The organism is Streptomyces sp. NRRL F-5122, from assembly GCF_001507435.1.
GTDB classification, from domain to species: domain Bacteria; phylum Actinomycetota; class Actinomycetes; order Streptomycetales; family Streptomycetaceae; genus Streptomyces; species Streptomyces lannensis.
Genome location: NZ_LMWH01000070.1, coordinates 55,646 through 113,316, shown reverse-complemented (window position 1 = coordinate 113,316; position 57,671 = coordinate 55,646). Strand labels below are relative to the sequence as shown.

Annotated in this window: 46 protein-coding genes, 2 tRNA genes and 1 riboswitch (1 of these 49 cut by a window edge); of the genes, 23 read left to right on the top strand and 25 right to left on the bottom strand. The window is 69.8% G+C overall.

Annotation, left to right across the window (positions count from 1 at the left end; all coding sequences use genetic code 11):
• The 4 genes from ADL25_RS10405 to ADL25_RS10390 all read left to right on the top strand — a co-directional run.
• On the top strand, positions 1 to 243 hold the 3' portion of the coding sequence (locus tag ADL25_RS10405; protein ID WP_059127375.1) for a cupin domain-containing protein. Its footprint begins 75 nt before the window's first position; the window shows 243 of its 318 coding nt (coding positions 76–318); its start codon lies beyond the left edge, outside the window; its stop codon occupies positions 241 to 243.
• 164 nt (positions 244 to 407) lie between these two features.
• Entirely contained in the window at positions 408 to 620 is a 213-nt protein-coding gene (locus ADL25_RS10400; RefSeq protein ID WP_059127374.1) for a DUF5326 family protein, read from the top strand.
• 243 nt (positions 621 to 863) lie between these two features.
• On the top strand, positions 864 to 1,706 hold the full coding sequence (locus tag ADL25_RS10395) for an IclR family transcriptional regulator (RefSeq protein WP_079050285.1): 843 nt from the start codon (positions 864 to 866) through the stop codon (positions 1,704 to 1,706).
• A 99-nt stretch (positions 1,707 to 1,805) separates the two neighbouring features.
• Positions 1,806 to 2,243: an SsgA family sporulation/cell division regulator gene (locus ADL25_RS10390; RefSeq protein WP_059127372.1), complete on the top strand. Its 438-nt coding sequence runs from the start codon at positions 1,806 to 1,808 to the stop codon at positions 2,241 to 2,243.
• A gap of 249 nt (positions 2,244 to 2,492) precedes the next feature.
• Here the strand turns inward: ADL25_RS10390 and ADL25_RS10385 are convergent, their stop codons facing one another.
• Positions 2,493 to 3,938 (bottom strand): YibE/F family protein, encoded by a 1,446-nt coding sequence (locus tag ADL25_RS10385; RefSeq protein ID WP_107116568.1) that lies wholly within the window; start codon positions 3,936 to 3,938, stop codon positions 2,493 to 2,495.
• Between the two features lie 80 nt (positions 3,939 to 4,018).
• Positions 4,019 to 4,175, top strand: a riboswitch (TPP riboswitch).
• Between ADL25_RS10385 and thiC the strand changes: the two genes are divergently transcribed.
• Positions 4,168 to 5,970 (top strand): phosphomethylpyrimidine synthase ThiC, encoded by a 1,803-nt coding sequence (gene thiC, locus ADL25_RS10380; RefSeq protein ID WP_059127370.1) that lies wholly within the window; start codon positions 4,168 to 4,170, stop codon positions 5,968 to 5,970. It overlaps the preceding riboswitch by 8 nt.
• A gap of 233 nt (positions 5,971 to 6,203) precedes the next feature.
• Positions 6,204 to 6,833 (top strand): MSMEG_1061 family FMN-dependent PPOX-type flavoprotein, encoded by a 630-nt coding sequence (locus tag ADL25_RS10375; protein ID WP_059127369.1) that lies wholly within the window; start codon positions 6,204 to 6,206, stop codon positions 6,831 to 6,833.
• Positions 6,834 to 7,110: 277 nt separating this feature from the next.
• Here ADL25_RS10375 and ADL25_RS10370 read toward each other — a convergent pair whose 3' ends face one another.
• The 3 genes from ADL25_RS10370 to ADL25_RS10360 all read right to left on the bottom strand — a co-directional run bounded on the left by ADL25_RS10370 (position 7,111) and on the right by ADL25_RS10360 (position 10,621).
• Positions 7,111 to 7,977, bottom strand: coding sequence for a hypothetical protein (locus tag ADL25_RS10370; RefSeq protein ID WP_059127368.1), 867 nt, complete (start codon positions 7,975 to 7,977; stop codon positions 7,111 to 7,113).
• Positions 7,978 to 8,169: 192 nt separating this feature from the next.
• Complete coding sequence (locus ADL25_RS10365) at positions 8,170 to 9,264, bottom strand: metallophosphoesterase (RefSeq protein WP_059127367.1); 1,095 nt, start codon at positions 9,262 to 9,264, stop codon at positions 8,170 to 8,172.
• Between the two features lie 244 nt (positions 9,265 to 9,508).
• A complete protein-coding gene (locus tag ADL25_RS10360) occupies positions 9,509 to 10,621 on the bottom strand; it encodes a LacI family DNA-binding transcriptional regulator (protein WP_079050284.1) in 1,113 nt (370 codons plus the stop codon).
• A gap of 455 nt (positions 10,622 to 11,076) precedes the next feature.
• Here ADL25_RS10360 and hisC point away from each other — a divergent pair, with 455 nt between their 5' ends.
• From hisC to ADL25_RS10335, 5 genes are all read left to right on the top strand, one after another.
• Positions 11,077 to 12,156, top strand: coding sequence for a histidinol-phosphate transaminase (hisC, locus tag ADL25_RS10355; RefSeq protein ID WP_059127365.1), 1,080 nt, complete (start codon positions 11,077 to 11,079; stop codon positions 12,154 to 12,156).
• 318 nt (positions 12,157 to 12,474) lie between these two features.
• The gene (locus tag ADL25_RS10350) at positions 12,475 to 13,983 is read left to right on the top strand and encodes a cytochrome ubiquinol oxidase subunit I (RefSeq protein ID WP_059127364.1); all 1,509 of its coding nucleotides are present in this window, start codon (positions 12,475 to 12,477) and stop codon (positions 13,981 to 13,983) included.
• 20 nt (positions 13,984 to 14,003) lie between these two features.
• The gene (cydB, locus tag ADL25_RS10345; RefSeq protein WP_059127363.1) at positions 14,004 to 15,017 is read left to right on the top strand and encodes a cytochrome d ubiquinol oxidase subunit II; all 1,014 of its coding nucleotides are present in this window, start codon (positions 14,004 to 14,006) and stop codon (positions 15,015 to 15,017) included.
• Positions 15,018 to 15,072: 55 nt separating this feature from the next.
• Positions 15,073 to 18,621 carry a thiol reductant ABC exporter subunit CydD gene (cydD, locus tag ADL25_RS10340; protein WP_234380854.1) on the top strand — a complete coding sequence of 1,183 codons (3,549 nt, stop codon included), beginning with the start codon at positions 15,073 to 15,075 and terminating at the stop codon, positions 18,619 to 18,621.
• 132 nt (positions 18,622 to 18,753) lie between these two features.
• Positions 18,754 to 19,803 (top strand): M23 family metallopeptidase, encoded by a 1,050-nt coding sequence (locus tag ADL25_RS10335; protein WP_059127362.1) that lies wholly within the window; start codon positions 18,754 to 18,756, stop codon positions 19,801 to 19,803.
• Between the two features lie 16 nt (positions 19,804 to 19,819).
• Here the strand turns inward: ADL25_RS10335 and ADL25_RS10330 are convergent, their stop codons facing one another.
• The 4 genes from ADL25_RS10330 to ADL25_RS10315 all read right to left on the bottom strand — a co-directional run bounded on the left by ADL25_RS10330 (position 19,820) and on the right by ADL25_RS10315 (position 24,601).
• Positions 19,820 to 20,689 carry a Cof-type HAD-IIB family hydrolase gene (locus ADL25_RS10330; protein WP_059127361.1) on the bottom strand — a complete coding sequence of 290 codons (870 nt, stop codon included), beginning with the start codon at positions 20,687 to 20,689 and terminating at the stop codon, positions 19,820 to 19,822.
• 90 nt (positions 20,690 to 20,779) lie between these two features.
• Positions 20,780 to 21,682, bottom strand: a complete 903-nt coding sequence (locus ADL25_RS10325; protein ID WP_059127360.1) for an LLM class flavin-dependent oxidoreductase — start codon at positions 21,680 to 21,682, stop codon at positions 20,780 to 20,782.
• Between the two features lie 78 nt (positions 21,683 to 21,760).
• Positions 21,761 to 22,321, bottom strand: a complete 561-nt coding sequence (locus ADL25_RS10320; RefSeq protein WP_059127359.1) for an RNA 2'-phosphotransferase — start codon at positions 22,319 to 22,321, stop codon at positions 21,761 to 21,763.
• Positions 22,322 to 22,846: 525 nt separating this feature from the next.
• Positions 22,847 to 24,601, bottom strand: coding sequence for an SDR family oxidoreductase (locus ADL25_RS10315; protein WP_059127358.1), 1,755 nt, complete (start codon positions 24,599 to 24,601; stop codon positions 22,847 to 22,849).
• Positions 24,602 to 24,967: 366 nt separating this feature from the next.
• Between ADL25_RS10315 and ADL25_RS10310 the strand changes: the two genes are divergently transcribed.
• The 6 genes from ADL25_RS10310 to ADL25_RS10285 all read left to right on the top strand — a co-directional run bounded on the left by ADL25_RS10310 (position 24,968) and on the right by ADL25_RS10285 (position 29,302).
• On the top strand, positions 24,968 to 25,930 hold the full coding sequence (locus ADL25_RS10310) for an ABC transporter ATP-binding protein (protein WP_059127357.1): 963 nt from the start codon (positions 24,968 to 24,970) through the stop codon (positions 25,928 to 25,930).
• Positions 25,920 to 26,828, top strand: coding sequence for an ABC transporter permease (locus tag ADL25_RS10305; protein ID WP_059127356.1), 909 nt, complete (start codon positions 25,920 to 25,922; stop codon positions 26,826 to 26,828). Before ADL25_RS10310 ends, ADL25_RS10305 begins: the two co-directional genes overlap by 11 nt.
• Before the next feature lie 49 nt (positions 26,829 to 26,877).
• Entirely contained in the window at positions 26,878 to 27,789 is a 912-nt protein-coding gene (locus ADL25_RS10300; protein WP_059127355.1) for an ABC transporter ATP-binding protein, read from the top strand.
• 10 nt (positions 27,790 to 27,799) lie between these two features.
• Positions 27,800 to 28,519, top strand: a complete 720-nt coding sequence (locus tag ADL25_RS10295) for an ABC transporter permease (protein ID WP_059127354.1) — start codon at positions 27,800 to 27,802, stop codon at positions 28,517 to 28,519.
• Between the two features lie 180 nt (positions 28,520 to 28,699).
• Positions 28,700 to 28,939, top strand: a complete 240-nt coding sequence (locus ADL25_RS10290) for a hypothetical protein (RefSeq protein WP_059127353.1) — start codon at positions 28,700 to 28,702, stop codon at positions 28,937 to 28,939.
• 275 nt (positions 28,940 to 29,214) lie between these two features.
• Positions 29,215 to 29,302, top strand: a tRNA-Ser gene (locus tag ADL25_RS10285).
• Between the two features lie 55 nt (positions 29,303 to 29,357).
• On the opposite strand, the gene ADL25_RS10280 is transcribed toward ADL25_RS10285, so the two are convergent.
• The 9 genes from ADL25_RS10280 to ADL25_RS10240 all read right to left on the bottom strand — a co-directional run bounded on the left by ADL25_RS10280 (position 29,358) and on the right by ADL25_RS10240 (position 39,385).
• Positions 29,358 to 30,176 (bottom strand): HAD family hydrolase, encoded by an 819-nt coding sequence (locus ADL25_RS10280; protein ID WP_059127352.1) that lies wholly within the window; start codon positions 30,174 to 30,176, stop codon positions 29,358 to 29,360.
• Positions 30,173 to 31,450, bottom strand: coding sequence for a serine--tRNA ligase (serS, locus tag ADL25_RS10275; RefSeq protein WP_059127351.1), 1,278 nt, complete (start codon positions 31,448 to 31,450; stop codon positions 30,173 to 30,175). The genes ADL25_RS10280 and serS overlap by 4 nt, the downstream gene beginning before the upstream one ends.
• A 534-nt stretch (positions 31,451 to 31,984) precedes the next feature.
• Positions 31,985 to 32,917 carry a prephenate dehydratase gene (gene pheA / locus ADL25_RS10270; RefSeq protein WP_059127350.1) on the bottom strand — a complete coding sequence of 311 codons (933 nt, stop codon included), beginning with the start codon at positions 32,915 to 32,917 and terminating at the stop codon, positions 31,985 to 31,987.
• Between the two features lie 83 nt (positions 32,918 to 33,000).
• A complete protein-coding gene (efeB, locus tag ADL25_RS10265; RefSeq protein WP_059127349.1) occupies positions 33,001 to 34,368 on the bottom strand; it encodes an iron uptake transporter deferrochelatase/peroxidase subunit in 1,368 nt (455 codons plus the stop codon).
• Positions 34,369 to 34,376: 8 nt separating this feature from the next.
• Complete coding sequence (locus tag ADL25_RS10260) at positions 34,377 to 36,323, bottom strand: copper resistance CopC/CopD family protein (RefSeq protein ID WP_059127425.1); 1,947 nt, start codon at positions 36,321 to 36,323, stop codon at positions 34,377 to 34,379.
• A 106-nt stretch (positions 36,324 to 36,429) separates the two neighbouring features.
• Entirely contained in the window at positions 36,430 to 36,888 is a 459-nt protein-coding gene (locus ADL25_RS10255) for a copper chaperone PCu(A)C (RefSeq protein WP_059127348.1), read from the bottom strand.
• Complete coding sequence (locus ADL25_RS10250; RefSeq protein WP_059127347.1) at positions 36,885 to 37,556, bottom strand: SCO family protein; 672 nt, start codon at positions 37,554 to 37,556, stop codon at positions 36,885 to 36,887. Before ADL25_RS10250 ends, ADL25_RS10255 begins: the two co-directional genes overlap by 4 nt.
• A 105-nt stretch (positions 37,557 to 37,661) precedes the next feature.
• A complete protein-coding gene (locus tag ADL25_RS10245; RefSeq protein ID WP_181923101.1) occupies positions 37,662 to 38,411 on the bottom strand; it encodes a YcnI family protein in 750 nt (249 codons plus the stop codon).
• A gap of 152 nt (positions 38,412 to 38,563) precedes the next feature.
• Positions 38,564 to 39,385 (bottom strand): hypothetical protein, encoded by an 822-nt coding sequence (locus tag ADL25_RS10240; RefSeq protein ID WP_059127346.1) that lies wholly within the window; start codon positions 39,383 to 39,385, stop codon positions 38,564 to 38,566.
• Positions 39,386 to 39,639: 254 nt separating this feature from the next.
• Here ADL25_RS10240 and ADL25_RS10235 point away from each other — a divergent pair, with 254 nt between their 5' ends.
• Positions 39,640 to 40,086, top strand: a complete 447-nt coding sequence (locus ADL25_RS10235; protein ID WP_059127345.1) for an ATP-binding protein — start codon at positions 39,640 to 39,642, stop codon at positions 40,084 to 40,086.
• Between the two features lie 130 nt (positions 40,087 to 40,216).
• Here ADL25_RS10235 and ADL25_RS10230 read toward each other — a convergent pair whose 3' ends face one another.
• The 3 genes from ADL25_RS10230 to ADL25_RS10220 form a co-directional block, all read right to left on the bottom strand.
• Positions 40,217 to 41,611 carry a PLP-dependent aminotransferase family protein gene (locus ADL25_RS10230; RefSeq protein WP_059127344.1) on the bottom strand — a complete coding sequence of 465 codons (1,395 nt, stop codon included), beginning with the start codon at positions 41,609 to 41,611 and terminating at the stop codon, positions 40,217 to 40,219.
• A gap of 70 nt (positions 41,612 to 41,681) precedes the next feature.
• A complete protein-coding gene (locus ADL25_RS10225; protein WP_107116566.1) occupies positions 41,682 to 43,139 on the bottom strand; it encodes an aminopeptidase P family protein in 1,458 nt (485 codons plus the stop codon).
• 100 nt (positions 43,140 to 43,239) lie between these two features.
• Positions 43,240 to 44,757, bottom strand: a complete 1,518-nt coding sequence (locus ADL25_RS10220) for a PP2C family protein-serine/threonine phosphatase (RefSeq protein WP_079050283.1) — start codon at positions 44,755 to 44,757, stop codon at positions 43,240 to 43,242.
• A 480-nt stretch (positions 44,758 to 45,237) separates the two neighbouring features.
• On the opposite strand from ADL25_RS10220, the gene ADL25_RS10215 reads away from it, so the two are divergent.
• Positions 45,238 to 45,903: a bifunctional DNA primase/polymerase gene (locus ADL25_RS10215; RefSeq protein ID WP_059127341.1), complete on the top strand. Its 666-nt coding sequence runs from the start codon at positions 45,238 to 45,240 to the stop codon at positions 45,901 to 45,903.
• 55 nt (positions 45,904 to 45,958) lie between these two features.
• Entirely contained in the window at positions 45,959 to 46,555 is a 597-nt protein-coding gene (locus ADL25_RS10210) for a hypothetical protein (protein WP_402521314.1), read from the top strand.
• A gap of 254 nt (positions 46,556 to 46,809) precedes the next feature.
• Here the strand turns inward: ADL25_RS10210 and ADL25_RS10205 are convergent, their stop codons facing one another.
• The 3 genes from ADL25_RS10205 to ADL25_RS10195 form a co-directional block, all read right to left on the bottom strand.
• A complete protein-coding gene (locus ADL25_RS10205) occupies positions 46,810 to 47,775 on the bottom strand; it encodes a DUF5926 family protein (protein ID WP_059127340.1) in 966 nt (321 codons plus the stop codon).
• 354 nt (positions 47,776 to 48,129) lie between these two features.
• Positions 48,130 to 48,762, bottom strand: a complete 633-nt coding sequence (locus ADL25_RS10200) for an ATP-binding protein (RefSeq protein ID WP_059127339.1) — start codon at positions 48,760 to 48,762, stop codon at positions 48,130 to 48,132.
• Positions 48,763 to 48,866: 104 nt separating this feature from the next.
• Positions 48,867 to 49,676 carry a glycerophosphodiester phosphodiesterase gene (locus tag ADL25_RS10195; RefSeq protein ID WP_059127338.1) on the bottom strand — a complete coding sequence of 270 codons (810 nt, stop codon included), beginning with the start codon at positions 49,674 to 49,676 and terminating at the stop codon, positions 48,867 to 48,869.
• 280 nt (positions 49,677 to 49,956) lie between these two features.
• Between ADL25_RS10195 and ADL25_RS10190 the strand changes: the two genes are divergently transcribed.
• The 3 genes from ADL25_RS10190 (at position 49,957) to ADL25_RS10180 (ending at position 53,485) form a co-directional block, all read left to right on the top strand.
• Positions 49,957 to 51,435 carry a S1C family serine protease gene (locus tag ADL25_RS10190; protein ID WP_059127337.1) on the top strand — a complete coding sequence of 493 codons (1,479 nt, stop codon included), beginning with the start codon at positions 49,957 to 49,959 and terminating at the stop codon, positions 51,433 to 51,435.
• Positions 51,436 to 51,965: 530 nt separating this feature from the next.
• The gene (locus ADL25_RS10185) at positions 51,966 to 53,186 is read left to right on the top strand and encodes an alkaline phosphatase (RefSeq protein WP_059127422.1); all 1,221 of its coding nucleotides are present in this window, start codon (positions 51,966 to 51,968) and stop codon (positions 53,184 to 53,186) included.
• 214 nt (positions 53,187 to 53,400) lie between these two features.
• Positions 53,401 to 53,485: transfer RNA gene (locus tag ADL25_RS10180), tRNA-Ser, on the top strand.
• Positions 53,486 to 54,285: 800 nt separating this feature from the next.
• Here ADL25_RS10180 and ADL25_RS47990 read toward each other — a convergent pair.
• Together ADL25_RS47990 and ADL25_RS10170 are read right to left on the bottom strand one after the other, a co-directional pair.
• A complete protein-coding gene (locus ADL25_RS47990; RefSeq protein WP_059127336.1) occupies positions 54,286 to 55,488 on the bottom strand; it encodes a hypothetical protein in 1,203 nt (400 codons plus the stop codon).
• A gap of 928 nt (positions 55,489 to 56,416) precedes the next feature.
• Positions 56,417 to 57,463 (bottom strand): ice-binding family protein, encoded by a 1,047-nt coding sequence (locus ADL25_RS10170; protein WP_234380833.1) that lies wholly within the window; start codon positions 57,461 to 57,463, stop codon positions 56,417 to 56,419.
• Positions 57,464 to 57,671: the final 208 nt, after the last annotated feature.

Genomic DNA, 57,671 nt, shown 5'->3' with positions numbered 1-57,671 from the left:
GAGCGGAACATGTCGGTCGGGCTGTATGCGCTCGACGCGGGCGAGCGTGACCCGCAGACCCCGCACCAGCAGGACGAGGTGTACTTCGTGGTCAGCGGCAGGGCCTCGATCACCGTGGGCCTGGAGACCACTCAGGTCGCCCGCGGCAGTGTCGTCTACGTGCCCGCCGGCGTCGCCCACAAGTTCCACCACATCACCGAGGACCTGAGGGTGCTGGTGATGTTCTCTCCGCCCGAGAGCTGAGGCCGGCTTCGGGGTTCCCTAGGGGGACGGTCAGGGGAGGACGAGGGATGCGAGGCGTACTCTCCGCCCCTCGGCGGCCCTAGCATCGAAGACAGAACAGGGACCCGTGAGCAGAGCCCCCGAACTGGACGTGGGGCGACGGGCACAGAGACAAGGACAAGGCGATGCGAGAGATCTTCGCGGGTTTGCCGTGGTGGGTGAAGTGGATCGCGGTGCCGGTCATCGCCCTGGTCGTCTTCGGGGGTGTGATCGCGAGCGTCATCGGCTTTGTCATCGGGCTGCTGTTCAAGCTGCTGGTGTTCGTCGCTCTGGTCGGCGGGCTGATCTACGTCGTGCGGAAGTTCATGTCGAGCTTTACGTCGCGCGGAGACTGGTGACGGTCGTGACCGAGCGGGGCGTACGGCGCGGCGGAGCGCTGCCGGACGGGGTGGGCCGGAACAAGCGGCCGGAAACAGCGGGCTGAGGTTCCCTCGGCCGGGGGAAGTTTTCTCGGTGAGGCCGTCGGCAGGGGGTGGCGGACCGTTAAAGTCCGGAGCTCGACGCGCGGCAGGCCTCGCGCGTGGCGCATCCCCTTCCGTGTCCCCGCACGGGAGGCCCTCCTCGCGCTCCGGGAGTGATCCTTGGCCACGGTTGGCACCGCACGCGCAGACTCACCCGCCCCACCCGTCCAGCGGCGCGCCTCACCGGTGGAGGAGCGACTTCCGCCCGGGCAACCGCAATCGACCCTCATCGGGTCCGTGCAGCGGGCGATGCGGCTGCTCGAAGCCGTCGCCGACCGTGAGTACGGCGCCCCGGCCAAGCAGCTGGCGCGCGAGGTCGGTCTCGCGCTGCCCACGGCATACCACCTGCTGCGCACCCTGACCCACGAAGGCTATCTGCGCCGGGAGAAGGGGCTGTTCTTCCTCGGTGACGCCGCCGAGCGACTGAGCAGCGGCGCGGTCCAGCAGAAACGTCGCAGCGTCATGGACGACGCACTCGCACAATGGCGTGATTCGATCGGTGCCCCCGTTTACTACGCGGTCTATCGCGAGGGCGAGATCGAGGTCCTCAGCGTGGCCGACAGCCCGGGCACCCCGGCGGTCGCGGAATGGGCCGACTTCCGGGAGACCGGGCACGCACACGCGATCGGTCAATGCCTCCTGTCGCAGCTCGACGAGGAGGCCCGGCGGGACCACATCGATCGCTATCCTGTGCGATCGATCACCCCCTACACGGTGCGCGACGAGCACATTCTTCTGCGGCGGCTCGACCGCATCGGACGGATGGAACCCGTCCTCGAGCGCCAGGAGTACGCACTGGGTACCGTCTGTGCCGCGGTGCCCATCACCGCTGGTGCGACGGCTGCGACGGTGGCCATCTCCCTGCCCGCCCACCAGACCGACCGGCTGCTGTCCGCGGCATATCGGTTGCAGGCGGAGGTCGGAAGGCTAGTAGGGACACTCGCCGTCTCTATCAACATCTGAAAACTCACTCCTTGTGATCTGCCATCTACGTTCAGCAAACTTCTGAGCGTGTCAGGGGGATCATTCCTGGCCAGTCGACGGCTACTGACGGGGTAGGCGATGCGTGAGTCGGTACAGGCAGAGGTCATGATGAGTTTTCTCGTCTCGGAGGAGCTCTCGTTCCGCATTCCGGTGGAGCTGTGTTACGAGACCTGCGATCCCTATGCCGTACGGCTGACCTTCCACTTGCCCGGTGATGCGCCCGTGACCTGGGCCTTCGGACGCGAGCTGCTGGTCGACGGGGTAGGGCGGCCGTGTGGTGACGGCGACGTGCACATCGCGCCGGCCGAGCCGGACACCTTCGGCGATGTGCTGATCCGGCTCCAGGTGGGCGCCGATCGGGCACTGTTCCGATCGGGTGCCGTGCCGCTCGTGGCGTTTCTCGACCGCACGGACAAGCTGGTGCCGCTCGGGCAGGAGGGCTCCCTCGCCGACTTCGACGCGCATCTGGACGAGGCGCTGGACCGGATCCTGGCGGAGGAGCAGAGCGCCGGCTGAGGCTCTCTGCGGCGCTGTAACGGTTCCTCGCGGGTGCTGTGCGTACCCGGAGGCGCCGCGGCGTTTGAGGCGCTGTAACGGTTCCTCAGGCGTGATGAGCGGGCGCGTCGACCGGACGGTGAGGTCGGCAGCGGCAGATGGACTTGGCGTGTCCGCCCGGCTGCCTCCACGGTCCGGGGCGGAACACCGTTGTGGCGGACCGGCGTTCCAGGCCGACCGCGGTTCCAGGCGGATCACCGCTCCAGTGGATCACCGCCTCCTGCGGCGTCCCCTTCCCCCGCGTGCCGGGGCCACTTCCGCGGCCGTCGCCGTCTGCGGACGGTCGGCCGAGACCATGAGGGCGGCCAGGGCGGTGGTGACCGGCACCGAGGCCACCAGCCCGATCGATCCCACGAGCGTCCGCACGATCTCCTCGGCGACCAACTCGCTGTTGGCGACCGTCACCACACCGCTCTGCGCGATCGAGAAGAGCAGCAGCAGGGGCAACGCGGCACCCGCGTACGCCAGAACGAGAGTGTTCACGACCGATGCGATGTGGTCGCGTCCGATGCGAATGCCCGCGCGGTAGAGGCCGCGCCACCCCACCGAGGGGTTCGCCTCGTGGAGCTCCCAGACCGCCGACGTCTGGGTCACCGTCACATCGTCGAGAACGCCCAGCGAACCGATGATGACGCCGGCGAGCAGCAGACCGCTCATGTCGATGTGCGGGTACAGGCCATGGATCAGACCGGTGTTGTCGTCCGTGTTCCCGGTTAGCGCGGCCCAGTCGATGAACTCCGAGCCCAGCAGACCGATCAGCGACAGCGAGATGAGGGTGCCGAGCACCGCCACCGAGGTGCGGGCCGAAAGACCGTGGCACATGTAGAGGGCGATCAGCATGATGGCGCTCGATCCGACCACGGCCACGAGCAGCGGATTCGAGCCTTGCAGAATCGCCGGCAGGATGAAGAGACTCAGCACCAGGAAACTCACGGCCAGCGCGACGAGCGCCATGACGCCGCGCAACCGTCCCACGACCACCACGGCGACCGCGAAGATGCCGGCGAGCAGGGCCATGGGGAGCTTGCGGTTCACATCGGTGACCGAGTACTGCAGGTCCTTGGGCGCGGAGGGCTCATAGGCGACCACGACCTTCTCGCCCTGGTGCAACTGCCGGGACTGGTCGGGCTGGACGATCTCCGTGAACGTACGGCCCTTGTCGTTGCCGGTGTCGACGCGGATCGTCGCCTTCTTGCAGGTACCGCCCGCCTCTTGCTGTGCCGAGGAACCCTCGGCGGTGGAGGTGTCGCCGGTCGGGGTCTCGCCCGAGGCGTTCACGGACTTGCAGTCCACCGCTACGACCGTGGTGACCGTCGCCTGCTGCGTCTGCCGGTCGAAGCCGACACCGGTCCGCTTGTGGTCCGGTACACCCCCGGGCCACAGCACCACGAGACCGACCACGACCGCCGCGGTGAAGGGAATGAGGATCGCCGCGATGACTCTGCGCAGATGGCGCGAGACGGGGGCGGCTGGTCCGTGGCTGTGGGAGTGGCCGTGCCCGCCGCCGGACCCGTTGCCGTCCCCGGACGCGCCTCCACGGTCGCCTCCGTACCCTTCCCCGGGCCCGTGACCGCCTCCATGGCCATGGTCGTGCCGGTCGCCCGGACCGCGTCCGCGGGGCGGCTCGGAGGGCGGATAGGGGGGCGGGTGCTGCATCGAGGTCACCGACCGATCATTGCAAGATGGCTCGAGGCCTACTGTGCAGGCCGCGGAATTAGACGCTAGCGTGAGAGGACCTTTGCACACACGGGAGCTCGGAGCACCGGGCTGAGAGGGCGCTGACCTCCGTGGACGCGATGTTTCACGTGGAACATCGTCGGGCGGAAACCGCTGCGTCGACCGCTGAACCTGTTACCGGGTAATGCCGGCGTAGGGAGTAGGTCTCATGACCAACAAGGATGCGCACACCCCTGCCTCCGATCAGCAGCACATGTCCTCGGAGGCAGGAAAGTCCATCGGATGGCACAAGGCGTTCGTCGAGGGTTCGCGCCCCGATCTGCGGGTGCCGGTCCGTCAGGTGCATCTCACCAACGGGCAGTCGGTCACGCTGTACGACACCTCCGGCCCGTACACCGATCCGCTTGTGGAGACGGACGTCCGCAGGGGTCTGACACCACTGCGAGAGAACTGGATCGTCGCTCGTGGGGACACCGAGGAGTACGAGGGGCGGCCCGTCCGTCCCGAGGACGACGGAATCAAGCACACATCGCCGCGTGGGGGCCTGCGCAACCTCGACGCGGTCTTCCCGGGCCGACCGCGCCAACCGCGCCGGGGTCGTACCGGCGAGGCGGTCACACAGCTCGCCTATGCGCAGCGGGGCGAGATCACCCCCGAGATGGAGTTCGTGGCGATCCGGGAGAACATGGCGCCGGAGGTCGTACGAGAGGAGATCGCGGCGGGTCGCGCGGTTCTCCCCGCTAACGTCAATCACCCGGAGACCGAGCCGATGATCATCGGCAAGCGGTTCCTGGTGAAGGTGAACGCCAACATCGGCAACTCGGCGGTGACGTCCTCCATCGAGGAGGAGGTCGAGAAGATGACCTGGGCGACCCGTTGGGGCGCCGACACGGTCATGGATCTGTCCACCGGCCGCAACATCCACACCACGCGCGAGTGGGTGCTGCGCAACTCCCCCGTGCCGATCGGCACGGTGCCGCTGTACCAGGCCCTTGAGAAGGTCGACGGGAAGGCCGAGGAGCTGACCTGGGAGATCTACAAGGACACGGTCATCGAGCAGGCCGAACAAGGCGTGGACTACATGACGGTGCACGCGGGGGTACGACTGCCGTATGTGCCGCTGACCGCGAACCGGAAGACCGGAATCGTCTCCCGAGGCGGTTCGATCATGGCGGCATGGTGCCTCGCGCACCACAAGGAGTCGTTTCTCTACGAGAACTTCGAGGAACTCTGCGAGGTCCTCGCGGCGTACGACGTCACCTACTCGTTGGGCGACGGACTGCGACCGGGTTCGATCGCCGACGCCAACGACGAGGCGCAGTTCGCGGAGTTGCGCACCCTCGGGGAACTCAACCGGATCGCCCGGCGCTTCCACGTGCAGACCATGATCGAGGGCCCGGGGCATGTCCCGATGCACAAGATCAAAGAGAACATCGATCTGCAGCAGGAGGTCTGCGACGAGGCCCCGTTCTACACGCTGGGGCCCCTGACGACGGACATCGCGCCCGCGTACGACCACATCACCTCCGGTATCGGTGCGGCGATGATCGCCTGGTGGGGCACGGCCATGCTCTGCTACGTCACGCCCAAGGAGCATCTGGGTCTGCCCAACCGTGACGACGTCAAGACCGGTGTCATCACCTACAAGATCGCCGCCCATGCGGCCGATCTCGCCAAGGGGCATCCGGGCGCCCGGACATGGGACGACGCGCTGTCCGACGCGCGTTTCGAGTTCCGCTGGGAGGACCAGTTCAATCTGGCCCTCGATCCGGACACGGCCCGCGCCTTCCACGACGAGACCCTCCCGGCGGAACCGGCCAAGACGGCCCACTTCTGCTCGATGTGCGGACCGAAGTTCTGCTCGATGAAGATCAGCCAGAGCATCACGGAGCGGTTCGGCGGCACCGCGTCCGCGGGAGCCTCCGCCGAGGAGATCGCCGAGGGGATGCTCCAGAAGTCGAAGGAGTTCGCGGAGAGCGGGAACCGGGTGTATCTGCCGATCGCGGACTGATGTTTCCGGCCGGTGCTCGTGGTCGTCGGTTGATCACGGGCACCGCCCGTCGCGCCGGCGCGCCCGCTGCTCCCGAGGCCCCCCTACGGCCGCCGGGCGTCTCGCACCTCGCGAAGCCTCAGCGAGCATTCCGCAGAAGTCCGAGGAGTTCGGGGTGAGCGGGAACTGCCCGTTCGAGGCGAACTCCTCTACTCTCTGCCACGCGATCACGTGCCGGACGGAGGGGGTGGGTCGTGGTCTCCAAGGATCTCGTCGAGGTGACGTCGCTCGAGCAGTTGGGCGCGCTGCTCGGAGAACCGACGCCGGCGGCGGCGGACAAGGTGCGGAGCCGTCTGCACGAGCTCGACAAGCAGTGGTTGGCCGCGTCGCCGTTCTGCCTGGTGTCGACCTCCTCCGCCGACGGCAGTTGCGACACCTCGCCGAAGGGCGATCCCGCCGGTTTCACGCTGGTTGTCGACGACACGACGATCGTCATACCCGACAGGCCCGGCAACCGGCGCGGCGACGGGTTCCGCAACATACTGACCAATCCGCAGGTCGGGTTGCTGTACCTGGTGCCCGGCCGCAGTGACACCCTGCGCATCAACGGACGGGCGCGCATCCTCCAGGACGCCCCGTTCTTCGAGCAGATGGTCGTGAAGGGGAATCGCCCGAAGCTGGCGCTGCTGATCGAGGTCGACGAGGTCTTCTACCACTGCCCGAAGGCCGTGTTGCGGGCCGGGCTCTGGAAGGCTGACAGCTGGAACCCGGACGCGGCCCCGCCGCGCTCCCTGGTCGCCAAGACCCTGGAGCACCGTCCGGAAAGCCTGGAGGAACTCGGACGGCACTACGGCCCGCAGTACGGGCAGCGGCTGTACGGCTGATCTCCGTCACCGGTTCGGTGACACGGCCACCGGAACCCGGTGAGCGCCGCCCGAAGCAGATTCCCGGCGGCGCTCGTCGGCAGTGGACTCTCCGGTGCTCTGCACGGTCTCCAGGGGTTTCCACGGGTCTCGGCGAGACGATGGCTCCTCCCCGGCCGTCGAAGCGGCGCGAGCCCGTGGACGCCGTGCCGGGGTCCTAGACCCGGGACACCGGCACCCGGCGGCACCCTCGGTGCCGTCGGCGCCGGTGGCACCGGCACGGTCGGCCGGCACCGCCTCACTCCGGTCGGTGGTCCGGCCCGCCGAAGTCCGGACTGGTGAAGTCCGGGCTGGTGAAACTGGGCCGCGATCCCGCGGAGGCGCCGCTGTCGGGGCTGCTGAACCCCGGCCGGTCGTACCCGAGGTGCGGGATGCGGCTGGGGGTCGTTTCCGGAGTCTTCCGGTTCATCGCGGCCGTACCCGGGTCGGCGAGCGCCTCGCGGAGGAACGGCAGGATTCCGCGCTCCAGCAGGGCCTCTCGCCAGGATTCCCTGGCCCGGCTCACCTCTAGGGCCAACTCGCCCTGCGGGCCTGGTTCGTCCTCGGTGGAGCTGTTGCGCAGGGCGGTGATCAGCAGCCCTATCGCGGCGATCAGGATCGTCGCAGCCGTCATCGCGCCGAAGACCCACCCGGTGGTCAGGAGGGTACGGGCGAAGGCCTGGTCGGGATCGACCATCTTGAGGATGTAGCCGACGAGCAGGAAGATCACCGCCGCGGCACCGGCGAGGAAGGGAGCGAGCACCGCGACGACGGCACCTGCGCCGGCGCTCGCTGCGGCCTCTCCCATGGTGGCGGCAAGCCCCAGGCCGTCCATCTCCTGTTCCAGGGAGCGGGAGGTGCTGTCGTGGACGGGCGGGGTGGACTGCGCCGGCCGGCGCAGTTCCTCGCGGACCTTCACGTAGTGGTGGTACTCGGCCGCTGCCGCCGCCGTGATGAGAGCGGTGGCGTTCAGCGCCATGGTGCGCAGTTGTTCGGGGTTGAGCCGCTGTCCCACAGCGGCCAGTTCCGGGCGGTGTGGTGCGGAGCGCAGCGCCTCATCGAGGATCCGCTCGTAATCCTGGCGGTCCTCGCTCAGCAGGTGCTGCGGAACGCTGTTCATGTGCATCCCCCGATGCTCCGTAGGGCTTGTGGCTCGGCATGCTGACGAGCCGTCGGGCAGAAACGGAGGGGAGCCTGCTACGGATAAGCCGATGGTAGAGCGGCGACGGCACCCGGTGACAGGGGGTTTCAGGAAATTGCACGCCCGACCGCGCGGTCCGCGGCGGTACTGTGCCGGGGTCACGTGCCTCGTGAACTTCTAGCGCTCCAAGGGGAGTTGCTGGACGAGCAGCTTCCCGGCCATGGTCACACCGCCGTCCATCGCGATCGCCAGCCCGTCCGCGTACACGTGCGGGCCCTCGACCACCGGTCCGGTGCTGTCCTCGCCCTCCTCCGAGCCGACCTGGCCCAGCAGGTAGGGAATGGGGCTGTGGCCATGGACGACGCGCCTGCCGCCGTACATCTCCAGCAGGGATCGCGCGGCGTCGGCACCGCCCTCGTCGCGGAAGGAGAAGCGCTTGGTGAACTTTCGGAACAGGTCCCACACCTCGTCCGCGTCGTTGCGGGTGAGCGTCTCGCGGATGGTGTCGTTGACCGCTTCGATCGAGTCGCCGTAGTCGAGGTACGCGGTCGTGTCCGAGTGGACCAGAAGATGTCCGTCGACCTCCTCCACCGCGTCCAGACGGGCCATCCACTGGAGGTGGTGATCCTGCAGACGGTCCATGTCCGTCTTCTGGCCGCCGTTGAGCAGCCAGGCCGCCTGGAAGGTGGCCGTTCCCGCGCCGGAGCTGACGGGGGTGTCGCCGAACCGCTTTGCGCCGAGGAGGAGCAGCTCGTGGTTGCCCATGAGCGCCTTGCAGTAGCCACCTGCCGCGGCGGCCTCGGCCGACAGCCGCATCACGAGATCGATGACGCCGATGCCGTCGGGACCACGGTCGGTGAAGTCCCCCAGGAACCACAGCCGCGCCGTGCCGGCGGACCAGTTGCCGGCGGCGTCGATGAGGCCCTTGTCCTGGAGGGCCGCCACGAGCTGGTCGAGGAAGCCGTGGACGTCCCCGACCACGAACAGCGGCCCCGGTCCCTCGCCGGGCTGCTGGGCCGGGACGGACGCGGGGTCGACGGTGGTCTGAAGGGTGTCGCCGCGGTTGACGACGGGGAGGTCACGCTCGGTGGGCGTGTAGTCGGCGGAGTACCCGTCGGGATAGGCCGCCGGCGGTGCGGCGGTCGGGGCGACCTGGCCGGGGGGCATGTTCTGGGCGTACGGACCGGTCTCGTGGACGTACCCGGGCACCCGGAAGTCACGCACCGTCCCCGCCTGTTCCGCCTCGGGTCCCTGACCGGCCCCCTGAGTCATCGACCCCTCCACCATTGCGCCGCATCTGCACCGCTTCGGACTGCCTGGTCGCAGCGGCCCGCGGTGTCGTGGGCCCATCATAGGAATGCGGATCGCGCCATGTGATGACCCAGGGGTGGTGAATCGGGGTAGGGCCCCGGATCCCCGAGGCTTTCGCCCTAAATGGGCGGGGCTTTCCCCTGTCGACGTCCGGCCTTTCGGCCGCCCGCGGGCCATCCGTGCGTCGCCCGCGGGTCACCGGCGGCTACCCCTGCTCGGGCGACCGGGGCGGACTGACGGTCGTACGCGGCGGGCGTCGCTCGGACGACGTACGAACGATCAGTTCCGTCGGTATCACCTGCTCGACGGGCCGCTCCGACTGCACCCCCTCGATGGCGTCGATGAGGAGCTGGACCACCGCCGTGCCGATCCGGCGGGGCTTCAGCGAGAGCGTCGTGACCGGAGGCTCGGTGTTGGCGTACACGGCGGACTCGCTGCAGCACACGAGCAGCAGATCGTCGGGTACGCGCAGTCCGTACCGGCGGGCGGCCGCCAGCAGGTCGGTGCCGTTCGGGTCGAAGAGCCCGTAGACCGCGTCGGGACGGTCGGGACGGGCCAGCAGACGGTCGGCGGCGACGGCGCCCGCGCACGGGTCGTGGGCCGGATAGGCCTCGTAGACGGGGTCCTGCCCGACGCGCTCGCACCAGTTCAGGTACGCGGTCGTGGACAGGTGGGTGTAGGTGTCCGTGGTGGTGCCGGTCAGCAGTCCGATCCGGCGGGCACCCGCCTCCGCCAGGTGGTCGAGGATGCCCAGGACCGCTGCCTCGTGGTCGTTGTCGACCCAGGCCGTGACCGGGAGCGAACCGGCCGGGCGGCCGTCGGAGACGACCGGTAAGCCCTGCCGGACCAGCTCGCTGACCACCGGGTCCTGGTCCGACGGGTCGATGACGACCGTGCCGTCCAGGGCGACGTTCGACCACACGTCGTGGCGCGAGGTCGCCGGCAGGATCACCAGCGCGTAGCCCCGGGCGAGCGCGGCCGAGGTGGCGGCTCTGGCCATCTCCGCGAAGTACGCGAACTCGGTGAAGGTGAAAGGTTCATCCCCGTACGTCGTCACGGTCAGGCCGATGAGGCCCGACTTGCCGGTACGGAGGGTGCGGGCCGCGGCCGAGGGGCGATACCCCAGCCGGTCGGCGACCTCGCGAACGTGGCGTCGGGTGGCGTCCGGCAGCCGGCCCTTGCCGTTGAGGGCGTCGGAGACGGTCGTGATGGAGACCCCGGCGGCGGCGGCCACATCTCTGATGCCTGCCCGTCCCTGTCGGCTTCCTTGGCGGGAGGTCTCCGCCCGGCTCACCTGGTGCTTCCCTGCTGCTGTCATGGCGAGCCGATAGTAGGGCTCATGCGGTGGGGTAGTGCGGACGCATATGCACCCGTTGACAGGCACGTTTCTGCATGGTCAATTTCCGTCAAATGCCTTGGAAGCCAAGAGACTTGAACGATCCAGCATCAGTACATGACTTGTCGGCACGTATGGGCCTGCCAAGGTCGCCATATTTCGAAGAGGTCTCAACTCACCTTCACGAGGGATGCGCGCCAGGGCGTGAGCCACGGGCGCGCGCGAAAGTCGGTGACGCGCCCCCCGGACCCACACGCCTTCGGACGGTGATGCGCCCCGGTTCGTACGCTGATGCGCCGCCGTTTTCGCCGGGACGGGAACGCAGGCGCACACGGTTGTCCACAGCCCATGCGCAGCAGCGCCGAATCCTCATAAGGTGAGAAGCATTGGACGCCGGTGGCGGGCCACGGGCGGTGGTGTGCGCGAGGAGGACTGCGGTGAGCGAGACGAGCCCGAGGCTGCGTGCCGTGCTGGAGGACATCCCCACCTACAAGCCCGGGAAGCCTGCCGAGACGGGCGGTCCGACGGGCTACAAGCTGTCCTCGAACGAGAATCCCTACCCCCCGCTTCCGGGCGTGCTGGAGAGCGTGACCGCGGCGGCCTGTTCCTTCAACCGCTACCCGGACATGGCGTGCACGGGCCTGATGGACGAGTTGTCGGAGCGCTTCGGGGTGCCCCGGGCCCACCTCGCGACCGGGACGGGCTCGGTCGGGGTCGCCCAGCAGCTGCTGCAGGCGACGAGCGGCCCGGGTGACGAGGTGATCTACGCCTGGCGCTCCTTCGAGGCGTACCCGATCATCACGCGGATCAGTGGTGCGACCCCGGTGCAGGTGCCGCTCACCCCGGGCGACGTCCACGACCTGGACGCGATGGCGGACGCGATCACCGACCGCACCCGGCTGATCTTCGTCTGCAATCCCAACAACCCGACCGGCACGGTGGTGCGCAGGGAGGAGCTGGAGCGCTTCCTGGACCGGGTGCCCGACGATGTGCTGGTGGTGCTCGACGAGGCCTACCGGGAGTTCATCCGCGATGTCAGGGTGCCGGACGGTGTCGAGCTGTACCGCCGGCGGCCGAACGTCTGCGTGCTGCGCACCTTCTCCAAGGCCTACGGCCTCGCGGGGCTGCGCGTCGGCTTCGCGATCGCCCATGAGCCGGTGGCCGCGGCGCTGCGCAAGACGGCGGTACCGTTCGGTGTGAGCCAGCTGGCACAGGAGGCGGCGATCGCCTCGCTGCGGGCGGAGGACGAACTACTGGGCCGCGTCGGCTCGTTGGTGGGCGAGCGCACCCGGGTCGTGGACGCCCTGCGCGCCCAGGGCTGGACGGTGCCCGAGACGCAGGCGAACTTCGTGTGGCTGCGGCTGGGGGAGCGGACCATGGACTTCGCGGCCGTCTGCGAGCAGGCCGGCGTGGTCGTGCGGCCCTTCCCGGGTGAAGGGGTGCGCGTGACGATCGGCGAGGCCGAGGGGAACGACATCTTCATGAAGGTCGCGGAGGGCTACCCCAAGGAGGGTTAGCGGTCTCCGTGCAGGCGTGCACCGGCGTGCCCCCCCCGTCCCCGTGGCGGTGGGGGCACGCCGAGTGCGTTCGGGCCCGCCGGTCTCAGGGGCCGGCGGAAGCGGCCGGATCGCGCCATGGGCCGGCCGGTCCCGGCCCGGGTCCGATGGTCCGTCGGCTTGAGGGACCCCCCACCCATCCGGACTCGAACCCCTATGCGCCATAATTGCTTGTGAATGTGAACGCGTTCACAAACGCGTCCCGATTGATCCAGTGATGTCTGGGACGAAAGGGGCGAGCCGCCGCTTGTGACCACGGCGACGTAAGGAGAACACGGCGTGGACATGGCTTTGGCACCGGAGACTCTGGCGCGATGGCAGTTCGGTATCACCACCGTCTACCACTTCCTGTTCGTTCCGCTGACGATCTCGCTGGCCGCGCTGACGGCCGGTCTGCAGACAGCCTGGGTGCGGTCGGAGAAGGAGAAGTACCTCCGGGCCACGAAGTTCTGGGGCAAGCTTTTCTTGATCAACATTGCGATGGGTGTCGTCACCGGCATCGTCCAGGAGTTCCAGTTCGGCATGAACTGGTCCGCCTACTCGCGCTTCGTCGGTGACATCTTCGGTGCCCCGCTCGCCTTCGAGGCACTCATCGCCTTCTTCTTCGAGTCCACCTTCATCGGTCTGTGGATCTTCGGCTGGGACAAGCTGCCGAAGAAGATCCACCTCGCCTGCATATGGATGGTGTCCATCGGCACGATCCTGTCGGCGTACTTCATCCTCGCCGCCAACTCCTGGATGCAGCACCCGGTCGGCTACCGGATCAACAAGGAGAAGGGCCGCGCCGAACTCACCGACTTCTGGCAGGTCCTGACGCAGAACACCACGCTCACCCAGGTCTTCCACACCCTGTCCGCGGCCTTCCTCACGGGCGGCGCGTTCATGGTCGGCATCGCCTCCTACCACCTGCTGCGCAAGAAGCACATCCCCGTGATGAAGAGCTCGCTGCGGCTCGGTCTGGTCACCGTCGTCATCGCCGGCCTGCTGACTGCGGTCAGCGGTGACCTCCTCGGCAAGGTCATGTTCAAGCAGCAGCCGATGAAGATGGCCGCCGCCGAGGCCCTGTGGGACGGCGAGAGCCCCGCACCTTTCTCGATCTTCGCCTACGGAGACGTCAGCAAGGGGCACAACAGCGTCGAGCTGTCCGTCCCGGGCGTTCTGTCCTTCCTGGCCAACGACGACTTCAGCTCCTACGTCCCCGGCATCAACGACACCAACAGGGCAGAGCAGCAGAAGTACGGCCCCGGCGACTACCGTCCGATCATCCCCGTCACCTTCTGGGGATTCCGCTGGATGATCGGCTTCGGTATGGCGTCCTTCACCATCGGGCTCGCCGGGCTCTGGCTCACCCGCAAGAAGTTCCTGCTCCCCGCCCATCTGCGCGGGGGGGAGGACGAGGTGCCGCATCTGGTCCTCCTCCGGAAGAAGCCGCTCGGCCCGAGGCTCACCACGTGGTACTGGCGCATAGCCGTCCTGACCCTGGGCTTCCCGCTCATCGCCAACTCCTGGGGCTGGATATTCACCGAGATGGGTCGCCAGCCGTGGGTCGTCTACGGCGTGCTGCGCACCCGTGACGCGGTCTCCCCCGGTGTGTCCCAGGGCGAGGTCCTCACGTCCATGACGGTGTTCACCCTGCTGTACGCGATTCTCGCGGTCATCGAGGTCAAGCTGCTCGTCAAGTACGTCAAGGCGGGACCGCCGGAGCTCAGCGAGTCCGATCTCCATCCGCCCACAAGGATCGGCGGCGACTCCACGGACGCCGACAAGCCGATGGCCTTCTCGTACTAGGCCGAGGGAGCGCTCAGATCATGCAACTTCACGACGTCTGGTTCGTCCTCATAGCGGTTCTCTGGATCGGCTACTTCTTCCTGGAGGGCTTCGACTTCGGGGTCGGCATCCTCACCAAGCTGCTGGCCCGCAACCGGCCGGAGCGGCGGGTGCTGATCAACACGATCGGGCCCGTCTGGGACGGCAACGAGGTGTGGCTGCTCACCGCGGGCGGCGCGACCTTCGCCGCGTTCCCCGAGTGGTACGCCACGCTCTTCTCCGGGTTCTATCTGCCGTTGCTGGTCATCCTGGTCTGCCTGATCGTGCGCGGTGTCGCCTTCGAGTACCGGGCCAAGCGGCCCGAGGAGAGCTGGCAGCGCAACTGGGAGACCGCGATCTTCTGGACCTCGCTGATCCCCGCATTCCTGTGGGGTGTGGCCTTCGCCAACATCGTGCGGGGCGTCAAGATCGACCGGAACTTCGAGTACGTGGGCGGCGTCGGGGATCTGCTGAACCCCTTCGCGCTCCTCGGCGGTCTGGTGACGCTGACTCTGTTCACCTTCCATGGCACGGTGTTCACGGCGCTCAAGACCGTCGGGGACATCCGGGAACGGGCCCGGAGGCTGGCCCGCTGGGTCGGTCTGCTGACGGCCGTCCTGGTCCTGCTCTTCCTCGTCTGGGCACAGATCGACCAGGGCGACGGCAAGAGTCTGATCGCGCTGATCGTGGCGGTGGCCGCGCTGGTCGTGGCCCTTGTGGCGAACCAGGCCGGGCGTGAGGGGTGGGCGTTCGCGCTCTCCGGCGTCACCGTCGTGGCCGCGGTCGCGATGCTCTTCCTGACGCTGTTTCCGAACGTCATGCCGTCCACGCTCGACGCGGACTGGAGCCTGACGGTGAGCAACGCCTCGTCGAGCCCCTACACCCTGAAGATCATGACGTGGTGCGCCGGTATCGCCACGCCGCTCGTCCTGCTCTACCAGGGATGGACGTACTGGGTGTTCCGCAAGCGCATCGGCACGCAGCACATCGCCGACGCCGCAGGAGTCACACACTGAGTTCTGGTCAGGACGGGCGTTTCCCGTGAAACGCCCGTCCCCCGTCCGGAAAGGCATGTTTCACGTGAAACCGATCGATCCGCGGCTTCTCCGCTACGCGCGGGCCACCCGGCTCTTCCTTGTGGCGGTCGTCGGGCTGGGCGCCGTCGGAGCTGCACTGGTGATCGCCCAGGCCATGCTGATCTCCGAGGTGGTGGTCGGCGCCTTCCAGCACCACCACTCGGCCGCCGAACTGCGCACACCCCTGCTGCTCCTGGTTGCGGTCGCGGCCGGCCGGGCCGCGGTCTCCTGGCTCACCGAACTCGCCGCCCACCGGGCGAGCGCGGCCGTGAAGTCCGAGCTGCGCCGACGGCTGCTGGAGCGGGCCGGAGCACTCGGCCCCGGGTGGCTCGCCGGTCAGCGGACCGGATCGCTGGTCGCTCTGGCCACCCGAGGTGTCGACGCCCTCGACGACTACTTCTCCCGCTATCTGCCGCAGTTGGGTCTGGCGGTCGTCGTGCCGGTGGCGGTGCTCGCACGGATCGTCACCGAGGACTGGGTTTCGGCGGCGATCATCGTCGCGACGCTGCCGCTCATCCCGCTCTTCATGATGCTGATCGGCTGGGCCACCCAGTCGCAGATGGACCGGCAGTGGCGGCTGCTGTCCCGGCTGTCCGGGCATTTCCTCGACGTGGTCGCCGGGCTGCCGACGCTCAAGGTGTTCGGCAGGGCCAAGGCGCAGGCGGAGTCCATCAAGCGGATCACCGGTGAGTACCGGCAGGCGACGATGCGGACACTGCGGATCGCGTTCCTGTCGTCCTTCGCGCTGGAACTGCTCGCCACGATCTCGGTCGCGCTCGTCGCGGTGACCATCGGCATGCGGCTCGTTCACGGCGACATGGATCTGTACATCGGGCTCGTCATCCTCGTCCTCGCGCCGGAGGCGTATCTGCCGCTGCGACAGGTGGGCGCGCAGTACCACGCGGCGGCGGAGGGCCTGTCCGCGGCGGAGGAGATCTTCGCGGTGCTGGAGACCCCCGTGCCCGCCCGCGGGACCCGGAGGCTTCCGGAGGGGGAGATCACCTTCGAGGGCGTGAGCGTGCGGTACCCCGGACGGTCCTCCGATGCCGTGTCGGCGGTGTCCTTGTCGGTCGGGGCAGGTGAGACGGTCGCCCTTGTCGGACCGAGCGGCGCCGGCAAGACCACGCTGCTGAACGTACTGCTCGGATTCGTCGAGCCCGGCCAGGGGCGGGTATGCGTCGGAGGAGCCGACCTCGCCACCGCCGACCTCGACGAGTGGCGCTCGCGGATCGCATGGGTGCCGCAGCGACCGCATCTGTACGCGGGCACCGTCACCGAGAACGTACGGCTGGCCCGGCCGGACGCGGACGACGCCGCGGTACGGAGTGCGCTGGCCGATGCCGGGGCGCTGGAGTTCGTCGACGCCCTGCCCGCCGGTGCCGACACGGTGCTGGGCGAGGACGGTGCCGGACTGTCCGCGGGGCAGCGGCAACGGCTCGCACTGGCGCGGGCGTTCCTCGCCGACCGGCCGGTGCTGCTGCTCGACGAGCCGACGGCGTCGCTGGACGGAGCGACCGAGGCGGACATCGTGGAGGCGGTACGCAGGCTGGCAGTCGGCCGTACGGTGCTGCTCGTCGTGCACCGGCCGGCGCTGCTCGCGTTGGCGGACCGGTTGGTGCGGCTCGATGCACAGGAGCACGCCCGCACGAGCGGTCCCACGCGCGCCGGAGCCGTACCGTCACCCCGCCAGGGGACACCGCCGGGAGTAGCGGCACACGACGAGCGGGCGCCCGTCACCGCCCCGTTGCGGCGCGCCGGCCTGTTCGCCCGTGTCCAGGCCATGGCCGGCCCCCGGCGCGGACGGCTCACCCTTGCGCTGCTGTTCGGCAGCCTCGCACCGGCGAGCGCCGTCGGGCTGATGGCCACGTCGGGCTGGCTCATTTCGCGAGCCTCCCAGCAGCCCCCCGTGCTCTATCTGATGGTCGCCGTGACGGCGACCCGGGCGTTCGGCATCGGACGAGCGGTGTTCCGGTACGCGGAGCGGCTTGTGTCGCACGACGCGGTGCTGCGGATGCTGGCCGACACCCGGGTGGCCGTCTACCGCCGACTGGAACGACTCGCCCCGGCCGGACTGCGGACGACCCGCCGCGGCGATCTGCTGACGCGCCTCGTCGCCGATGTGGACACGCTGTCGGACTACTGGCTGCGCTGGCTGCTGCCCGTGGGCGCAGCACTCGTCGTGTCGGCCGGCTCCGTCGGCTTCACCGCCTGGCTGCTGCCCGAGGCCGGTGCCGCCCTGGCGGTCGGGCTGCTGGCGGCCGGTGTCGGCGTACCCCTGCTGACTGGCGCCGTGGCACACCGTGCGGAACGGAGACTGGCACCCGCCCGTGGCGAGTTGGCGACCTGGGTGACGGACCTGCTCACCGGGACCGCCGAATTGACGGTCGCGGGTGCGCTGCCCGAGCGGACGGCCGGGACACGGCGGGCGGACGGAGTCCTCACCCGCATCGCCTCCCGCGCCGCCACCGCCACCGCGCTCGGTGACGGGCTCACCGCGCTCGTCAGCGGGCTGACCGTTGCGGCCGCCGCCCTCGTCGGCGCCCGCGCCGTGGCCGACGGCCGGCTCGGCGGGGTGGCGATGGCCGTCGTGGTGCTGACCCCGCTGGCCGCGTTCGAGGCGGTGACGGGGTTGCCGCTCGCCGTGCAGTACCGGCAGCGGGTGCGCAGGAGCGCGGAGCGCGTGTACGAGGTGCTGGACGCCCAGGAGCCGGTGCATGAACCGGACCTGCCGCGGCAGGCGCCCCCGTCAGCCTTCCCGCTCGTCCTGGCGGGGCTGACCGCCCGTCACGACGGACAGGGCCGGGACGCCCTCGGCGGATTCGACCTCACCCTGGAACAGGGCCGCAGGATCGCCGTGGTGGGCCCGTCGGGCGCGGGAAAGACGACACTCGCGCAGGTTCTGCTGCGGTTCCTCGATGCGGACGGCGGCTCCTACACGCTGGGTGGCACCGATGCGTACGCCCTCGAGGGGGACGATGTGCGACGCATGGTCGGGCTGTGCGCGCAGGACGCGCATCTCTTCGACAGTTCCGTGCGGGAGAACCTGCTGCTCGCGCGGAGGAACGCGGATGAGGCGGAGCTGCGCGACGCGCTCGCGCGGGCCCGTCTGCTCGACTGGGCGGACGGACTCCCCGACGGCCTCGGCACTTTGGTCGGCGAGCACGGCGCCCGCCTTTCCGGCGGTCAGCGGCAGCGGCTCGCCCTGGCCCGGGCGCTGCTCGCCGACTTCCCCGTCCTGGTCCTGGACGAGCCCGCGGAACACCTCGACCTGCCGACGGCGGACGCGCTCACGGCGGATCTACTGGCCGCCACGGAGGGCCGTACGACGCTGCTGATCACTCATCGGCTGGCCGGTCTCGAGGCGGTCGACGAGGTGATCGTGCTCGCGGAGGGCCATGTGGTCCAGCGCGGCCCCTACGCCGAACTCGTCGCGACGGACGGACCGTTGCGGGAGATGCTGGAACGGGAGGCCCGCGGCGACCTCTTGGGCGACCGGGCGGTGCGGGCCGTGCCGGCGGTTCGGGAACTCGCCGAAGTCCAGTAGGCGGCATGTGGCGGACGGAGCAGTGGCCGACCCTCCCACGAGGGAAGCCACTGGGCCATATGTGGTCGTCCCGTCCCCCGTGCGTAGGACGTCGACAGGACCGCGGCCGCGACACGGGTCACGATCATTGACATGCGATCATCTCACTGTTGTCCCCTGGTTGTTTCCCTGCTGCTGGGCACCGTCGCGGTGTTCCCGGGACGGCCCGCCGCGGCCGCCGACGGGGCGTCGGGTCTCGACGCGGCCGCCGGCGCCAGCGTCCTGGTGGCGCGGCTCAACGACGACGCCGCCGTGGTGGCGCGGCAGTACGAGAAGGTGCGCCGCGAGTCCGAGACGCAGCGTTCCATAGCCAGTAGGGACGAGAAGCTCCTCGTCCGTGCGCGCACGGTGATGACGGCCCTGCACAAGGACCTCGGACGAATAGCCCGCGCGCAGTACCGCCAGAGCGGAGGGGTGTCCTACACCTCGCTGCTCCCGGACAGCACCCGCGAACTGATGCAGACTCATGACGTGCTCGCCCGTGTGGACCTCGCGGTCGCATACGCGGTGGCCAGAAGCCGTCAGGCGGAGACCCGCCTCACCAGAGAACGGACACGCGCCTCGGCACGATGGCGGGCGCTCCAGAAGCAGTACGGGGTCCTGGCCACCCGGAACCGGACCCTTCAGACGAAGCTGGACGTGGCGCGCGCGGTGTTGCAGCGCCAGGCCGACGCCGCCGCGGCCACGAGGACCTGCCGGGGCGCCGTCCATCTCCAGCAGCCGCGGCGGAGATTCGGGCACCCATGGGTGACACCGGTGGAGGGGTACCGGCTGTCCGCGGGCTTCGGCAGCGGAGGCAGCCACTGGGCGCGCGGGCACACCGGCCAGGACTTCGCGGTGCCCATCGGGTCGCCGGTGCGGGCCGTGGGGGCCGGGCAGGTGGTGCGCGTGACGTGCGGGGGCGCGTTCGGCATGGAGGTCGTGATCAAGCATGCGGGCGGCTTCTGCACGCAGTACGCCCATCTCGCCGCCGTCACCGTCGGCCAGGGTGACCGGGTGAAGGCCGGGCAGTGGATCGCCCAGTCGGGAACGACGGGCAACTCGACCGGTCCCCATCTGCACTTCGAGGTCCGGTCCACACCCGAGTTCGGGTCGGGCGTCAACCCGGTGCCCTGGCTGGCGGCCCGGGGGGTGAAGGTGTGATGTGCCTCGCCGGCGACTACAGCCGTTCCACGAGGATCCGTTCGATCACGACGGCCACCCCGTCCTCGTTGTTGGCCACGGTCCGCCCCGACGCCGCCGCGATCACGTCCGGGTGCGCATTGCCCATGGCGTACGACTGCCCCGCCCAGGACAGCATCTCCACGTCGTTCGGCATGTCACCGAAGGCGACGACCTCCTCGTGCGAGATGCCGCGTTCGGCGCAGCACAGCGCCAGCGTGCTCGCCTTGGAGACGCCGGGACCGCTGATCTCCAGCAGTGCGCTGGGGCTGGACCGGGTGATGGACGCCCGGTTGCCGACGGCGAGGCGGGCGAGGGTGAGGAAGGCGTCCGGGTCCAGGTCCGGGTGGTAGGCGAGGATCTTGAGCACCGGCTGCCGGGTGCCCGGGGCGTCCCGTGCGAGCAGCTCCTCGGCGGGCGCGCGCAGATCCGGGCTCTCCATGTGCAGCTTGGGGTAGTCCGGTTCCTGGTAGAAGCCGTACGTCTGCTCGATGGCATAGACCGTGCCGGGTGCGGCGTCCCGCAGCAGGCGTACGGCGTCCACCGCGTTGTCCCGGGGCAGTTCCCGGACCTTGACGAAGCGGTGGGTGCCCGGGCCGCCGTGCAGATCGACCACGGCGGCGCCGTTGCCGCAGATCGCCAGGCCATGTCCGTGCACATGGTCGCTGACGACGTCCATCCAGCGGGCCGGGCGGCCCGTGACGAAGAACACCTCGATACCGGCCTCCTCGGCGGCGGCCAGTGCGGCGACCGTGCGCTCGGAGACCGACTTGTCGTCGCGCAGCAAGGTGCCGTCGAGATCTGTCGCGATCAGACGGGGCGGAACGATGGAGGCAGGGGTCTCGGGCTGTCGGGTCGCTGAGGTCACGGGCCTCATTCTCGCGCATATGCCCGCACGATCGTGCGAAAGTCCGCACAGGTGAGTGATACCACTCCCCGGTGTCACCCTCCGTCACGGTCAGCCCAGCTGCGCGGGTGCCTCCAGGGCGATCCGTTCGAAGACCTTCTCGTCCGCCGCGAAGTCGGAGTCGGGGATGGGCCAGTGGACCACGAGGTCGGTGAAGCCCAGCTCCTGGTGCCTGCCGGCGAAGTCGACAAACGCGTCGAGGGACTCCAGCGGACGGCCTCGGTCGGGGGTAAAGCCGGTGAGCAGGACCTTGTCGAGCTCCGTGGCGTCGCGGCCGATCGTGGCACACGCCTCGGCCAGCCTCTCGGTCTGCGTGCGCAGCGCCTGGACCGACTGCTCGGGGGTGCCGGTCTCGTACAGGTTCGGGTCGCCGGTGGTCACCCAGGCCTGACCGTGTCGCGCGGCGAGCAGCAGACCGCGGGGTCCCGTCGCGGCGACCGCGAACGGCAGCCGGGGCCGCTGGACGCAGCCGGGGATGTTGCGTGCCTCGTCCGCCGAGTAGTTCCGGCCCTCGTACGAGACGGAGTCCTCGGTGAGTAGACGGTCGAGCAGCGGGAGGAACTCCCCGAACCGGTCGGCCCGCTCACGCGGGGTCCAGGGTTCCTGGCCGAGTGCGGTGGCGTCGAAGCCGGTACCGCCCGCACCGATGCCGAGCGTGATCCGGCCACCGGAGATGTCGTCGAGGGAGATCAGTTCCTTGGCGAGGGTGACCGGGTGCCGGAAGTTCGGCGAGGTCACAAGCGTGCCCAGGCGCATACCCTGCGTCACCGAGGCCGCGGCCGTCAGGGTGGGGATCGCGCCGAACCACGGGCCGTCGCGGAAGGACCGCCACGAGAGGTGGTCGTAGGTGAACGCGGTGTGGAAACCGAGCTGCTCCGCACGCTGCCAGGCGGCACGCCCGCCCTCGTGCCAGCGGAGGTACGGCAGGATCACGGTGCTCAGACGCAGACTCATGCATCGAGCCTACGGGGGCGCAGGTGGTGGCCGGATCACAGGTCTGAACAGCGGGCGCCGCACGGTGGCGGCGGCGAGTCAGTGCGGGCCGGGGAAACGCAGATAGCGCGGCGGCACGGACCGGGTCAGCCACACACCGTTGGCGCTGACATGGAAGACATGGCCGTCGCGGTGCATGGCTGCGGCGTCCACGCCGAGGACGACCGGCCGGCCGCGGCGGGCGCCGACGCGGGTGGCGGTCTCACGGTCCGGCGAGAGGTGGACGTCGTGGCGGTTCATGGGCCGCAGGCCCTCGGCCCGGATCGCGTCCAGATGGCGTGCGACGGTTCCGTGGTAGAGGTAGGCGGGCGGGGTGGCCGGTGGCAGCCCCAGGTCGACGTCGACGCTGTGTCCCTGGCTGGCGCGGATGCGGCCGCCCTCGACGGCGAAACGCTTCTTGTCATTGCCGGCGACCACGTGGTCCAGTTCGTCGCGCGTGATCCGGAAGCCGTGCGCGGCGGCTGCGGCGAGCAGCGTGTCGATCTCCACCCAGCCGGCCTCGTCGAGTGTGAGCCCGATCCGCTCCGGCTGGTGCCGCAGATGCTTCGAGAGGTACTTCGACACCTTCACGGTGCGTCTGTCGTCGTTCTCGTCCTTCATGTCTACAGCGTGAGGGACGAGACGTGGATCACGCATCCGATTTCGTCGTCGATGTTTGGTCCACAGCCAAGTGCGGTTATCCACAGGCTACTTGGCAGTTCTGTGGACAACTTGTAGGCGAAACAGGCGGGTTTATCAACTGATGTTGCTCGACGGTCTTCTGCGTCGAACAGAGTCAAACGGGCATCCCGATAACCGAGTTGTGCGCGCGCCATGGCACGAACGGTGAGGCGCCTGTAGGAACCTGCGGCAGAAAAGGATGAATTATCCGTTCTCTCGATCGACGACCGACTGACTCCTGTCGGCTCGGCTCAACCTGAACGCCCTTCGTACAGGCACCAGTTGAAGCACGGTGGTTGTGCCTCGACGCCCGTCGCACGGGATGGGACATGGCGCACGTCGACGGACGCCGACGCGGAGCGAACTACAACCAGGGGAAGGCGCGGTGGCCCCTGAACGCCCGAACATCCCCATGAGGCCACGCGAGATGACGTGGGCCGCCGTGGCCGATCCCCAACTCGGGCGTCACAGAGGTGGATCGAGTCGGGCGATCGCCCGCAGTGCCTTCGGAGCCAAGCGGGACATCAGGCGCGCACCTCGCGCCTCGGGGGTGACCGGTACGACCGCCTGGTTGCGTACGACGGCCCGCAGGATCGCGTCGGCGACCTTCTCCGGCGGGTATCCGCGCAGTCCGTACAAGCGCGCCGTCCTCTCCTGCCGCCGCTTCTCCTCCGCCGCGTCCACGCCCGTGAACCGCGCGGTCGACGTGATGTTCGTGTGGACGAAGCCGGGGCAGACGGCCGACACTCCGATGTCCCGTCCGGCCAACTCCGCGCGCAGGCACTCGCTGAGCATCAGGACCGCGGCCTTGGAGGTGCTGTAGGCGGGCAGTGCCTTGGAGGGCTGATACGCCGCCGCCGAGGCGACGTTGACGATGTGGCCGCCCTGTCCCCGCTCGGCCATCCGCCTGCCGAAGAGACGACAACCGTGAATCACCCCCCACAAGTTGACGTCGAGGACCCTGCGCCAGTCGTCGGTGGTCGTGTCGAAGAACGAACCGGACAGGCCGATACCGGCGTTGTTCACCAATACGTCCACAACGCCGTACTCGGCGGCGACCTTTTCGGCGAGCTTCTCCATGGCCTGCTCGTCGGAGACGTCGACCGTCTCGGCCCATGCCGACCGGGCGCCGCCGGACCGGGCCTGCTCCGCGGTGCGGGCGGCCCCCTCCGCGTCCCGGTCGACGACCACCACACGCGCTCCTGCCTCGGCGAAGGCGAGCGCCGTGGTCCGCCCGATGCCGCTGCCGGCGCCGGTCACCAGCACGAGCTGTCCCGCGAACCGCTGCGCGTACCGGCCGTTCGTCGCCGGTGCCGGATCTCCGCTCTCGACAGCGGTCACGAACTCCGAGATCCAGGTGGCCACCTGGTCCGGCCGGGTGCGCGGGATCCAGTGTTTGGCGGGGAGCGTGTGACGGGTCAACCGCGGTACCCACCGCTCCAGTTCGTCGTAGAGCCGCTCGGAGAGGAACGCGTCCCCGAGCGGCGTGATCAGCTGGACGGGAGCATGTGCATGGGCGTCGGTGCGTGGACGGCTCAGCCGGGACCGCACATTGTCGCGGTACAGCCAGGCGCCGTGAGCTGCGTCCGTGGGCAGGGACTGGGTCGGATAGTCACCGCCGGGCACCTTCTCGATCCGTCGCAGGATCTTGGGCCACCGGCTGCCCAGCGGGCCTCGCCAGGCGAGCTCCGGCAGGGCGGGCGTGTGCAACAGGTACACGTACCAGGACTTCGCACCCTGGCCGAGCAGTTGGCCCACCCGGCGGGGGGTCGGACGCTGTACGCGCTGCTTGATCCAGTGCCCGAAGTGATCCAGGGACGGTCCGGACATCGAGGTGAAGGACGCGATCCGGCCCTCGGTGCGCTCGACGGTGACGAACTCCCAGGACTGCACCGATCCCCAGTCGTGTCCCACCAGGTGCACCGGCCGGCCGGGGCTGACCGCGTCCAGGACGGCGAGGAAGTCGTCCGTCAGCTTCTCCAGTGTGAATCCGCCGCGCAGCGGCGTCGGCGCGGTCGACCGGCCGTGCCCGCGGACGTCGTACAGCACCACATGGAACCGGCCGGCGAGACGGTCGGCCACCTCCGACCACACTTCCTTGCTGTCGGGATAGCCGTGCACGAGCACCACCGTGGGCCGCGCGGGGTCTCCCAGCTCGGCGACGCACAGCTCGATTCCACCTGTCCGCACCCGGCGCTCGCGCGCCCCTGTGAGAGTCACCCGTCCTCCGTCCGGCGCCCGCAGTCGGTGGTCCGCGGTCCGCCACGATCGAATGGTGTGCCGCGGCCGCCTCCGCGCACGCCGCGGTTCCGCCTCGAACCCCGCCGGGAGTTCACGCGCCACTGCCGTTCCCGCGCCACGCTCCGGGCGCCCACCGATTGCGCTACGTGCCCGTAACGTGACATCGGCGAATCTCGCAGTTGTTAGAGATTTCGTCAATAGCGGCACTTCCGCCGGTGCGGGGCCGCCGGCGGGTTCGACCTGAGGGGGACCCCTAAGGACCCGTACGACTGGAGTCTGATGTCAAGACGGCTCTGCGGTCTGACGACCCGCATGGGCTGTGTCACTACCTTCGGGGATGTGACTGTGATCGCGACCGAAAGCCTGAGCAAGCGGTTCCCCAGGGTGACCGCGCTTGACCGGCTCTCCGTGGACGTCGGCCCCGGTGTGACGGGACTCGTCGGTGCCAACGGAGCCGGCAAGTCCACATTGATCAAGATCCTGCTGGGTCTGTCCCCCGCCACCGAGGGCCGAGCCGAAGTGCTCGGACTCGACGTCGCCACCAAGGGCGGCGCCATCCGTGAGCGCGTCGGGTACATGCCGGAGCACGACTGCCTGCCGCCCGATGTGTCGGCCACCGAGTTCGTGGTCCACATGGCGCGCATGTCCGGACTGCCCCCGGCCGCCGCCCGTGAGCGCACCGCGGACACCCTGCGCCATGTCGGCCTGTACGAGGAGCGCTACCGCCCCATCGGCGGTTACTCGACCGGCATGAAGCAGCGCGTCAAGCTCGCCCAGGCCCTGGTGCACGATCCCCAACTGGTCTTCCTGGACGAGCCGACCAACGGCCTCGACCCGGTCGGCCGTGACGAGATGCTCGGCCTGATCCGCCGTGTGCACACCGACTTCGGCATCTCGGTCCTGGTGACCTCCCATCTGCTCGGCGAGCTGGAACGCACCTGCGACCACGTCGTCGTCATCGACGGCGGCAAGCTCCTGCGCTCCAGTTCCACCCGGGACTTCACCCAGACCACCACGACCCTCGCGATCGAGGTCACCGACACCGACGAGCACCCGGACGGCACCGGCGCGGTCCGCGACGCGCTCCTGGCGCGCGGGGTGACCACCCACGACAGCAGCGGTCTGCCGGGCGCCGGCCACATCCTGCTGCTGACCGCGGAGGGTGAGCAGACGTACGACCTCGTCCGGGACGTCGTCGCCGAGCTGGGCCTCGGCCTGGTCCGCATGGAGCAGCGCAGGCACCAGATCGCAGAGGTCTTCAAGGACAGCGACGAGCAGCGGAAGGAGGCGATCGGCCATGGCGGTTGAGCAGTCCACGGCCCGTGGCGCCGAGCAGACCCGGATCCACAACATCGGCTATCGCAACTACGACGGCCCGCGGCTCGGCCGCGCCTACGCGCGCCGCTCGCTGTACTCGCAGTCCCTGCGCGGCGCCTACGGCCTCGGACGGTCGGTGAAGTCCAAGGTGCTGCCGATGCTGCTGTTCGTGGTCATGTGCGCGCCCGCGCTGATCATGGTGGCGGTCGCGGTGGCCACCAAGGCGAAGGACCTGCCCGTCGAGTACACCCGGTACGCGATCATCATGCAGGCCATCATCGGCCTGTACGTCGCCTCGCAGGCGCCCCAGTCGGTCTCCCGCGACCTGCGCTTCAAGACCGTTCCGCTGTACTTCTCGCGGCCCATCGAGACCGCCGACTACGTCCGCGCCAAGTACGCGGCCCTGGCCTCGGCGATGTTCATCCTCACGGCCGCGCCGCTGCTGGTCCTCTACGTGGGCGCACTGCTGGCGAAGCTGGACTTCGAGCACCAGACCAAGGGATTCGCCCAGGCGCTGGTCTCCGTGGCGCTGCTCTCCCTGCTGTTCGCCGGGATCAGCCTGGTCATCGCGGCGGCGACGCCACGGCGCGGATTCGGGATCGCGGCGGTCATCGCCGTCCTGACCATCTCCTACGGAGCGGTCTCCACCATCCAGGCCATCGCCGACGCGCAGTCCGGCGACTCCAACGCCATCGTCTGGATGGGGCTGTTCTCGCCCGTCACGCTCATCGACGGTGTGCAGACGGCCTTCCTGGGCGCGACCTCCTCCTATCCCGGAGGACACGGCCCCTCCGCCGCACAGGGCATCGTCCATCTCCTCGTCGTCCTGGGACTGGTCGCGGGCAGCTACGGACTGCTGATGCGCCGCTACCGAAAGGTCGGACTGTGATCTCCCGCCCGTCGCCCACCACCACCTTCCCAAGGAATGGGCTGCGCCCATGAGCACTCTTTCCATCGACCACGTCTCGCGCTGGTTCGGCAATGTGGTCGCAGTCAACGACGTCACCATGACCATCGGCCCCGGAGTCACCGGTCTGCTGGGCCCCAACGGCGCCGGGAAGTCCACGCTCATCAACATGATGGGAGGCTTCCTCGCCCCCTCCACCGGCACCGTCACCCTGGACGGGCAGCCGGTGTGGCGCAACGAGCAGATCTACAAGCAGATCGGCATCGTCCCCGAGCGGGAGGCGATGTACGACTTCCTGACCGGGCGCGAATTCGTCGTCGCCAACGCCGAACTGCACGGTCTCGGCGCGAAGGCCGCGGCACGCGCCCTCGCCACGGTCGAGATGGAGTACGCGCAGGACCGGAAGATCTCCACGTACTCCAAGGGCATGCGCCAGCGCGTGAAAATGGCGTCCGCGCTCGTGCACGACCCGTCCCTGCTGCTCCTCGACGAGCCGTTCAACGGCATGGACCCGCGTCAGCGCATGCAGCTCATGGACCTGCTGAAGCGGATGGGCGCCGAGGGGCGCACCGTGCTCTTCTCGTCGCACATCCTCGAGGAGGTCGAGCAACTCGCCTCGCACATCGAGGTGATCGTGGCAGGACGGCACGCGGCGAGCGGCGACTTCCGCAGGATCCGCCGTCTGATGACCGACCGCCCGCACCGTTACCTCGTGCGCTCCAGCGACGACCGGACGCTCGCGGCCGCGCTGATCGCCGACCCGTCGACGGCCGGTATCGAGGTCGACCTCGCCGAGGGTGCGCTGCGCATCCAGGCGGTGGACTTCGGCCGGTTCACGGCCCTGCTGCCCAAGGTCGCGCGCGAGCACGGCATCCGGCTGCTCACGGTCTCGCCGTCCGACGAGTCCCTCGAGTCCGTCTTCTCGTATCTCGTCGCGGCGTAGGAGGCCGAAGATGTACGACCCCACAGTCGCCCGGCTCACCTACCGGGGCCTGCTCGGCCGCCGCCGTGCCCTTGTTCTCGGCGCACTGCCCGTACTGCTGATCGTGATCTCCGGCGTCGTCCGGGCGCTGACCGGTGCCGACGACCAGGTGGCCCACGACGTCCTCGGCGGTTTCGCCCTGGCCACGATGGTGCCGATCATCGGCGTCATCGCCGGCACCGGCGCCATCGGGCCGGAGATCGACGACGGTTCGGTGGTGTACCTGCTGGCCAAGCCCGTGAAGCGGCCCACGATCATCTTCACCAAGCTGATCGTCGCGATCGCGGTCACCATGGCGTTCTCGGCGCTGCCGACGTTCGTCGCGGGAATGATCCTCAACGGCAACGGCCAGCAGATCGCCGTCGCGTACACGGTGGCCGCGCTGGTCGCCTCGATCGCGTACGCGGCGCTGTTCCTGCTGCTCGGCACCGTGAGCCGGCACGCCGTGGTCTTCGGCCTGGTGTACGCACTGGTCTGGGAGGCGCTCTTCGGCTCGCTGGTATCCGGGGCGCGCACGCTCAGCGTCCAGCAGTGGGCGCTCGCCGTCGCGCACAAGGTCTCCGACAGCTCCCTCGTCACCTCCGACGTGAAGCTGCCGACCGCGACGGTGCTGCTGGTCGTGGTGACCGTGGCCGCCACCTGGTACGCGGGACGGAAGCTGCGGACGCTGACACTGGCGGGCGAGGAGTAGGCGGATCGCCGGGCCCGGGCCCGGCTCCTCCCGGGGGTGCGGCCCGCACTGCGGCCGCGCCCCCGACGCGTTCCACCGCCGGATCGTCGGTCCCGCCGTTTCGAACGCATTCTTGACAGCGGCTTCACCCCTACCCATGCACACTTGGGCAAAGGGGATGTGCAGCGGAAAGGAACGGGGATGGCCGCGCAGGCACCTCAAGGAGATGGAGCGGGCGAGGCAGGGGACGGCTTCGACGGCGTCGTGTTCGACGAGGACTTCATACGGTCCGCGCCCACGACGGAGCAGTCCGCGCGTGCCCGGATGCTGGCGGCTCGCTGGCGCGACCAGGCGCCCGACCCCCAGCCGTGGCGCTCCGACGAGCCGCCCGCCGGCTGGTTCTTCAGCAAGGCGCGCCGCCGCAGGTGGCGGCGCCGGTAGCGACTGCGCCCGCGCCGCACGGACGGCGCGATTTATTCGGTGGCGCCCGATCAGGTCGCCCGGCACAGTAGTGGTGTCCACGACGCCGGTGACCGGCGCCACGTTCTGGGAGAGGAGCCGGGCGATGTCCATGCACGACAGTCCGTCCTGCTCCCTGCAGGGCAGCCGCGGCGGACTCCGGAGCAGTTAGCCCTCCGTCGAGCCCCGACCGCGTACAGAGCTGCCCGGGGCGGCCGCTTCGAGCGCGCGAGTGGATTCGCGCGGGCCGCCCACCCGGAGGATTGGCCGAGTGGTAAGGCACCGGCTTGCTAAGCCGTGATCGGGTCCTGACGGCCCGCGCGCGTTCGATCCGCGCATCCTCCGCACGACGACACCATCGGCGACACGACCGACCGAGTACAACGACACATGCGACCGCCTAGGCGAGCAGTCGCTCCAGCACGACAGCGATGCCGTCCTCCTCGTTGGACAGCGTCACCTCGTCCGCGACCGCCTTGACGTCCGCGTGGGCGTTGGCCATGGCGATGCCGTGCGCCGCCCACGCGAACATCGGGATGTCGTTCGGCATGTCGCCGAAGGCGATCGTGTCCGCACCCTTCACCCCGAGTCGCCGCGCCGCCAGCGACAGCCCCGTCGCCTTGTTCAGGCCCAGGGGAAGGATCTCGACTATTCCCTCGCCCGCCATCGTCACCCCGACCAGGCCGCCGGCCGCCTGCTCGGCCGCCTCGGCCAGCTCGTCGTCGCCCAACGTCGGGTGCTGGATGTACACCTTGTTCAGGGGCGCGGACCACAGGTCCGCCGCGTCGTGTATCGGCTGGTAAGGGAGCGGGCCCTCATGGGCCCGGTAGCCGGGACCGACGAGTACCTCTCCGTCGAGTCCGTCCCTGCTCGCGGCCAGCAGCAGCGGGCCCACCTCGGCCTCGATCTTCGCCAGGGCGAGACCGGCTATCTGCCGGTCCAGCGTCAGCGACGTCAGCAGCCGGTGCTCCCCCGCGTGGTACACCTGCGCACCCTGGCCGCACACCGCGAGACCTCGGTAGCCGAGATCGTCGAGGACGTGGCGGGTCCAGGGGACGGCGCGCCCGGTGACGACGATGTGTGCCGCGCCCGCCGCGGTGACCGCGGCGAGCGCCTCGCGCGTGCGCTGCGAGACCGTTCCGTCGGGTCGCAGCAGCGTCCCGTCCAGGTCGGTCGCGATCAGCCTGTACGGGATTCCGGCGGGGTCGGGCTTGCTCACTTGGCGACGGGCTCCAGCAGTTCCCGGCCGCCCAGGTAGGGGCGCAGGATCTCCGGCACCCGCACCGAGCCGTCGGCCAGCTGGTGGTTCTCCAGGATCGCCACGATGGTGCGCGGTACGGCGCACAGCGTGCCGTTCAGCGTCGCCAGCGGCTGCACCTTCTTGCCGTCCCGCATGCGGACCGACAGGCGGCGGGCCTGGAAGCTGTCGCAGTTGGAGGCCGAGGTCAGCTCGCGGTACTTGCCCTGGGTGGGGATCCAGGCCTCGCAGTCGTACTTGCGCGAGGCGGACGCGCCAAGGTCGCCCGACGCCACGTCGATGACCTGGAACGGCAGCTCGAGGGCGTTCAGCCAGTCCTTCTCCCACTCGAGGAGCCGCTTGTGCTCGTTCTCCGCGTCCTCGGGGTCGACGAACGAGAACATCTCGACCTTGTCGAACTGGTGCACACGGAAGATGCCCCGGGTGTCCTTGCCGTACGTACCGGCCTCGCGGCGGAAGCAGGGGGAGAAGCCCGCGTAGCGCAGCGGAAGCTTCTCCGCGTCGATGATCTCGTCCATGTGGTACGCGGCGAGCGGGACCTCGGAGGTGCCGACCAGATAGAAGTCGTCCTTCTCCAGGTGGTACACGTTCTCGGCGGCCTGGCCGAGGAAGCCTGTGCCCTCCATGGCGCGCGGCCGGACCAGGGCCGGCGTCAGCATCGGGGTGAGCCCGGCCTCCGTGGCCCTCGCCATCGCGGCGTTGACGAGTGCCAGCTCCAGCAGGGCGCCGACGCCCGTCAGGTAGTAGAAGCGCGAGCCGGACACCTTCGCGCCGCGCTCGACGTCGATCGCGCCGAGCCCCTCGCCGAGCTCCAGGTGGTCCTTGGGCTCGAAGCCCTCGGCACCGAAGTCGCGGACGGTGCCGTGCGTCTCCAGGACGACGAAGTCCTCCTCACCGCCGACCGGGACGTCGGGGTGCACCAGGTTGCCCAGCTGGAGGAGGAGCCGCTTGGTCTCCTCGTCGGCCTCGTGCTGCTCGGCATCCGCCGTCTTGACGTCCGCGGCGAGTCGGCTCGCCTTCTCGAGCAGTCCGGCCTTCTCGTCGCCGGAGGCCTTCGGGATCAGCTTGCCGAGCGTCTTCTGCTCGGAACGGAGCTCGTCGAAGCGGACGCCGGACGACCTGCGCCGCTCGTCGGCGGAGAGAAGGGCGTCGACGAGCGCGACATCCTCACCACGGGCGCGCTGGGAGGCGCGAACACGGTCGGGGTCCTCACGGAGCAGGCGAAGGTCAATCACCCCTCAAGGCTACCGGTGCCGAGATCCGTCTCACGACTGTGTTTCGCACTCGCGGCACTTGGACCGTTATGGGCGAATTACGCTGCGTGTCAAGAAAACGGTCACCGCCCCTCGGAAGGGTGTACTGCGGCAGTTGTCCATTGACCCGACTTCCCCGAGGGGAACGGGATTTGGGATGCGCTTGTCCACAGGCATCCACAGCCGTCCCGGAGTTATCCACAGCCTGTGCGGAAGATCTGTGGACTCCGGGAATGATCATTTCGAAAGTCGCGGCCGCAGGGAAGAATTCCCTGCACAAAACCGAACTAGCTGCACCTTCAGGGGTAAACGGGTCACTCGAAAGGGGTGATCAAAAGAAACACGTGGACAACTGTTGCAGACACGGCGGTGGACGGATGGGAGCCTTTAGGGAGATTTGTCGACCCTCTGACGCCACGTTGTCGACTTGTCCCCAGGTCGAGAAGCCAACCTGTGGATAACTTCTGTGGACAGCGAAAATCTGCAGGTAAGACCGGATGTCGTGACCCCGCCAGTCTAGAACCGGCCGTCCTGGCAACGTGCCACCCAGTCGGCCGCAGACATGAACTCGTCGTCCGATGTCCCCGGCAACGGGGTACGGACGTCGTCCGGCCCGGCCCCCGCGCGTGGATAGGAGCCGAGGAAACGGACCTGAAGGCAGATCCTCTTCAGCCCCATCAGCGCCTCGGCCACCCGGCGGTCCGAGATATGGCCCTCGGCGTCGATGCAGAAGCAGTAGTTGCCGATACCGGCGCCGGTCGGGCGGGACTGGAGCAGCATCAGGTTCACCCCCCGCACGGCGAACTCGCCCAGCAGATCGCGCAGCCCACCGGGGTGGTCGTCGCGCTGCCACAGCACGATGGACGTCTTGTCCGCGCCCGACGGCGCCGCCGGGCGGGCGGGCCTGCCGACCAGTACGAACCGCGTCTGTGCGTTCTCCGCGTCGTGGATGCCCGTCTCCAGTGCCTGCAGGCCGTAGCGCGCGGCGGCGAACTCACCCGCGAACGCGGCGTCGTAGCGGCCCTCCTGGACCAGTCGGGCGCCGTCCGCGTTCGAGGCGGCGGACTCCCAGACGGCGTTCGGCAGGTGGGCCTTGAGCCAGTTGCGCACCTGCGGCTGCGCGGCCGGGTGCGCGGTGACGGTCTTGATCCCGGAGAGCGTGGTGCCCGGCCTGACCAGGAGCGCGAAGGTGATCGAGAGAAGCACCTCGCGGTAGATCATCAGCGGTTCGCCCGCCACCAGTTCGTCCAGCGTGGTGGTGATGCCGCCCTCCACCGAGTTCTCGATCGGTACGAACGCGGCCTCCGCCTCGCCGTTGCGCACGGCGTCGAGCGCCGCGGGGACCGACACCATGGGAACCAGTTCCCGGGTCGCGGTCTCGGGCAGCGTGCGCAGGGCGACCTCGGTGAAGGTGCCCTCGGGACCGAGATACGTGTAGCTCGCCGGCATGTCCTCACCCTAATGGGCCCCGCACGCCCGGACGCGGTTCGCATCCGGGCGTGCGGGGCCCGCGGGGCTGTTTTTGCCGGCGGTCAGCCCTCCAGCAGCCGCTGTCCCACGTACTCGCCCGGCGCGGCGCCCCCCGGCACGGCGAACAGTCCGCTCGCCTCGTGGCGGATGTATTCCGACAGCGCGTCGCCCCGGTCGAGCCTGCGCTGCACCGGCACGAAGCTTCGCACCGGGTCCGCCTGCCAGCAGACGAACAGCAGGCCCGCGTCGGGCGTTCCGTCGGCGTCGAAGCCGTCGTGGAAGGAGAAGGGGCGGCGCAGCATCGCCGCGCCGCCGTTCTGGTCGGGGCGGGTGATGCGCGCGTGCGCGGTCAGGGGCACCACGAGCGAGCCGTCGGCGGTCGTCTTCTCCAGGTCCATCGCGGTGGTCTCGGTGCCGCCGCTGAGCGGCGCCCCGTCGGACTTGCGGCGGCCGATGACGTCCTCCTGGGCCTTGAGCGAGAGCTTCTCCCAGTCGTCTAGCAGCATGCGGATGCGGCGAACGACGGCGTAGGAGCCGTGCGCCATCCAGTCCGGATCACCGGACCCGGGGACGAAGACACGCTGCTCGAAGTCGGTCTCGGCCGGCTTGGGGTTGCGTGTGCCGTCGATCTGACCCATCAGGTTGCGGGCCGTCGCCGGGCGGGAGGTCGCGCCCGGGGAGCGGTTGAAGCCGTTCATCTGCCAGCGCAGCCGGGCCGCACCACCGGCGTCCTTCTGGATCGTCCGCAGCGCGTGGAAGGCGACCAGCGCGTCGTCGGCGCCGATCTGCACCCACAGATCGCCGTTGCTGCGGGAGGCGTCGAGACGGTCGGAGGAGAAGTCGGGCAGCGGGTCCAGGGCGGCGGGACGCCGGCCCTCCAGGCCCGTGCGCGAGAAGAAACTGTGGCCGAAGCCGAAGGTGATCGTCAGGGAGGACGGTCCCGCGTCCCGGGCGACGCCGGTGTCGTCGTGCCCGGCCTCGCCCGCCATCAGCCGCTCGGCGGTGGCCGACCAGCGGCGCAGCAGGGCGGCGGCCTGCGTGCGGCCCGCGCCCGGCGCCAGGTCGAAGGCGAGGAGATGACCCCGGGCCTGGGCCGCGTCGACGATGCCGGGCTGGTGCCGCCCCCGGAACGACACCCGGGCCGCGCCCAGCGAGGTCAGGGGCGCGGTCTTCTCCGACTCCGCGGGCGCCGCTGTGTATCCGGCGGCGGCGCCCACCGCGCCCAGCGCGAGCCCGGTGGCGCCGGCGGTGCCCAGCAGCCGGCGCCGGGAGATCGCCCCCGTGGAGGCGGCGCTGTCCGCGACGGTGCCGTCCGGGGCGCTCCGTCCGGACGGGCGCCGCGTGGGGGCGTCCTTCGTGGCGGGGCCCCGCTTGGTGTTCTGGGAAGGGATGCCCTCGGGGGACGCCTCGGGTGTGGACTGCTCAGCCATGGTGTCGTTCAGCCGATCTTCGCGTTCTTGCTCACGCTTGTCTGGTCGATGTCGGACGTCCGCACGGTCACGGCGATCTTCCAGTCGCCCGCCATGGGGATCTGCACCCCGCTCGCCGACCAGTGCCCGGTGGCGATGCGGTCGGGCACGACGGGCAGCGGGCCGATGCTCTTGGCCTCGAGGGTGAAGGCGACCTTCACCTCGGGGACGTCGAAGGCACTGCCGTTCGGGCGCACCACATAGAGGTGCATCTCGTTGGCGCCGACACGGGCCGGGTCGAGGGTGACCTCGACGGTGCCCTTGCCGTCCTGGCCGCCCGTGTCGAAGGGGATCTTCAGCGACAGCGGACCGGACCGCTGCGCCGCGGTGGAGGTGGCGGCCTTGGCCACCTCCTCGGTGCGCCCCGGTTCGGTGGTCGTCAGCGCGGTGGTGACGGCCAGCACGACGACGGCGACGGCCGTCTCCGTGAGCACCGAGCGACGCAGCCCGGAACGGGCGGGATCGGCGTCACGGAGCCGCTTGGCCCGCGCGGCGGCCATGGCGGCGCGCTGCCTGGCCAGCTGGGCGGTGCGCTCGGAGGACCCCGAAGCCCCCTTCCGGGAGGCGTTCGAGCCGCCGCCCTTGGCCGACGCCTTCGCCGTCACCCGCTTCTTCTGCGCCGTGCGCTGCGCCTTCGCCGCGGGCACGTCCGTGAGCCGGGCCGTCCAGCGCCGCGAGATCCAGGCGACACCGACCAGGACGGCGACCAGTGCGACCTTCACGAGGAGCAGCTGTCCGTACGCCGTACCGGTCAGCGCCGACCACGAGCCGAGCTGACGCCAGGACTGGTAGACACCGGTCGCGACCAGGGTCACGACGCTTGCGAAGGCCACGCGCGAGAAGCGCTGGACGGCCGACTTCTCGATCGACGGCGCGCGGTACAGGGCGACCAGCATCGTCGCGAGACCACCGAGCCAGACGGCGACCGCCAGCAGATGCAGGATGTCGACGGGCATCGCGAGGCCGGTCTGGATGCCGGTCGAGGCGTGTTCGGCCATCGCCCAGGTGGCCGCGAGACCGGCCGCGACGACAAAGCCGCCGACGGCGAGTCCGAAGGTGAGGTCCTGTTTCGTGGCAGCCCGCTCCGCATCGAGGCCGTCGCCGCCCGACGCGGCCTTCCGGCCCCCGGACCCGTTCGCCTCGCCGGCCCTCTCCTCACCGTCCGCGTCCCGTTTCGCGAATGCCCCGAAGAGCACCGCGACGAACAGGGCCGCCGCCGCGAGCAGCAGCAGCCGGGAGACGAGGGCGGCACCGGCCTTGGTCTGGAGCACCTGCCCGACCAGGGAGAGGTCGAAGACGTCGGCGAACTTCCCCGAGCCGGTGTACGAGCCGCGCAGAAGCAGCAGCGCGAGCGTGGCGGAGGTGAGGGCCACCCATCCGGAGACCACGAGCCGCTGCACCGCCCGCTCTCCGGCCCCCCGCTGCCAGCAGGCCAGGACGAAGGCGGCGCCGCCGATCAGGACGATGAACCCGGCGTACGAGACGTAGCGCGCGAACCCGTAGAGTCCGCCGACGACCCCGCCGCCCACGGTCTGGCCCGAGGCGGAGACCGTGGTCGCGGACGGGGCCCCGACGGAGAAGGTGAAGGCGCCCGAGACGGGATGGCTGTCCGCGGACACCACCTGGTAGGTGACCGTGTAGGTGCCGCGGGGCAGACCCGGGTGCACCCTCACGCCGTACATCGTCCCGGTCAGCTCGGCCGGCTTGCCGGTGTCGACCCGCTGTCCCTTGGGGTCGAGGACCTTGAACGACCCGTCCGACAGGGCCACCTTCTCGGAGAAGTCGAGCGTGATCTGCGTGGGCGCCTTGTCGACCACCGATCCCTGTGCGGGGTCGCTGCCGAGCAGCGCGGCGTGCGCGGAGGCGGGTGCGGCCCCGCCGAACAGCGTGCCCGCCACGGCGAGCAGCAGTGCCATCAGCGCCAGGACGCCCCGGATCCGCGGCGTGCGGGGGAACTTTGCGCGGATGCCGCCCTGGACGTGTCCGGTGGGAGCGGTGGCCTGCGTCACGGTGATCCCTCTCTCAGTGCCCGGTCTCGGGGGTGTACGTCGGCGACTTCACCGGCATCTCGACCGTGACCGTTCCGGACTTTGCGAAGTGCAGCTGCACGGACACCTTCTCGCCCTGTTCGGGCTTGTGGGTGAGCTTCTCGAACATGAGGTGGTTGCCACCGGTCTCGAAGTCCAGCCGGCCGTCCGCGGGCACGGCGAAGGACTTCTCCTCCTCCATGACGCCGTCCTTGGTGGAGTGCAGCGTGACGTCGCCGGCGAGCCGGCTGGTGACGGAGGTCAGGGTGTCGGCGCCACCGGAGTTGGAGACGACGAAGAACCCGGCCGCGAGATCGCCGGTGGGCGGGGCGGGCATGTAGGCCCCGGTGACCTTCAGCTCGGGCTCGGAGGACGACGAGGAACCCGCGCCGCAGCCCGCGAGCACCAGTCCCGCCGCTGTCAGCACCGCGAGGTTGACGGAGCGTTGGTTCACGGGTTCTCCCCCTCGATGATCTTGGGGAGGTCCTTGGTGTAGTCGTCGACGGTGGCGTCCTCGCCGTACACCACATAACCCGCGTCGGTCTTCGGCGAGAACGCGATGACCTGGGTGCCGTGGAAGGAGACGATCTTGCCGTCCTTCTCCTTCTTCGGTGGCTCGATGCTGATGCCGACGGTGCGGGCTCCTGCCTGGACCGTGGCGAAGTCACCGGTCAGCCCGACGACATCGGGGTCGATGCCCTTGAGCCACGCGCCGAGCGCGGAAGGTGTGTCGCGCTCCGGGTCGGTGGTGACGAACACGATCCGCAGCGACTCCTTCTGCGCCGGGGTCAGCTGCTTGTCCTTCTCGACCTGCTTCTTGGCGACCGCGAGGTTGTTCATCGTCAGCGGGCAGACGTCGGGGCAGTGGGTGTAGCCGAAGTAGATGAGGGTCGGCCTGCCCTTGGTCTGCGCACGCAGGTCGTACTTCTTGCCGTGCGTGTCGGTGAGGACCAGATCCGGCTTTTCGAACGGCTGGTCGAGCACGGTCGCGGCCTTGTCCGATCCGGATTCCGCGGAGACCACGGCGATCGGCTTGTCCCCGCCGTCGCCGGAGCCGCAGGCGGAGAGGGTGAACGCGGCGGCGGCCAGGAGGGCTGCCGCGGCGAGCGTCTTCTTGCGCATGGAGAACGTCCCAGATGTGAGTGCTCCGGTGTGCACGGGGACCGTGCGCCGCGCGCCACGGCGATGGCGCACGATCCCCGCGCGTGCCCGGAGGCGAGTGGTACCTCAGGCCTCGGTGCTGCGCCGACGGCCGGCCATGACGCCGTACGCGACACCCGCCGCGCCGACGACGATGCCCACGACGCCGAGGACGCGGGCGGTGGTGTCACTGCCGCCGGTGGAGGTCACCGCGGCGGTTTCCTCGGAGGCCGAGGCGGCGGAGGCGTCCTCGGCCCGGCTGCCGTTGTGGCCCCCCTCGGAGGCCGAGGCCAGCTCGAGCACCGGGGCCGGGTTGTCGGGCTCCTCCTGGCCGTCCTTCTGCACCTCGATCCAGCGGACGACGTCCTTGTCGGAGTACGTCTGCAGGGCCTTGAAGACGAGCTGGTCGGCGTCCTCGGGCAGCCGGCCGACCGAGAGCGGGAACTTCTGGAAGTAGCCCGGTTCGATGCCCTTGCCGGTGGCGGTCCAGGTGACCTTGGTGACGGCCTCGTCGATCTGCTCACCGTGCAGAGTGAGCGGCTTGTCGAGCTTGGACCTGGTGACCTGCACCGTCCAGCCGTCGACCGGCTGCGGCATCACGGAGGCCAGCGGGTGGTCGGCGGGGAGGTTGACCTCGAGCTTGGTGGTCGAGGCGTCGTCGCGCTCGTTCGGGACCTTGAAGTCGACGACTGCGTAGCCGCCCTTGGCGGCCTCGCCCTCGGGCTGCACGGTGACGTGCGCGAAGGCGGGCGAGGACAGGACGAGAACGGCCGACGCGGCGGCGGTGCCGGCGACGGCGAGGCGCGAAGCCTTCAGGGAACCCTTGATGGCCTTCATGGCGTTAGAGCACTCCACTTCGAGTGTGAGTCCATTGGGAAGAACGGTGCGCGGGTGCAGCCGTGGCCACGGGGGGTGGCACGGCGCGGGCGCGCACGCGTGCTGCACGACGGCAGCCCTCCCGGAGGAACGAGTGGAGAGGCGCGTCGTGTTCAGGCAGCGAGGACGTGAGGAGTGGAGGACGGCGGTCCGCGCCGGATCACCGTGTGCTGCAGTGCGCTCTTCCGCTGCTTCGGCGGCACGAGGAAGGAGGCGCGTGGGGCGCGCGTCCTCGCTTCGGGCGCCTCGGGGAGCCCGGTCAGCAGGGCGCGCACAAGCGCGAACGCCGATCGCAGGGACCGGACGAGCGCCCCCTCCGCGACTCCGTGCGCGGACAGCCGCATGAGCCGCAGCAGTGCGATGTCACCGTGACGCAGCACCCAGCCCGCGGCGACCGCTGCGAGTACGTGCCCGAGCAGCATCGGCACGGACGGCAGCATCGACCACCATGAGCCGGCGGCGGTCGACAGGGCGTCCGCCGGGTCGTGCATGGCGGCCATGTCCGACCCCGTGCCGAGCCGCGCATCGGCAAGGATCCGCTGTGCCTGTGCCGGGGAGATCGTCGCCGCCGTGGCGCCGCACATGATGTGTGCGGCCCGCGCCACGAGTGTGGCGTCGGGCGCGGACATCGCGCTCGAGGTCATCGACATGGCACCGGCGTGCTGCCCCAGCCCGAACAGGGTGTGCAGCACGGCCTGGCCCACCGCGAGGACCGCGGCGATACCGGGCAGCGAGCGCTCCCGCCCGGCGAGCGTGACGGCGACGGCGAACACGCCGAGGAATCCGGCGCCCAGCGTCCACAGCGGAACCGTGGCGCAGGAGGCGAGCGCATGCCCCGCCGCGGCCAGCACGACGCAGACCGCGGCGAACACCGCGGCCCGCAGGACCCGGAGATCGTGTCCGGTGCGCGCCGTGCGCTGACGAGGGGCACTCATGGCGGGCTCATCATCCCACTGGCCCCGTGGGCTCCGTACGGCAGGTCCGCAAGGTGGCATCCATGCGGTTATCGGAAGAGTGATCCGGAAGATCGCCTTCTGCCGCGTTCCTGCTGTCCGCGCCCACTCTTTACACCCGCGCACGGCCCGGGCGCATCCGCCGATCGAGCGGGATCTCGTCCAACGGGCGATTGCACGCGGGCAGTCGTGGCAATACGTAACGGTATGTCGAGCCGCGGCCAGGAGGCTGGAGCATGAGCATCTGGTGGTCACTCCATCTGCGGCGCGAGGCTGCGAGCGTGCCGCTCGCCCGACGGCTCCTCATGGGCACCATGGAGACCGCCGGCGTCGACCCCGACATCTCCTACGACCTCTCCGTCGCGCTCAGTGAAGCCTGCGCCAACGCGGTCGAGCACGGCGGTGGCGCCGCCCACGGCGAGGCGTACCGGGTCACGGCGTATCTCGACGGGGAGACGTGCCGCATCGAGGTCACCGACTCGGGGCCCGGCTTTCCCACGGGCCGGGTCCGTCCCGCGATCCGGCCGGCCCGCACCGACGCCGAGCACGGCCGTGGGCTCTGCCTGATCGAGCAACTCGCCGATCACGTCCACATCGGCAACAAGCCGGACCGCGGCGGTGCGGTGGTCAGCTTCGACAAGATCCTCAAGTGGAGGAAGGACGCGCCGCTGGTGGCCGTCTAGCGCGTCGCCCGGTGGCGTGCGCAGCCGGGAGGACATCCTGCCTCGCCGCTCGCAACGGCCACGCAGCTCGGCGACGGCGGGGACGTGATCTGCGGCAGACGGGCCCCGCCCGCCCCCCGGACGCCGCTTGTCAGCCGTCCAAGTGGTCCAGTACCCGTCCCAGGACGTCCAGTGCCTCGGGATACGCCCGCTCCCGCGGCGTTCCGTACCCGACCACCAGCCCCTGCGGCCGTCCCTCGCCCGCCGTGTGCCAGTGGTCGCCGAGCCGCCCCACCGCAAGCCCCTCCGCCTCGGCCCGCGCCACCGCCGCCTCCTCGTCGGGGACGTCGACCAGTGCGTGCAGACCGGCCGCGATCCCCCGGATGCGGCGACGGCTGCCCAGCCGGTCGACGAGCTGGTCGCGTCGGCGCCGGTAGCGCAGCCGGCAGGCGCGGATGTGCCGGTCGTAGGCATGACTGTCGACCAGTTCCGCGAGGGCCAACTGGCCGATGGTCTCGGTGTGGTGGTCGCTGTGCAGCTTGGCGTCGGCCACCGCGTCCACCAGGTGCGGCGGCAGCACCATCCAGCCCAGGCGCAGTGCGGGACCGAGCGTCTTGGAGGCGGTGCCCAGATAGACCACATGGTCGGGCGCCATCCCCTGGAGCGCGCCGACGGGCTGCCGGTCGTAGCGGAACTCCCCGTCGTAGTCGTCCTCGACGACCAGTCCGCCCCGCGCGCGTGCCCACTCCGTCAGCGCCCGGCGCCGCTCCGGGTGCAGCGTGACCCCGGTCGGGTACTGATGCGCGGGAGTCACCACCACGGCCGCCTCGTCGGTCAAGTCCCCGGTACGAGCGCCCCGTTCGTCGACCCGTAGCGGGACCACGCCGCCGCCGTTGTGCCGCACCACGTCCCGGTGGAACGGCAGGCCGGGATCCTCCATGGCGATCGACGCGCCGTCCAGCACACGCGTGAGGAGGGCGAGCCCCTGCACATAGCCGGAGGTGATCACGATCCGCTCGGGAGGCGCCGGCACCCCGCGCGCCCGGCCCAGATAGCCCGAGAGCGCCGTGCGCAGTTCGATACGGCCGCGCGGATCGCCGTAGTCGTACGCGAGGGACGGCGCGGTCGCGATCGCGCGGCGCAGTGCCCGCAACCAGGCCGCCGCGGGGAAGGCGCCGACATCCGGACTGCCGGGCCGCAGGTCGAAACGCGGGGCACGGGTGTGCGGGGCGCCGTCGTCCCGTGCGGGCGCCTGCGCGGGAAGCGAGGCGACCCGGGTGCCCGAGCCCTGCTGCGCCGTCAGGTACCCCTCGGCGACCAACTGGTCGTACGCCGCTTTCGCGGTGCCCCGGGAGACACCCAGTTCGGCGGCGAGCTTCCGGGTCGCCGGGAGCCGCGATCCGGGCGCGAGCCGGCCGTCCCGCACGGCGTCCCGAAGCGCCCGCTCCAGACCGGCGCGGCGACCGTCCGCCGCGTCCGGTTCGAGGTGCAGGTCGACGCCGACGCCGGACCAGAACGCGTCCGCGGACGCAGGTGCTCGGACCAACGGAAATCCCCCCGTACGTCATGCGGATGGCCGGGTACCTCCCTTCGGTACCCGGCCATCGGCTCCCGTATCAGCCCTTCAGCGCGGCCATCCACGCCTCGACCTCGTCGGAGCGCCGGGGCAGGCCCGCCGAGAGGTTCCGGTTGCCGTCCTGGGTGACGAGGATGTCGTCCTCGATGCGGACTCCGATGCCCCGGTACTCCTGCGGGACGGTCAGGTCGTCCGCCTGGAAGTACAGGCCGGGCTCGACGGTCAGCACCATGCCGGCCTCCAGCGTGCCGTCCACATACGTCTCCACACGCGCGGCGGCGCAGTCGTGGACGTCCATGCCGAGCATGTGGCCCGTGCCGTGCAGGGTCCAGCGGCGCTGCAGACCGAGTTCCAGGACACGCTCCACCGGGCCCTCGACGAGCCCCCACTCGACCAGCTTCTCGGTCAGCACCCGCTGCGCGGCGTCGTGGAAGTCGCGGTACTTGGCGCCCGGCTTCACCGCCGCGATGCCGGCCTCCTGGGCCTCGTACACGGCGTCGTAGATCTTCTTCTGGATCTCGCTGTACCTGCCGTTCACCGGCAGCGTGCGGGTCACGTCGGCGGTGTAGTAGGTGTGCGTCTCCACGCCCGCGTCCAGCAGGAGCAGGTCGCCGGAGCGGACCGGGCCGTCGTTGCGCACCCAGTGCAGGGTGCAGGCGTGCGGGCCCGCCGCGCAGATGGAGCCGTAGCCGATGTCGTTGCCCTCCACCCGGGCGCGGAGGAAGAACGTGCCCTCGATGTAGCGCTCGGAGGTGGCCTCCGCCTTGTCGAGGACCTTCACGACGTCCTCGAAGCCCCGCGTGGTCGAGTCGACGGCCTTCTGCAGTTCGCCGATCTCGAAGTCGTCCTTGACCAGCCGCATCTCGGAGAGGAAGACGCGCAGCTCCTCGTCGTGCTCGGCGGTCACCTTGTCGTGCAGCGCGGACTCGATCCCGGCGTCGAAGCCGCGGACCAGCCGGACCGGGCCGGTGGCCTCCTTCAGCTTCTCCGGCAGCTTCCGCACGTCCGACGCGGGGATGCCGTGGAGCTGCTCGGCCTCGGCGAGGGAGTGGCGGCGGCCGACCCAGAGCTCGCCCTGGCCGGACAGCCAGAACTCGCCGTTCTCACGGTCGGAGCGGGGGAGCAGATAGAGCGTCGCGGTGTGCCCGTCGGCGGTCGGCTCCAGGACGAGGACGCCGTCCTCGGTCTGGTTGCCGCTGAGGTACGCGTACTCGACGGAGGCGCGGAAGGCGTAGTCCGTGTCGTTCGAGCGGGTCTTCAGATTGCCCGCGGGAATCACCAGGCGCTCGCCCGGGAAACGTGCGGAGAGCGCGGCACGGCGGGCAGCCGTCTCGGCGGCCTGTGCGATCGGCCGCAGGTCGTGCAGCTCGGTGTCGGCCCAGCCGGACTTCATGCTCTCGGCGAGCTCGTCGGACACGCCCGGGTACAGGCCGTTCTTGCGCTGCTTGATCGGCTCTTCGGTCTCTTCCGGGGTCTCCGGAGTGAGCTCGTCCGCCACGGTCATCCTCCTTGGATACGGCACTGGGCCTCATCCATCGTACGGTCGCACTGAAGGGGGCACCGGACGGGAAGGCCTGTTACCGAAGGCAGCCGTGTTCTCACTCGAAGCGCGCGGCCAGCAGCACCACGTCCTCCGCACCGTCCGCCTGGCCGAGGCCGTCCGGGAGCACCGACCGCAGTACGTGGTCGGCGATCGCCCCCGGGTCCGTCCGCACCGTCCGCGGCACGCTCGCGGCCGCCGCGTGCAGCCGGGCGAAAGCACGGTCCATGGGGTCGCCGGTGCGGTGCAGCAGTCCGTCGGTGTAGAGCAGCACGGTCTCGCCCGGCTCGGCCGTCACCTCGATGCTCGGTGCCTCCCAGCAGGCCAGCATCCCGAGGGGCGCCGACAGCGAGGTCTCCACGAACTCCGTGCGGCGCGGTCCGACCACCAGGGGCGGGCTGTGCCCGGCCCCGGCGAGGGTGAGCTTGCGCAGCGCGGGTTCGCAGTACGCGAACAGGGCGGTGGCCGAGCGGGCGGGCTCGGTGAGTCTCAGCAGCAGTTCGAGGTCCGACAGGACCGCCACCGGGTCCTCGCCCTCCATCACCGCGTACGCGCGCAGTGAGGCGCGCAGCCGGCCCGACGCCGCCACCGCGCTCGGTCCCGAGCCGGTGACCGAGCCGACCGCGAGACCGAGCGCCGCCTCGGGCAGCGCCAGCGCGTCGTACCAGTCGCCGCCCCCGCGCGGACCGGTGTGGCGCCTGGCGGCGAGCTGGACGCCGGCGACCCGCGGCAGCCGTGCGGGGAGCAGTTCGTCGACGATCGTCGCCGTGCACAGGCGTGTGCGCTCGATCTCGACCATCCGCGCCAGGTGTTCGGCGGCGTAGCGGACGTAGAGGCCGACGAGGTGGCGCTGGCGCTCCACCGGCTCGGCCGGCTCGTCGTAGAACCAGACCGCGGCGCCGAGCCGTCCGGCCGCCTCGCCGGACAGGGGGAGCGCATAGCTGGCGGCGTACCCGAGCCGGGCGGCCACCTCGCGGTGGCGGGGGTCGAGCCCGTCCTCGGAGAACAGGTCCGGCTGCGCGATCTCACGCTCGCCACCCGGCAGTCCGTCCAGGATCCTGCCGTACGACATGGAGCTGCGCGGCACGGTCTCGATGTGCCCGAGGTCGGCACGCGCCAGGCCGAGGCCCATGGTGGTGTCCGGTCCCAGACCGTCGCGCGGCTCCAGCACGACGAGACCGCGCCGGGCGCCCACGAGCGCGGCTCCGGCCCGCAGCAGCTCCTGCAGCGCGTCGGCGAGCGTGTTGGTGCGGGCCAGGCGCTCGGTGAGTTCGTGCAGCGTCGTGAGATCGGACACCCAGCCGGCGAGGCGGTCCTGGAGGACGGCGCCCGGGTCGACGGGGACGTCCGCGGTGCCCGGTGGGGCGCCCACGGTGGCCGACGTCGGCGCGACAGTGTGTGCGGGGGCCGGGACCGTTGAATCGATTCCGGCCACTTTCGGAGGGTGAGGTGCGTTCATGATGACCGGCGTTCGAACCGGTGCAAATTGCTCGATAGCATCGCAAACCCCCATGTCAATCTGCGCCGCTAGCGGTGTCTCCACATGTACACGCACTTGTGAGGAGATGTCCAGCATTGTCCTGCTGGGATTCCTGGTGTCCGCGAGGCCTTCCTACTCTCTTGAGGAACGGTAAAGTTGGCTCAAAACTGCCTCGGGTATCCCCTTATTGCGGTCGACTGGCCTTGTTCGACAGAGCGTCACAGCGGTCGTGATGGGTACGTACTCGGTGAAGGCCAGGGGTGGTTGGGGGCCACCCGGAACCTGGCGCGGGACCCGGGCGTCTTAGCCACCGACGACCAAGCCCCATCCTCCCCTGGCGGAGGCGGCGAGTAAGAGCGGGACGGCAAATCGCCAGGTGCCGCCACCCCGCGCCATACCCATCCTTGTGACGGGCACAGTGGGGCGTGGACGCAGCCAGGGCTCGGCCCACAGGGGCTCCCCTTGTCCAGGACAAGGGAGTGATGCGCCAGCAGGTACGCACAGTGAAGTGATCGACACATGGTGTGATGTGGACCTCGGTGTTGCCAGGCGTGCAACGGAAAGGAACGAGCGCTCATGCGCGAGATCCTCGGAAGGCGACGCAGGCTCCTGTCCAGGCGGAACGACGGCAGGCCTGAGCCGATCAGCGCGGCCCTGACCTTCGCGACCGAATGGCAGTGGCCGGTTCTCCCGGGTGTGGCACCGGACCCGCAGGGGCGGGCCCGTTGCGGATGCCCGGACCCCGAGTGCACAGTGCCAGGAGCGCACCCCTTCGACCCCGGGCTGCTCGCGGCCACCACCGACGAGCGCATGGTGCGCTGGTGGTGGGGCAACCGGCCCTCCGCACCCATTGTGCTGGCCACCGGCGGCCGGGCGCCCTGCGCCGTGAGCCTGCCCGCCCTCGCGGCCTCGCGTGCCCTCGCCGCGCTCGACCGGAAGGGCATCCGCCTCGGCCCGGTCGTCGCGGCGCCGCACCGCTGGGCGATCCTGGTGGCGCCCTACTCCATGGAGCAGCTGGGCGAGCTGCTCTACGCACAGGACTTCGTTCCCGGGTCGCTGCGCTTCCACGGCGAGGGCGGCTATCTGGCGCTGCCCCCCTCCGAGACCGGTCACGGGGAGATCCGCTGGGAGCGGGCGCCGCTGCCCGGCTCCGCCTCGCCCTGGGTCCCGGACGTGGAGGCGGTCGTGGACGCCGTTGTGGAAGCCCTCACTCGTACGGGTGTGAGCGCGCCCGAGTTGTAGGGGTGTCGGGCGCGCGGCGGACCGGGCGCCCATGATCCGTCGATATCTTCGGCCCATGCTGATTCGCCCTGGTGGACACGGGAGACGGGCGCGGGGAACGGGCTCGTGGGTCCGTGAGCGGTCCGACGCCGGCAGGGTCCGGTTGTTCGCCCTCATGGGCGCGGTCGCGGTCGCGGTCGCGCTTCCGCTCGCCGTGGCGTCCGCGGGGTCGGTCGGCGAGGGGGATCGCGGCGCGATCCGCCTCCCCGTGCACGAGGAGGAGAAGCGTCCGGCATCCGTCCACTCCCCGCAGCCGGGCCTCGGTCTCACCACCGCCGCCCGCTGTGGTCCTCAACTCTCCTCCGTGGACGGGATCGAGGCGCAGACCTGCGTCATGACACAGGGCCGAGAGGCCTGGGCGCGCACGTACTACCGCAATGCCACTGGCGAGGAACTGAGTTCCGTCCTGAGCTTCATGGGGCCGGACGGCCGCAGTGTCCAGATGCACTGCGTGGTGGCGGCGGGCGACGACCCGGAGAGCTGCGAGACACCGCGGCGGCCCCTGGCCGGCGAAGCGGTGGCGTACTCGGCGGTCGCGGAGTTCGCCGCGGGCGACGGGGAGGGACCGCTGCTGCTGCGCTCCGGCAGTGACGTCGGCGCGCACGGTCTGTAACTCGGCGGTTCCGTACGGCAGTTCAGGCCGATGCGGGCGGCGTCCCGGATCCGGACATGGAAAGACCCGGTTGCTGGCGACGGGGGATGCACCAGCAACCGGGCTACTGGAACGGTAACAAGAGATCGGCTGTTCGCAAATTCGATCTCGGCTATTCGGACACGGATTTGCCTGTCGCCGGGGGGACTTGTGACAGGGGTCACCCGCAGCGGGGTCCGGACGGGCCGACCGTTCGATGTGGCGAACGCCTCGCCTCAGCTGAGCGTCACCTGTCGGTTGGTCAGCCCGCCGCGTGCCCGGCGCTCGTCGGCGGTGAGCGGTTCCTTCGAGGAGAGGGCGGCCGCGAGTCGCTCCGCGAACTCGGCGGCGGGCTTCTCGATGTCCTCGGCGCCCATCCCGGTCGGCAGGTCCCAGACCGGCACCGTGAGCCCGTGCGCACGGAAGGAGCCGACCAGGCGTGTGCCCTCGCCGAGGCTCGACTGCCCGGCCGCGTGCAGCCGCGCGAGAGCGTCCAGAAGCTGCTCCTCGGCGTGCGGCATGACCCACCGCAGGTGGTTCTTGTCGGGGGTCTCGCACCAGTACGCGGCGTCCACGCCGGCGAGCTTCACGGTGGGGATGGCGGCCTCGTTGGCCCGCTCCAGGGAGGCGGCCACCTCGGGCGTCGTGTTCTGCGCGTCCGGGACCCAGAACTCGAAGCCGCTGTGCACGACGGGCTCGAAGGGGCCCTCCGGGTCCAGCAGGTCCTGCAGCCGCGGTCCGCCGGCCGACGGGCGACGGCCCTGCACCGGGGTGCCGGGCTCGGCCACCAGGGCGCGCTCGAGGGTGTCCGCGAGGTCCCGGCTGATGTCGCCCGACGCCGTGTCGTTCTGCAGGCCGAGCAGGACCGTGCCGTCGTCCCGGCGCAGCGCCGGCCAGGCCATCGGGAGGACCGTGGCGAGCACGACGGACGGGACGTCCTCGGGCAGGCCCTCCCTGAGACGGAGCTCGACGGTCGCCGCGGGCACCAGCTCGCGCAGCGCGATCCAGTCGCACTCGCCGGCAAGTCCCTCGAACGGACGGTGCACCAGCTCGGTCACCGCGTGCGCGGCGGCCCGGCCGTGGCAGGCCTTGTAGCGGCGGCCGCTCCCGCAGGGACAGGGCTCGCGGGCGCCGACGACCGGGATCTCGGCATCCGTGAGCTCCGGGCGCTCGGCCTTGGTCTGGGGTCGCTTCTTGGCCATCGTGGATGTCTCCCGGTTACGGCTCGTTTCGTACGGGCGCGAGCCTAGCCCCTCCGACCACGGGCGACGGGATCCTGTGGACAACGCACCGAGTCGTCCCCGAAGGGGGGTGTGCCGGGCCGGACGGGGAGTGTGCGAACGGGCCCTCACGGCGTCGGCCCATGAGGTCCGCGCGACGCGAAGAGCCCTGGTCCGGGAAGGGTGCGTTGGGAACGGCCACCGCGTCCGGCGCGTCCCGCGATGGATCTCCGCTCGGACGTCGGTCCGCGTGTCGCGCGCGGGGCGGCCCGGATCGTTCCGGTCGCGGCCCGGCGCTCCCGATCGGCCGGCCGCCTCGTCCCGGTCGCCGGGGTTTCAGTCCAGCTCGTCGAACGCGTCCGCGAAGTCCAGCCCGGGTATCTGCGACACGGAGGGTGCGGTGACGCGCGTAGCGAAGTCCTCACGCCGACGGGCCGAGCAGACGTCGTCCTGGACCACAACCCAGACCGTGACCTCGCCGCGGACGTCGTCCCGGACGCCCCAGTCCTTGGCCAGTGCCGTGATGATGTTCAGTCCGCGGCCGCCGTGCGCGGTGACCGACGGAGTCGCGGGAACCGGACGGGTCGGGCCCCCGCCGTCCGTCACCTCGACGGTGAGTCGTCCCGAGGCGTCGACGCGCCATGCGACGCGAACGTCCCCGTCCCCTGCCAGGCTGCCGCCGAGCGGCCTGCCGTGCCGACAGGCATTGCTGAGCAATTCCGAAAGGATAAGTACGGCATCGTCGATGACCGTTTCCGAGACACCGCCGGTACGCAGATGATCCCGCATACGGTGCCTCGCCTCCCCCACGCCCGCAGGACCATGGGGTACGGCCATGCTCGACGACGTGGGCACCTCCTGTGCCACCACCAACGCCACCCCCGAGACCTCCTTCGCCCCACGCCACCGAGTGGATGCCCCGACGGGCCGGACCGGAAACCGGCCGTGTATGTGTGCTGACGCACTCATAACGGTCGAACACAGTCCGAACGCGCCGGTGCACTCCCCGTATGCGCGTGGCTGGATCCCACCCCTTGCGAAAGTGCCGTCGACAGTGCCCTGAAAGGCGCCGCTCAGCGGCCCAGCTGTTGCAGCACGGCGCGCGGGCGGTTGGTGATGATGGCGTCCACGCCCAGCTCGAGGCAGAGATCGACGTCCTCCGGCTCGTTCACGGTCCACACGTGCACCTGGTGCCCGGCCTGCTTCAGACGCTGGATGTACGCCGGGTGGCTGCGCACGATCCGCATCGAGGGGCCCGCGATCCGGACACCCACCGGCAGCCGTCCGTCGCGCAGCCGCAGGGACAGGAACTGCAGAAGGTAGACCGTCGGCAGCGTGGGGGAGGCGGACCGCACCCGGTGCAGCGAGCGCGCGGAGAAGCTCATGACCCGCACCCTCGACTCGGCCGGCGACTGCGGGGCGTCCAGGCCGAACCGCTTCAGCAGTTGCAGCAGCCGCTCCTCGACCTGCCCCGCCCAGCGCGTCGGATGCTTCGTCTCGATCGCCAGGTCGATGGGGCGCCCGGCGTCGGCGACGAGCTCGAGCAGACGCTGCAGGGTGAGGACGGAGGTGTCCCCCGGGTCCTGCGGCCGTCGCTCCCAGTCGGGCTCTTCGTCCCGGCTCTTCCAGGAGCCGAAGTCCAGGGCGGCGAGGTCGGAGAGCTCCAGTGCGGAGACCGCGCCGCGGCCGTTGGACGTACGGTTGACACGTCGGTCGTGAACGCAGACCAGGTGGCCGTCGGCGGTCATGCGGACGTCGCACTCGAGGGCGTCCGCGCCGTCCTCGATCGCCTTCTTGTACGCGGCCAGGGTGTGCTCGGGGGCCTCTTCGGAGGCTCCTCGGTGTGCGACGACCTGGACCAGGTGCTGTCGTGCGTGGGTCACCGCGTCATGGTGTCACCGTCGCGGGGAGCGTGTGTGGTCGGAAGGCGACGTGACGGCGTCGGCGAGGTGTCGGGTATGCAGATTTTTGTTCGGACAGGTCCGGTATAAAGAGAGGTCGCGGACCCACAGCCACGGTTTATGGTGCCCTGACGCCCGGTGGGAAAAGCTTGACGGCGTACAACAGGACAGGCACAGCTGAAACGCGCCCGGCGCCGCGCAGGGTGAGCGAGCGTGGCCGAGTGCGACCGAGAAGGACAGCCGTGGAACGAGGAGAAGAGCTGTGAGCACCGAGAACGAGGGCACTGCGGTCCCCCCGGCCCCGTCTGCACCCCCTGTGCCGGTGGATGCTCCCGCTTCCGCGCCGGGAGGGGCCCACGAAGGACACCCGCCGATCGCGGGCGGCCCGGCACCGGACGCGGGGAGCGCCCCGCCCGCCGGGGGCCCGGCATACGGACCGCCGCAGCACGAGGGCGCGCCCAACACTCAGCTTCCGCCGGTGCCTCCGGGGCAGCCCGGAGCGCCGTCGGCCGCGGCGGCGGGATGGCCGCCGCCTCCGCCGGTCACCCCCGTGTACGCGGGCGGCGGCGGTGCGGGCGACGTCTGGGGAGCCTCGTACCAGCAGCCCGCCCCGAAGCCGAAGAACGGCCGCGGCGGTCTGATCGCCGCGGTCCTCGTGGCCGCGCTGGTCGCGGGCGGTGTCGGCGGCGGCATCGGCTACCAACTCGCGAGGAACGGCGACTCCGGCGGCTCCACCACCGTCTCCGCGGCCACCAGCGGCGGCGACGTCAAGCGCGACAACGGCTCGGTCGCGAGCGTCGCCGCCAGGGCACTGCCGAGCACGGTGACCATCGAGGCCGAGAGCAGCAACGGTCAGGGCGGCACGGGCACGGGCTTCGTCTTCGACACCCAGGGCCACATCGTCACCAACAACCACGTCGTCGCCGACGCGGTCGACGGCGGCAAGCTCACGGCGACGTTCCCGAACGGCAAGAAGTACGACGCGGAGATCATCGGGCACGCGCAGGGCTACGACGTCGCCGTCATCAAGCTCAAGAACGCCCCGTCGGACCTCAAGCCGCTCGCGCTCGGCGATTCGGACAAGGTGGCGGTCGGGGACTCGACGATCGCGATCGGTGCACCGTTCGGTCTTTCGAACACCGTGACCACGGGCATCATCAGCGCGACGAACCGTCCGGTGGCCTCCAGCGACGGGAGCTCCTCCAGCAAGGCGTCGTACATGAGCGCCCTGCAGACGGACGCCTCGATCAACCCGGGCAACTCCGGTGGCCCTCTCCTGGACTCCCAGGGCGCGGTCATCGGAATCAACTCGGCGATCCAGTCGTCGAGCGGTGGCGGTCTCGGCAGCGGCGGGCAGTCCGGTTCGATCGGTCTGGGCTTCGCGATCCCGATCAACCAGGCGAAGTACGTCGCCCAGCAGCTGATCAAGACGGGCAAGCCGGTCTACGCGAAGATCGGTGCCACGGTGTCGCTGGACGAGGCCACGGGCGGGGCAAAGATCACCGACCAGGGTGCGGGCGGTTCCTCCGCGGTCGAGTCGGGCGGTCCCGCGGCCGAGGCGGGCCTCAAGCCCGGTGATGTGATCACGAAGCTCGACGACAGGGTGATCGACAGCGGTCCCACGCTGATCGGCGAGATCTGGACCCACAAGCCCGGGGACAAGGTCACGATCACCTACCAGCGGGGCGGCAAGCCCCACACGGTGGAACTCACCCTGGGCTCCCGGGCCGGCGACAGCTGATCCCGACGGGCCGCGTGGGGCCGGTCGTGCACGGCCCGCGGGGTGTGAACAGAGAGCAGACAAGAGGGGCCGCCGATGCGTTCGGCGGCCCCTCTGTGCTGGTCCGGGCGCCTTGGACGGGCGAACTCCGCCCGGCGCCGCGGCGGCCCTCGGCCCCGTCTCCGTATGCCCGGAGGACGACAGCGGACGGGCGCGAATCCTCCCCGCACGCATCCGACGTCGGATCACCCGACGTCGACTCGCCTCACTGCACGGGCCGTTGTGGACGCGAGCGCGCCGCCGCCCACAGCCCTCCCCCGCGGCAATGCCGTACCGGACTTCGGCGTGGGTCTCCCCTGAGAGAACGATTACCCCACGCGTTCACTGTTCGCCCAGGCGTCACTTGCGGTTAGGCATAAACCGATTGTTGCTCCCTAGATTGCAAAAGGAGTGTTTTGCCACGTCCATGGGAGGGTTTTGTGAGCAAGAACGTGCGCGGTATGCGTTGGGGGGCGCCTGCCGCAGCGGCTTCGGCCGCGGTGGTGGTGACCATGGTGCTCAACCCCACGCTGGGTGCGTCCGCCAGTGCTCCGCAGAGCACGGCGAAGGCGAAGGCCCCCGCCGCGAAGAACGTCATTTTCATCAATGGTGACGGCATGGGTGCGGCCTTCCGTGAGGCGGCGCGACTGCACCTCGCGGGCCTGCAGGGCCAGCTGACGATGGATCGTCTTCCCGTCTCCGGCCAGCTGACGACGACGCCGGACGACCCCAAGGCCATCGTCACGGACTCCGCGGCCGCCGCCACCGCGTGGGCCACGGGCGAGAAGACCTACAACGGCGCGATCAGCGTCGACCCCGACGGCAACCCGCTTCCCACGCTCGGGGCGCAGGCCAAGGCCGCGGGCAAGGCCACCGGCCTCGTGACCACGGCTCAGGTCACCGACGCGTCGCCCGCGGCCTTCTTCTCCAACACCGCCGACCGCGGCAAGCAGGACGAGATCGCGCGTCAGTACCTCGAGGTCAGCAAGCCGGACGTGATCCTGGGCGGCGGCGAGGACTGGTGGCTGCCGGCCGACAACGCGGGTGCCTACCCCGACAAGCCGGCCGAGGACACCAGCGAGGGCAGCCGCGGCACCAAGGGCAACCTGATCGCCAAGGCCCAGCGCTCCGGCTACACGTACGTCAACAGCGCCAAGGGGCTGGACAAGGCCAAGGGCGGCAAGCTGCTCGGCCTCTTCAGCAACGAGGAGATGTTCCAGCAGCGCCCCGAGGGCCAGGGCGACGTGTACAGCCCGGTCGTCGACCTCGCCACGATGACCAGCAAGGCGCTGAACACGCTGGACAAGAACAAGAAGGGCTTCTTCCTCATGATCGAGGAGGAGGGCACCGACGAGTTCGCGCACAGCAACAACGGCGCGCGTGTCCTGCAGTCGATGCAGCAGCTGGAGAAGGCCGTCGCCGTGGCCCGCTCCTACCAGGCGACGCACCCGGACACCCTCATCGTCGTCACCGGTGACCACGAGACCGGCGGTCTGTCGGTCGAGGAGAACGACGCGGCCGACGAGTCCGGCAGCGGCATCTCCGTCGAGGACGGTCCGTTCACGATCCACGGCAGCGACCGCACCTTCACGATCGACTGGACGACGTCCGGCCACACCAGCGTCGACGTCCCCGTGACGGCCGCGGGCCCGCTCGCGAACCAGTTCACCGGCAAGCACGCCAACACCTACGTCCACGACGTCCTGTCCCAGATCCTGGCTCCCCGCCACTGATCTGCTCGACCGGCAGGTCCTCGTCCCGGAGCGGCGCGCTGTTCCGGGACGAAGACGAGCGGACGCACAACGGACCCCGCCTCGGCGGGAGTAGGGCAGCGGGTGGCCTGCCCGGTGCCCGGCCGTCGTCCCGGGCCGTCCTTCGGCCGGTCCCCGTGCCCAAGGTCGTCAGGCGCTAGGCTGTACCTGCTCCGCCCCTGGTGGGCGGGCGCGGGGTGGGTTGCCCGAGCGGCCTAAGGGAACGGTCTTGAAAACCGTCGTGGCGCGAGTCACCGTGGGTTCAAATCCCACACCCACCGCGTTGCAGGTCAGAAGCTTGCAGGTCAGAAGGGGTGCCACTCTCCGGAGCGGCGCCCCTTCTGCGTGACCTTGTCTCACCCTGATTCGCCGGTTTCCCACCTCTGACCAGCGCGTGCGGCCAACCTGCGGCCAGGATTCACGGCCCCTCGGCGCCGCTCTCGTGCTCTGCGGGCCGCTGTTCGATCTCATGTGTCAGCAAGGCATCTCTTGGCCCTTAAGCGAATGGCGCCTTGGCACCTTGCCGCGTTCCTAGAGGATGCTCATGAACGACGCGGCGTGCTTCGACAGGTAGGGGCGATTTACCAATTCCGTCACCTAGACCTTCAGCGTTACCTTGCTGAACGCTAGGATCGCTGCCCTTATCAGGTCCAACCATAGGTCAGCGCAACGCCTCTCCCTGGTCTGACGTCTACCGAGCTTGCTTCGGGACGAAGCAAGCTCGTGCCAGAGCCGTGCCACATCGTGCGGTCAACCACGGCTCGCCGCTGTCGAGATGCGCCGTTCATCTGGGCTACCACTACAACCGAAGCGACCTGAGTAGCCTGTCAACAATTGGGTCCGCCTTGCAAAGCGGATGTTCCCGAATGCCTGTAGGTCAGGGCCCATAAGCGAGATCGCTGCCACCGCTGGCCTCGATCGGCCAGGACAGCGAACCGCTGCCGAACGGCCAGCCAGTGGTGGCCACCGCAACCCAGCGGCCCCAGCTGGACCGGGTGGCAAGCGAACTTGTAAGCGATGGTCGTCGGGAACACCCCGTCGAAGGGCTGCACAGTTCGCCGCGGGCATCCTTCTACGCCTCTCAGCCCTCGTCGTCATGACGGATCAGCTCTGGTCTCTTGGAGCTCGACGGGGATGAAGTGGCCTGGCCGACCAGAGTCCTGTCTGGAGCAGTTTTTCCAATCACAGTCGTGCAGCTGTCTGATCTGACCGGGTGGATCACGACAGATATGTACCGATTCCACTGCCGCTCGGGTGATCTTCGATTACGAAATGGACGGGTTGCAGCGATCAGTTCGGCGGCGCTGAAGAATAGCTTTACCCGCGCCAATGGGTTATGTGACGTGCATACAAGGTGAGTACACCCGCGAGACGCGTGTAATTGCGGTTTGTTCACTTCAAGTTCGATGAGGAAGGTCCCCTGGTGGGTCGCAAAACTATCCGCAATTCTCGGCTGGCAACCTCCACGTTGGTTTCGGCGAGCACACTTGCCGTAGTGCTCAACGTTGTTCCGAGCGCTGCGGCCCTCGCCGACGCGATCCACAAGACTGGCGCCGCGCGCAGCGTCGGACTGCAGGGCCCCAACGGGCCCATTCCCGCTGACGGTGACCGGGACCATGACAAGCACCGCGGGCCGAAGGGAGACCGAGGAAAGAGAGGTCCGCAGGGTCCGCAGGGCACGCAGGGTCCGCAGGGGGATGTCGGTGTCGGTACGCAGGGTCCGCAGGGGGATGCGGGTCCGCAGGGTGCTCAGGGGGATGTCGGTGTCGGTACGCAGGGTCCGCAGGGGGATGCGGGTCCGCAGGGTGCTCAGGGGGATGTCGGCGTCGGTACGCAGGGTCCGCAGGGTGGCGCGGGTCCGCAGGGTGCTCAAGGGGAGACGGGCGTCGGTACGCAGGGCGCGCAGGGTGCTCAGGGTGCGCAGGGGGATGTCGGCGTCGGTACGCACGGTGCGCAGGGCGACGCGGGTGTGCAGGGTCCGCAGGGCACGCAGGGTGCGCAGGGGGATGTCGGCGTCGGTACGCAGGGTGCGCAGGGCGACGCGGGTGTGCAGGGTCCGCAGGGTGCTCAGGGCGCTACGGGTGTCGGCACGCAGGGCACGCAGGGCACGCAGGGTGCTCAGGGCGATACGGGCGTCGGTACGCAGGGTCCGCAGGGTGGCGCGGGTGTGCAGGGTCCGCAGGGCGATGCGGGTCCGCAGGGTGCGCAGGGGGATGCCGGCGTCGGTACGCAGGGTCCGCAGGGCGCCCAGGGTGACGCGGGGGTTGGTGTGCAGGGTCCCCAAGGCCCGCAAGGTGCCCCGGCAGCCGCAGGCACCGTTTACATCGCGGTTGCCGACACCGCGACCCCTAATCTGTCGACGGCTTCCTGCAATCCCGGCGACGTCGCCGTCGGCGGCGGCTGGGACACCTCGGTCGATACGGTCGTCAACTATGACGGGCCAATTCCCGCCACTGCGGGTGCCGCACCCAGTGGGTGGCAGGTCGCGAGTGACTCAGGAGTTCCTCTCACTGCCTACGCGGTCTGCGAGGAGACGGCGTAACCGCGTGTGAGCGACGACGTGGGGGCTCGCCGCTTCACCCGCGGACGGCTACGGAGCTGGGTCTTCGGCTTCTGTGGGCACCGTCAGCCTGTCCTGCAAGTCTGGTCAGAGGCGCAGCGGTCCCCGTCTCAGGGCTCGCGGACAATCAACTTGTGGGATCTGAGACTTGATCTCGCAGGCCAGCGGGCCACTCGCCTGCATGTTGTTCATCTGCAGGCCCTTGGCCTCTGTCTGTGACCATCAGCCGCAGTCGTCCGACGACCTCTATTGCGACCAACTGCCCTACCACCAGGATCGCTTGGAGAGCGCGGACGGAAGCCTCGCTTGAGACTCCGTCCGGGAGGGGGGCCACGACACCAACAGTCGGGAGGACGCGGACGACGTTGAAGCGCTTCGCGTCCATCGGGCCTCGGACGGGAAGCTGCGCAACGGGAATCTCGGGCGGGCGGCTGGTCCGAACACCCACCGTTCTGATTAAAGGGACCCCGCGATGCTCGTGAGGACACGGCCTGAAAAGCGGAAGGTCGCCGGTTCGAACCCGGCCCTAGCCACCGTCGGCATCAGCGCAAAGTCCCGTCCGAAGATCTTCGGACGGGACCTCTTGGCGCCGGTGGTATCCAAAGCCCTGGCCCCGGCATAACCGCGCCGGGGCCAGAATCGTAGTTTTTTGCTACTTCTTGTGGCCTTGGTCCTTACCGTCCTTGCCCTTACCGCCCTTGCCCTTCCCGTCCTTGCCCTTCCCGTCCTTGCCCTTCCCGTCCTTGCCCTTGTGGCCTTGGTCCTTGCCGCCATTGCCCTTGTGGCCGTGGTCGCCCGGTCCGGGCGGTCCAGGCGGTCCGGACGGTCCAGGCGGTCCAGGGGGCCCGGAGGGCCCAGGAGGCCCGGACGGTCCACCAGCAGGTCCGGAGGGTCCGGCAGGTCCGGAGGGTCCGGCAGGTCCGGAGGGTCCGGCAGGTCCGGAGGGTCCGGCAGGTCCGGAGGGCCCGGCAGGTCCGGAGGGCCCAGCGGGCCCAGTGGGCCCGGTCGGGCCGGGGGGCCCGGGCGGGCCCGTCATGCAGACCGCCCTCGTGATGACGTTGCGGTCCAGCGTGACCGAACCATTGCGCGCCAGCACTCGACCTTCGATCGCAGCGTTGGTATTCACCGTGATGGACGTGAGGGCGAGGATGTTGCCCTTGAAGAAGGAATTGACGTCGATCGTGGCGGAGCTCCCCACCTGCCAGAACACGTTGCAGGCCTGTGCTCCGTTGACGAGCAGGACGTTGCTCCCCGGGGCCGTGATCAGGGTGGAGCCGATCTGGAAGATGAAGACGGCGTTGGGGTCACCCTGGGCGTCGAGAGTGACCGTCCCAGTAAGGTTCAGCGACGACGAAGCTCTATAGACGCCCGGGGTCAGCGTGAGTCCGCCGATGTTGCCGGGGGAGGTCAGGTTGGTGGTCGGTGCTCTGCTCGCCGCGTCGTTGTAGGCGATGGTCAGGTCGGACTGGGCCTGACCGGCGGCGGCATCGGCGACGTGCTGCACTCCGTTGACGATTCCGGGCGGAAAGCCCGTCACCGAGTTCCCGGGGCTGACGCCCAGGTCGCCGTTGACGACCGTGCCCGGGAAGACCGTATTGGTGACACTTTGACCGGCCAGGACCGCGTAACTCGTGGCGGTTCCCAATCCGACCGGGGCCTCCGCTGCGCTCGCGAGGTTCGCGATCAAAGTGATCGACATCAGCAAACCGACCACGGGCAGCATGACGACAGTCGCTCTGAATCTCCATTTTTGTCGTCTACCAGGAGGGGCCAAGGGGATGGCATCCACTGCCATGAACGAGTCCTTTCTTGTCACCGTTGACCGCAGGCGCCAGACCTCGGAGCGCCCAAGGGGGCTCCTTCAGGTCACAGGGCCGCTGAGCTGGGACGACATCTCACAGAATCAT

Bases quoted from the DNA above. Each gene is read 5' to 3' on its own strand.
- ADL25_RS10400 (WP_059127374.1), top strand. From the start codon at position 408: ATGCGAGAGATCTTCGCGGGTTTGCCGTGGTGGGTGAAGTGGATCGCG.
- ADL25_RS10390 (WP_059127372.1), top strand. From the start codon at position 1,806: ATGCGTGAGTCGGTACAGGCAGAGGTCATGATGAGTTTTCTCGTCTCG.
- ADL25_RS10385 (WP_107116568.1), bottom strand. From the start codon at position 3,938: ATGCAGCACCCGCCCCCCTATCCGCCCTCCGAGCCGCCCCGCGGACGC.
- thiC (WP_059127370.1), top strand. From the start codon at position 4,168: ATGACCAACAAGGATGCGCACACCCCTGCCTCCGATCAGCAGCACATG.
- ADL25_RS10370 (WP_059127368.1), bottom strand. From the start codon at position 7,977: ATGCACATGAACAGCGTTCCGCAGCACCTGCTGAGCGAGGACCGCCAG.
- ADL25_RS10365 (WP_059127367.1), bottom strand. From the start codon at position 9,264: ATGACTCAGGGGGCCGGTCAGGGACCCGAGGCGGAACAGGCGGGGACG.
- ADL25_RS10360 (WP_079050284.1), bottom strand. From the start codon at position 10,621: ATGACAGCAGCAGGGAAGCACCAGGTGAGCCGGGCGGAGACCTCCCGC.
- cydB (WP_059127363.1), top strand. From the start codon at position 14,004: ATGCAACTTCACGACGTCTGGTTCGTCCTCATAGCGGTTCTCTGGATC.
- cydD (WP_234380854.1), top strand. From the start codon at position 15,073: ATGTTTCACGTGAAACCGATCGATCCGCGGCTTCTCCGCTACGCGCGG.
- ADL25_RS10335 (WP_059127362.1), top strand. From the start codon at position 18,754: ATGCGATCATCTCACTGTTGTCCCCTGGTTGTTTCCCTGCTGCTGGGC.
- ADL25_RS10325 (WP_059127360.1), bottom strand. From the start codon at position 21,682: ATGAGTCTGCGTCTGAGCACCGTGATCCTGCCGTACCTCCGCTGGCAC.
- ADL25_RS10320 (WP_059127359.1), bottom strand. From the start codon at position 22,321: ATGAAGGACGAGAACGACGACAGACGCACCGTGAAGGTGTCGAAGTAC.
- ADL25_RS10305 (WP_059127356.1), top strand. From the start codon at position 25,920: ATGGCGGTTGAGCAGTCCACGGCCCGTGGCGCCGAGCAGACCCGGATC.
- ADL25_RS10300 (WP_059127355.1), top strand. From the start codon at position 26,878: ATGAGCACTCTTTCCATCGACCACGTCTCGCGCTGGTTCGGCAATGTG.
- ADL25_RS10295 (WP_059127354.1), top strand. From the start codon at position 27,800: ATGTACGACCCCACAGTCGCCCGGCTCACCTACCGGGGCCTGCTCGGC.
- ADL25_RS10290 (WP_059127353.1), top strand. From the start codon at position 28,700: ATGGCCGCGCAGGCACCTCAAGGAGATGGAGCGGGCGAGGCAGGGGAC.
- pheA (WP_059127350.1), bottom strand. From the start codon at position 32,917: ATGCCGGCGAGCTACACGTATCTCGGTCCCGAGGGCACCTTCACCGAG.
- efeB (WP_059127349.1), bottom strand. From the start codon at position 34,368: ATGGCTGAGCAGTCCACACCCGAGGCGTCCCCCGAGGGCATCCCTTCC.
- ADL25_RS10260 (WP_059127425.1), bottom strand. From the start codon at position 36,323: ATGGCACTGCTGCTCGCCGTGGCGGGCACGCTGTTCGGCGGGGCCGCA.
- ADL25_RS10250 (WP_059127347.1), bottom strand. From the start codon at position 37,556: ATGCGCAAGAAGACGCTCGCCGCGGCAGCCCTCCTGGCCGCCGCCGCG.
- ADL25_RS10245 (WP_181923101.1), bottom strand. From the start codon at position 38,411: ATGAAGGCCATCAAGGGTTCCCTGAAGGCTTCGCGCCTCGCCGTCGCC.
- ADL25_RS10240 (WP_059127346.1), bottom strand. From the start codon at position 39,385: ATGAGTGCCCCTCGTCAGCGCACGGCGCGCACCGGACACGATCTCCGG.
- ADL25_RS10235 (WP_059127345.1), top strand. From the start codon at position 39,640: ATGAGCATCTGGTGGTCACTCCATCTGCGGCGCGAGGCTGCGAGCGTG.
- ADL25_RS10220 (WP_079050283.1), bottom strand. From the start codon at position 44,757: ATGCTGGACATCTCCTCACAAGTGCGTGTACATGTGGAGACACCGCTA.
- ADL25_RS10215 (WP_059127341.1), top strand. From the start codon at position 45,238: ATGCGCGAGATCCTCGGAAGGCGACGCAGGCTCCTGTCCAGGCGGAAC.
- ADL25_RS10210 (WP_402521314.1), top strand. From the start codon at position 45,959: ATGCTGATTCGCCCTGGTGGACACGGGAGACGGGCGCGGGGAACGGGC.
- ADL25_RS10205 (WP_059127340.1), bottom strand. From the start codon at position 47,775: ATGGCCAAGAAGCGACCCCAGACCAAGGCCGAGCGCCCGGAGCTCACG.
- ADL25_RS10200 (WP_059127339.1), bottom strand. From the start codon at position 48,762: ATGAGTGCGTCAGCACACATACACGGCCGGTTTCCGGTCCGGCCCGTC.
- ADL25_RS10185 (WP_059127422.1), top strand. From the start codon at position 51,966: ATGGTGCTCAACCCCACGCTGGGTGCGTCCGCCAGTGCTCCGCAGAGC.
- ADL25_RS10170 (WP_234380833.1), bottom strand. From the start codon at position 57,463: ATGTCGATCACTTTGATCGCGAACCTCGCGAGCGCAGCGGAGGCCCCG.